Source organism: Haloarcula sp. MBLA0163, assembly GCF_055632435.1.
Genome location: NZ_CM145745.1, coordinates 1,473,675 through 1,531,345 on the forward strand (window position 1 = coordinate 1,473,675; position 57,671 = coordinate 1,531,345).

The following is a 57,671-nucleotide window of genomic DNA, read 5'->3' on the forward strand; positions in this document are numbered from 1 at the left end:
ACCTCGTCGACCTGGAGGCCCACCACGACAAGATGCCCAGCCAGCTATCCGGCGGGCAGCAACAGCGGGTCGCGCTCGCGCGCTCGCTGGCGCCGGAACCGGACGTCCTCCTGCTCGACGAGCCGTTCTCGAACCTCGACGTCCGCCTCCGCGTCGAGATGCGCGAGGAGGTCCGCAAGATCCTGAAGCGGGCGGGTGTCACCGCCATCTCGGTGACCCACGACCAGGAGGAGGCGCTGTCTATCAGCGACCGCGTGGCCATCATGAACGACGGCAACATCGCACAGGTCGGCGACCCGGCGAAGGTGTTCGAGAACCCCGAGAGCCGCTTCGTCGCCAGCTTCCTCGGACAGGCGAGCTTCCTCTCCGCGCGCGTGACAGACGAGCAGTTGGAGACCGGACTCGGCTCGTTCGACCTCGAACTGCTCAACGGCCCGATAGAGGCCTACGACGGCGCGATGATTGACGTCCTCGTCCGCCCGGACGACCTCCAGGCGGTTCCGACCAGCGAGCCGAAGGCCGACGGCTACGTCGTCCACAGACAGTACAACGGCCCCTCGTTCATCTACCGGGTCGAACTCCACAGCGGCGACGTCGTCCACTGTATGCACAACCACGTCGAAACGTTCGAGGCCGGCCAGCCAGTCGAAGTCGACCTCGCCGCCGACCACGAACTGGCCTGGTACCCCGCTGAATGAAGCGGCTGCGGCGACCGGAGGTGCAGGCCGCGGTCGTCGCCGTCCTGGGCGGGCTCGCCGTCTTCGCCCTCTCGCACGTCGTCTTCCCGTACCACACGAGCAACCACGACGAGGCCGTCTATCTCCAGCAGGCCGCGATGTTGCTGGAGGGGCAGCTGTTCCTCCAGCCCCCCGTCGACGGCGTCTTCCGCCCGTGGTTCTTCGTCGAGAGCGAGCGCGGCCTCTACTCGAAGTACACGCCGGTCCCGGCGGCGATGTTCGCGCTCGGGGAACTGCTCGGTGGGTACCGCGTCGCCCTCGGGCTGGTGGCGACGGGCGTCCTCGCGGGAACGTACCACACCGTCCGCGAGGCGTTCGACCGCCGGACCGGCGTCGTGGCCAGCGCGCTCATGCTGGCGTCGCCGCTGTTCCTCGTCGACGCCTCGGTGTTTCTCTCCTACGTGCCGGCGACGTTCTGGAACCTCGCGTTCGCCGCCAGCTACCTCCACGCCGACCGGACCGGGAGCCGTCGGACGGGGGCCATCGCCGGTGTCTGCGTCGGCCTCGCGTTCTTCACCCGGCCGTACACCGCGGTGCTGTTCGCGACCCCGTTCGTCCTCCACGCGCTCTGGTCGCTCCGGACGCTGGAGCGTGCCGTGGTCGAACGAGTCGGCCTCACCGCGACCTTCGGCCTCGGCGGCGTCCTCCTGGCGGTGGCCTACAACGTCCTCACCACGGGCGACCCGCTCGTGTTCCCCTACCAGGCGTTCGCACCGAACGACGGCCTCGGCTTCGGCGAACGGTCGATTCTGGGCTACTCCCGGGATTTCACGCCGGCGCTCTCGCTCGCGGCCAACACCGAACTGCTCTGGAAGTTCGCGACGCGGTGGCTGGTCGCGGGCCCGCTCGGGACGTTGGCCGCCGCGGTCGGTCTCGTCACCGTCCGGAGACGCGGGTTCGACGCCCGGCAGCTGGCGCTCGGCGGCGTCTTCCTGACGGTCCCGCTGGGGAACCTCTACTTCTGGGGGACCGTCAACATGTTGGGCTCACTCTCGGACCCCACGGACGGCCTCGTCCGGTTCCTCGGCCCGTACTACCACGTCGACCTGCTCGTCCCGGCCACTGCCTTCGCCGCCGTGGGCGTCCTCTGGACGGCCGACCGCCTGCGAGCGACGGTCGAGCGGCGCGTCGCTCCCGAGCGCGTCCGGCCCGCACTCCTCGCGCTCGCGCTCGTCTGTGGTGCGGCGGTCGGCGGCGGTGCGACGGTCGTCGCCGCCGCCGAACCGGTCGAGGACAACTTCACCGTCACCCAGCAGTACGAACAGGCCTACGCCCCCTTCGAAGAGCGGGACCTCTCCGACGGCGTCGTGTTCCTGCCGACGCCGTACGGCGACTGGCTGAACCACCCGTTCCAGCCGCTGCGGAACGACCCTGGGTTCGACGGCGACACCGTCTACGCCATGCAGGACCGGCAGTTCGCCGTCGTCGAGGCCTATCCCGACCGGCGCTACTACCGATACGGGTACCGGGGGCAGTGGACTCCCTACCTCGGTCGGGCGGTCGAACCGACCGTACAGCGCGTCCGGCACGCCGAGGGGGAGACGGTGACCACGACAGTCGACGCCACGGTCCCGGACCAGGCGGTACTCACCTCTATCCGGCTCACCAACGGGGCAGAGAACGCCTACACCACCATCAGCGGGACGGACCCGCTCGCCCTCAGGCTGGTGACCGACGCCGACAGCACCCGTCTTCGCGGGACGGGAGTGAACGGCACCGTCGCGGTGCCCACGCCGGACCGTGGGACGGTGACGCTGGTCGCCTTCGTCGACTACGGCACCGGGTCGGGATTCAAGTACCGGGTGGAGCTCCCGGTCGACCAGCGCTCGGGTCCGGTGCAGGCGCTCACCCCCCGACTCGAGGTGTGCTGGTCCGAACGACGGTGTGGGGGAGAGGCGGCCTACGTCCCCGGCAGTCACCGGTACGGCATCGAGATGAACGTCACTGTGGAGGCGACAGCATGAGCGGGTACGAACTGACGAGACGGGACGCACTGAAGGCCCTCGGAGCGGCCGGCATCACCGTGGGCGGCGGTGTCGCCGCGCTGTCGTTGGGCGACGAGTCCGACGACGGGACCGACTTCGGTGACCACGAGCGGCGAACGTTCCGCGCCGTGGCGTCGCTCGTCTATCCGAGCGAGGTCGACGGGGTAGAGTCGTTCGTCGACGCCTACCTCGCGGGGCGACTCGACGACGACGCGGCCCGCGGCGAGGCGATGGCCGACGCCGTCGCCGCGCTCGACGAGTACGCCGACGAGTGGGAGGGCAGCGACTTCGTCTCTCTCGACGCGACCACGCAGGCGGAGACGCTCGGCGCGATGGGAGTCCGGATAGCGGCCCCGGACCCCGACGGCGACCCGCGACAGCGGGTCCGGTACTACCTCGTCAACGACCTGCTGTTCGCGCTGTACAGTTCGCCGACCGGGGGACGACTCGTCGGTATCGAGAACCCACAGGGCCACCCCGGCGGAACGGGAAGCTACCGCCGACCACCGGAGTAGCTCACCGGAACCGTTCTTCGAGGGCGACACGGACGATTGAGCCCGCTATCTCGAGGCCGCCCGAGAACGGGTCGAGTTTCGTCTCGCCCTTGCGCTCGTCGTACTCGATGGGGCGCTCGCGCACGTCGTAGCCACGCATCAGCGGCCGCATCAGCAGTTCCGCCGACAGGCCGGTGTTCTCGGTCCACTGAATCTTCTGGACGACTTCGCGCCGGTAGGCTCGCATCCCCGTTGTCGTGTCGTGGACGCGTTTGCCCATGAGGACGCTCGCCAGCAGCGCGAACAGCTCGTTTCCGAGCTTGTTCATATCGGGCATCGTCTCCGCGCCGTAGTAGAGCCGGTCGCCGCTCACGACGTCCGCCCCGTCGTTTATCTCGGCGAGGAAGTCGGGGAGCCGCTCCATCGGGTAGGTGTCGTCGCAGTCCGTCGTGACCACGACGGGGCGGTCGGGGGTCAGCACGGCCTCGCGGACGGCGACGCCGTACCCCTGGGGCTCCTGTTCGACGACGGTCGCACCGTGGTCGCGGGCTATCTCCGGCGTGCGGTCGCTCGACCCGTCGACGCAGACGACCTCCGCGCGGCCGTCGGTCACCTCGTCGATGTCCGAGAGGACCGTCCCGATGGCTTCGGCCTCGTTGTACGTGCCCATCACGACCGCCAGGTCGTCGAACGTGTACTCCGACGTGCGCTCCGCCGCCTGTCGCTGTGTACTCATTACAGACCACTCTCTGCTGCCGCCTCTTGAACTTTTAGGTTCGCCAAAATCTACTCGGCCGACAGGTAGGTCTCCATCGGCGTCCCGTCGTCCCAGACGACGTCGAACAGCTCCCGACCCCACTGGACGGCCGTGTCAGCCGTCGAGAACACCTTCGCGTCCGGCCAGTCGCCGTCGTGGTCCGGCAGCGTGAGGATGACCCACTCCTCGCAGACGCCGAGCGCGAACGGCACCGACGAGACGCGGACGGGCGTTTCCTCGTAGCTCCGCGAGTACGGCCCCTCCTCCAGCTCGGGCAACACGTCGTCGACGACCCGCCGCCCGACGACGAGGCGCGAGTCGGCGTTGTCCGGCATCACCTCCTGATACTCCCGGTGGTACATCGGCGACACTATCTCGCAGCTCTCGACGGCCTCGACCTTCGAGACGACCCACGGGACGAGGCCCCTGAGGTCGTGTTCGGTGCGCTCTTTCACCTCGTAGGGCCGGAGTTCGGGAAGTCGACACCGGAGGGACTGCGGCAGGACGCTGGTGTCGTGGCGCTCCCAGTACGTCTCGTTGGCCGCGATGAGCCTGTCCGTCGCCCGCTGTCGTTCCAGCGTGTCGCCGACGAGACGCCCGGCCCCCGTCAGCCGCCACCCGTCCGGCGTCTCCGTCACCACCCCTCTGGTCTCGAGGTTCGACAGCGCCTCGTAGACCGCCGACTCGCTCGCGTCCAGCGCGGCCAGCAGTGCGTCCGTCGGTCGCGGCCGTTCACAGAGCGCGTCGACGACGTCGGACCGGACCGTGGACGACCCGACGTACCGAACGAGCGAGTCAGTCGCCATTATTCCTACGAGCCAGTAGTGAAATCGAACCCACATATCGGTTTCCATTGTCACCGGAGCGTTCCGCGCCGCGTGGGTCGACGGCCGCTCCGTGGAGAGTTCCGCTCGGAGATACTCGCACCTTTTTGTCGTTCTGTCGAGCAGGACACATGCTGTCTGCCCGAAACAGCGTCCCCCGCTGACGATGCCGCCCCCACACGGCATCTACCCACCCGACACGCGGCGACCAGCGGGTCGCCGCGCCGACCCGACGTGGGCACCCGCCCACGCACTCATTGTCCTTCGGTCCGTCAGGCAGTCGGTGGCTCGTCCCGGCCGACCTGTATCTCGTAGGCCTCGATGTCCTCGTAGGCCGCCACCTGTCCGCCCACGTCGACCGGACCGTCCGCTGTCTCGACGACCAGCGTCGCTATCTCCCGGTTGGGGCCGAAGGAGGCCTCCGCTACCTTCCCCTGTGCGACCCAGTGGTCGCCCGTCATGACGTCCCGGCCCTCGATGGTCGCGTAGAACTCGCCGTCGAGCGCCGTCAGGTCGGAGATGCACCGCCGTATCGTCCCGTACCGACGCGGGAATGGGAGCTCCATGCCGTCCGAGGCGATGACCTCTGCAGTGGTCCAGAGCACGGTGTTGAGGAACCCGGAGACGAGGAAGCCAAGTTCCGAGCGGTTGAAGATGACGCCGTAGCGGTCGGTATCGCCGCGGATGGACTCCCGGGTCGCGTACATCGAGTAGTTCCCGTCGGCGACGGCGACCACCGGCGTCGTGATACCGCGCCGTCCCTTGACCGTCGTCGCTACGGAGTGGTAGTCGAACTCCTCGGGGTCCGGTGCCTCCGAGGACGGCGAGAGGAGGATCTCGATGGCGATGCCGGAATCGCGTCGCTCGGCCAGCTGTGACTCGAACCGGTCCAGCAGGGACGGCGTCAGCGAGAGCGTCAGCTCGTACTCCGCCGTCTCGATGATGTCGTCCAGATACCGCAGGATGGTCGGCCGTGACTTCACGAGCGAGACGGCCTCGGGTTCGCGGGCCGGCGCGGTGTAGCGCGTCGAGAGGTCGTCGACGAGGTCGTCCAGCGAGTCCTGGATGTCGCCGAACGCCTCCCGGGGGTCGATGGCGAGGACCTTCATCGGTCGGGACTCCTTCAGTTCGACGAGGCCGACGTCGCTCAGACTCCGGACGGTGTCGTACACTCGGGGTTGCGGGATATCGGTGTTCTCGGATATCTCAGAGGCTGTCAGTTCGCCGTGTTGGAGGACGGCCAGATACGCAGCGATCTCGTACTCGCCGAGATTGAAGCGTGCAATGACCTGCTCGAGTGACGCCTCCAGGTCGTCACTGGACATACGACGGCGTTCTCCGCTCGGCTACAAAGAAGTTCGGCTATCGCCGCGCTACCGTACGGGCGGCGATTCGGCGGCGTCGAGTTCACGGTTGCGGAGCGCCTCGCCGGAGTGCCGGTCGAAGAGGTGGATGGCCTCCTCGGGGAACTCCACGACGAGGGTCTGCTTCGAGTCGACGCTCTTCATCCCGTCCAGCACGGCGGTGAAGAGGTTGTCCTCCTCGACGTCACTCCCCTCGAAGACGAGGTGGACGACGTTCTCGTCGCCCATCGGTTCGACGACGTCGACCACGGCACGGTAGTCGTGGGTCGAGTCGACGGCGGACTTCAGCGTCACGTCCTCCGGTCGGATGCCGAGGACGAGCTCCGTCTCCCCACCGAGAGACGAGAGGGTCGCCTCGGACAGTTCGTACTCGAACTCGTCGGCCACCAGCGTCGAGCCCTGCCGGTCCACCTCGAAGAAGTTCATCGACGGCTCACCGATGAAGCCACCGACGAACAGGTTGTTCGGCTGGTGGTAACACTCCAGCGGCGTCGCGCACTGCTGGAGGACGCCGTCGTTGAGGATCGCCACCCGGTCGGACATCGTCATCGCCTCGACCTGGTTGTGGGTGACGTACACAGTCGTCACGCCGAGGTCCTCCTGCAGTTGCTGGAGTTCGGTGCGCATCTCCGCCCGGAGTTTGGCGTCGAGGTTCGCCAGCGGCTCGTCCATCAGGAACACCTCGGGGTCACGGACGATGGCGCGGCCCAGAGCGACGCGCTGTTGCTGGCCACCGGAGAGGTCGCTCGGCGGCCGTTCGAGGAGCTCGGGGATGCCCAACAGTTCCGCGGCCTCTTCGACCCGCACGTCTATCTCGTCGTCGGGCATGTCCGTCGACTCCTCCAGGCCGAAGGCCATGTTCTCCCGCACGGTCATGTGCGGGTAGAGGGCGTAGGACTGGAACACCATCGCCACGTTCCGTTTGGTCGGCGGGACGTCGTTCATCACCGACTCGCCGAGCCGGATTTCGCCCTCCGATATCTGTTCGAGACCCGCGATCATCCGGAGCGTCGTGGACTTCCCACAGCCGGACGGGCCCACCAGTACCAGGAACTCGCCGTCGTCGATATCTATCGAGACATCGTCGACGGCGACGATCTCCTCACCGTCGTCGTCGAATATCTTCGTTACGTTGTCGAGTGTCAGACCTGCCATCGCTCACTTCCCAATTGAGTTACTGCTGTTTGTAATCTTTCGATGCTGGCTGGGCGCTCCCAGCACGGTGCCGTCTGAACCCCCCACAGGATGACGTATATACCTGTCGCTACGGGGGGCTACGCCGAAAGAATCGCGGTTCGAGACGGCCCTACAGGTTGCTGTAGGCGTCGACCATCTGGCTGATGACCTCGTCGTTCGAGGAGCCGGTGATGAGCGCGCTGATGGCGGACCCGACACCGGACTTGACCGACGGCTTGACGGCCAGTCCGTGCTGGAGGGACGGGGGCTGGGCGTCGGAGTTGCCGAAGTCCTCGATCTGGTCCTGCGAGAACGCGTTGAACGGCTCCGTGTTCGCGTCCGTGCGCGGCGGGATGGACCCCTTCTTGGGGTTGAACAGCTCCTGCCCCTCCGTGGTCCCACAGTAACGGCACCACTTCGTCGTCGCGTCCGGCGACGGGTTGGCCGTCGGGTACGGGAACGAGTCCATGTTCAGCATGTAGTTCCCCTCGGTGCCGGGGAAGGTGATGTGGTCCCAGTCCTCGCCGTACTCGAAGCCGTCCGTGCCGACGTAGGTGCCGGCCGCCCAGTCACCCTGGTGGATGAAACCGGTCTCGCCGTTGATGACGCCCGAGTTGGCCTCGGTCCAGGAGATGGACCCGGCGTCGCTCGGGTAGTACTCGCTGTACTCCCGGACGATGTCGAGGGCGTTCGCGATGGCGTCGCGGTTGGCCTCGATGTTGCCTTCCACCCACGTCGCGTTGTAGGTGTCGGCGTCGGTGAGGCCGAGGAAGATGGTCGCGAACATCTGGACCGTCGACCACGCGGAGCCGGTCTGGTGGGCCATGCCCGTGTAGCCGGCGTCCGAGACCGCCTTGAGCGCGTCCGTCACGTCCGAGGGCGTCTCGAGCGAGGACGGGTCCACGCCGGCGTCCTCGATGACGCTGACGTTGTAGAACAGGTTGTTGATGCGGTGGATGTTCAGCGGGACGGTGACGTAGTTACCGGCCGGCTGTGCCGCCTCCTTGACGCCGCCGAGGTAGGCGTCCTTCATGCTGTTCTGGCTCCAGACGGACTCCTCGATGTCCTCGAGGAGGTTCGCGTCGGTGAACGGGATGAGCGCCTTGCCGGGCCACTGCTGCCACGTGCTCGGGTGGCTGCCGTTCTGGACGCGCGTCCGGATGTTGGTCTGCAGGTTGCTCCCCGCGCCACCGGCGACGAGGTTGTCGTCTGTCGCGACGTTCGGGTAGGCCTCCTTGAAGCCCTCGAACAGCGCGTTGATGGCCGCGTTCCCGTCACCCTCGCCCCACCAGTGGGCGACCTCGAGGGTGTTGGTCTCCGTGGCCGTGCTGCTGCCACCGTCGCTGCTATCGCCGTCGCCGCTGCTGCCGTCGCTGCTACCGCCGTCGCCGCCGCTGCCGCCGTCGCCACCACAGCCAGCGAGCGATGCGGCACCTGCCGCACCAGCGATCCGGAGAGCGTTACGCCTTGTCAGCCGTTTGTCAGAGTTGTCGTCAGTCATGGTTGCACCAATACCTCATCATTCCTTATTGAGGATTCGCACTTAATACTTCTGTATGACAACAGCGCCCATTTTACCAACGGGCAAGCACCGTTTGACACGCCGCAGTCTGTCGATTATGAGTTAATTCGGATTCGGATGAATAATTCGGTCTGCCCGGATATGTAAACTATTTTGGTATTGTTTCACGTGCTTCCGTAGGTGAAATTTGAACCGTCCTACCATGATATCGCAAGTGAAAACTCGGCCGCGCGGGGAGTCCCGGTTCAGAGCGTGTCGAACTCGACGACCGCCTTGATCTGCTCGTCGTCGTCGACGAACGCCGGTGCGACGTTCTCCGGGTCGGCGACGGTCGTGATGAGGCTGTCCAGCAACCACTCGGGCATGTCCTCCAGCGTGTCGATGGCGTACTCGAAGTGCCTGACGTGGGAGTTGACGGTCCCGACGAGGCACTTGTTGTGGAGGACGAGTTCGTTGTGCAGCGACCCGCCGTCCACCTCGAAGTCCCACGGTTCGGGGATGCCCAGCAGGGCACCGACACCGTTCGCCGCGAGGGCGTGGACCGTCTCGACGACGTGTGGTGCGAACCCGGTGGCCTCGTACATGTAGTCGATCGACTCGTGGGCCTCCGGGATCTCGTCGACGGACGTCTGCCGGGAGTCGACGTACGTCGCACCGAGCTCGTCGATGATGTCGACGGTCGGGTCCGGTCGGTCACGTCGGCCGACGCAGTAGGTCCGGTCGAACTGCTGGCCGAGCATCCACAGCGTCAACAGGCCGAGCGATCCGTTCCCCAGCACACAGGCCGTCTCGGGCCGCCACTCGAACGGTTCGCGGGTCGCGAAGGCGTGTTCGTTCGCCTTCTCGGTGATGGAGATCGGTTCGACGAAGAGGCCGTACTCGGCGAGGTCCGCAGAGAGAGGGACGAGAAAGTCAGCCGGCGAGGTGAAGTACTCCGCCATGTAGCCGTGTGCGCCGACGATACCGCGCTCGAAGTACTCACCCTCGGGAGCCATGTCCGGCTCGCCGCGGCGGAAGTACTCGTTGGTCTCGCCGTCGGGTTTCCGACGGACGGTCGGGACGACGACCTGCCCCTCCTCCAGTCCGGTCCCGTTCGGGTCCTCGACGACACCAACCGCCTCGTGACCCAGGATCATGTAGTCCTCGCCCTCGGGGTACCCACCATGTGCCCCGGCGATGACCTCGTGGTCCGTGCCGTCGACGCCCACGCGAAGGGTCCTGACCAGGGCCTCCCCGTCGGCCGGTTCCGGCCGCTCTATCTCAAGCAACTCAGGTTCGTCTCCGTCCCGTGTCACACCAATCGCTTGCATAACCTATCGGACTGTGAGAGTACTCGGGATTAAGTCTTTCTTCACCGTTATACGGCCACTAGTCGAGCGATACCGCACGCCCCTGCTCGCTGGACCGGTAGATGGCGTCCATCACTCGCTGGACGGTCAGCGCCTGTTCGACCGTGTTCGTCTCCGGTGGCTCGCCGGCCGCGACTGCCTCGACGAACCGCTGCTGTTCGAGCGCGTGGGGCTCGTCGTCGCGGGTCTCTATCTCGCTCGTCCGGTGGTGCATCACGCCGGTCGACGCCGTCTCGTACAGTTCGAGCGACCCGTCCGCGAGGTCCAACCCCGCGCCGGCCTCGTCGCCGCGGACGTAGTACTGCTGGCTGTCCGGTCGGTTGGTCGCCCACGCCACCTCGAGCGTGACCGTCGACCCGTCCGCACAGCGCACGAACGCGCTGGCTGAGTCGTCGACGCTGAACTCGTCCGCGCCCTGGTCCTCGCCCCACATCCGCACGTACGCGTAATCGTCCTCGGTCCCGAACTGGGCCCGCGTCTCGCCCGAGACCTCGACCACGTCGGGGTAGCCGAGGAGGTACAGCGAGAGGTCGATGGCGTGTGCGCCGATGTCGATGAGCGACCCGCCGCCGGCGATCGGCTGCTGGGTGAACCACGACCCCCGTCCGGGGACGCCGCGGCGGCGGATGTAGTCGGCCTCGACGTGTGTGACCTCGCCCAGCGTCCCGTCGTCGCGGTAGCCCACCAGCGCCTGGACGGCGTTCTCGAATCGATTGTGGAGCCCGACCATGCAGAACCCCGGTGCCTCGGCGGCGGCCGCGGCGATGCGTTCGGCACTCGCGAGCGAGTGTGCGAGCGGTTTCTCGACGAACACGTCGAGTCCGGCTTCCAGTGCGCCGACGACGTACTCCTCGTGGTACTTGTTCGGCGTGGTCACGAGCACGGCGTCGACGTTCGCGTACAGCTCCGTGGGGTCCTCGTACACCGTCGCGTCGTACGCCGCCGCGAAGGACTGTCGGGCGTCCGGGTCGACGTCCATCCCCGCGGTGACGATGTCGGCGAGACCGGCCTGCTGGAGCCGGTCACAGTGCAAGTGCGCGATGTTACCGAGGCCGACGAAACCGAGTCGGACTGTCGAGAGGTCGGTCATGTGTCTGCTGTCACTGGTGGATGACAGCGGACGAGACGAGAAAAGGGTCCCGGGTCAGTACAGCTGCTTCTCGCGCTCTTCGCGCTCCTCTTCGCGTTCCTGCTTGGCCTTCTCGGCCCGGCGGTTGCGTCGGTACTGGACGAGCCCGGGGATGATCTTGTTCTTCAGGTCCAGGATGAACGACCCGATGCCGTAGGCCCAGAAGAAGAACAGCACTAACAGACCGCCCCAGTACACCGTCGCGACGAGGTGGCCACTCATCGTCTCAGTCGTCGCTCTCCGCCTCGCTGCCGGCGGGCCCGCCGGCGGCGGCCATCGGCTCGAGCTTGTGGACCAGCGCCTCGCCGGTGTCGGTGTCGAACAGGTGGACGTTCCGCCGGTCGATCGCCACCTGAATCTCCTCTTCCTCCTGTATCTCTGAGTCCGGTTCGATGCTCATCAGGAGCTGGTTGTTCGTCGTCCGCTCCTGGTCCATCGAGGTCTCGCCCTCGTCGAGCAGCATGTAGGCGAATATCTCGTCGCCCATCGGTTCGAGGATGTCTACCCGGGCGTCGATGAGCGCGGAGGGGTCCCGCACCTCCGTGCGTTCCTCGCTGGGGTAGATGTCCTCCGGCCGGATACCGATGGTCACCTCGTCGCCGGCGCCGATGCCCTCGACGGTGGCGGGGTCGAACGCCAGCGAGAAGTTCGGCGTCTCGATGGCGTCGTCCGTGACCGAGCCGGCGACGAAGTTCATCGACGGCGACCCGATGAACCCCGCGACGAAGAGGTTGTCGGGCTCGTTGTAGCACTTCAGGGGCGGGGCGATCTGCTGGAGCGACCCGCTGTTGAGGACGGCGATGCGGTCCGAGAGGGTCATCGCCTCCTCCTGGTCGTGCGTGACGTAGATGATGGTCGTGTCCAGTTCCTTGTGGAGGCGCTGGAGCTCCGTCCGCATGTGGACCTTCAGCTTGGCGTCGAGGTTCGCCAGCGGCTCGTCCATCAGGAACACGTCCGGTTCACGGACGATTGCGCGGGCGATGGCGACGCGCTGGCGCTGGCCACCGGACATCTCGTCGGGCATCCGGTCGAGCATCCCTTCGAGCTGGACGATCTCCGCGGCCCGCTCGACCCGACGGTCGATCTCGTCCTGCGGGTAGTCCCGCAGACGCAGGCCGAAGGAGATGTTGTCGTAGACGTCCATGTGAGGGAACAGCGCGATGTTCTGGAACACCATCGCGATGCCCCGGTCCTTCGGCGGGAGGTTCGTCACCTCTCGGTCGCCGATGTACACCTCGCCCTCGCTGGGGATGGTGAGGCCGGCGATGGTCTCCATCGTCGTCGACTTCCCACAGCCGGAGGGACCGACGAAGCAGATGAACTCCCCGTGGTCGATGTCGAGGTTCATGTCGTCGACCGCGGTGACAGTCTCACCCTGGTCGTCGTAGCGTTTCGTCACGTGTTCGAGTCTGAGTCGTGCCATTGGTTACTCCTTGAGTGCGCCTGAGGTCAGTCCGCTGACGATGCGTTCCTGGGCGACGACGACGAGGATGACCACCGGGAGGACCCCGACGATGCTCGCCGCCGCCATGAGGTTGAACTGCGTGGTGTACTGGGTCTGGTAGCTGAGGATACCGCCGACGAGTGGCGACCAGTTCTCGGCAGACGGCGACAGCGCCATGATGGAGCTGAAGAAGTACTCGTTGTACACCGAGATGAAGGTCAGCACGGCGGCCGTCGCCACGCCGGGCGCCGAGAGCGGCATGATGACCCGGAACAGCGCGCCCAGCCGCGTGGTCCCCTCGACCCGAGCGGCGTCCTCCAGCCCGTCGGGAATCTGGGCGTAGAACGTCGTCAGGATGAACACCGCCAGCGGGAGGAACAGCCCGCTGAACGGTATCACCATCGACCCCGGTGTGTTCAGCAGCCGCGGGGCGGTGAACAGCGGGATCTGCGTGAACGGTATCAGTATCGGTTCGTTGCCCGCGAAGGCCTCGAACAGCGGGATGAGGAACGCCGCCGGTGGGAAGTAGCTGATGGCGAGGATACCGAGCATCAGCAGCGCCCGCCCGGGGAATTCCAGCCGACCGAAGACGTAGCCCGCGAGGCTGGCGACGACCAGCACGATGATGGTGGTCGTGATCGCCAGCGCGAAGCTGTTCAACACGAACAGGTGGAACGGAATCTGCTCGAAGATAGTGATGAACGCCTCCGGATTGATGCCCTTGTTCGGCACCGGCAGCGGGAAGGTCAACGGCGCGCCGAACAGGTCGATGGTCGGGAGGAAGCTCCCGGCCAGCAGGTTCTGGCGCGGCGTCACCGCCAGCACGAGCAGCCAGTAGAACGGGAACAGCGTCGTGACGATGAAGAAGCTCATCGCCGCGTAGAACAGCGCCCGGTACACTTTCCCCGGGTTCTGGATGGCGCTCTTGGTCCATCGCTCGAGCGGTCCACCTTCGACGTCGTCGGACTGGTTGGTTGTCGCCATCTTAGATCGCGTCCTCCCCTTGCCACAGGATGATGACCATCACCACGAGGCCGATGATGGCCGCGGTGATGAACGCTATCGCCGCCGAGGTCCCGGCACGCGTGTTGAACGTCGCTACGACCATACACGACAGTGACGGGACGACGGCACAACTCGAGACGGTGTCGATGATACCGTACACCCGCATCGCACCGACCATGCGGAACAGCACCGCGACCCCGATGGTCGGGAGGATGAGCGGGAAGGTGATCATCTTGAACTGCTGCCACTTCGAGGCACCGGCGACCTTCGCCACGTCGTAGAGGCCGCGGTCGATGCTCTGGAGGCCGGCCAGTATCAGCAGCGCCATGAACGCCGACGTCTTCCAGATGTCGGCCACCAGGATGATGAACAGCGCGCTGGGCGGGTCGTTGAGCGTGTTCGTCGCCGCGAGCAGCCCCAGGTCCGCCAGGGGCGGCGTCGCGAACCCGACGTTCGAGTTGAACATCAGGTAGAAGATGATGCCCTGGATGACCACCGGCACCGCCCACGGGATGATGATGGCCGCACGGACCCAGCGCCGGCCGTAGAAGTCCTGGTCCAGCACCAGCGCCTGCCCGAGACCGATGATGGTCTCGAAGAGGACGCTGACGACGGCGAAGATGATGGTCACCGCGAGCGCGCTGTTGACGAGGGGACCCAGGCCGAGACTGGTCGGCAGGAAGGTGTTACTCCCCGGGAGGAACCGGTCCTTCTCGCCGGTGAACACCTCGATGTAGTTGTCGAAGCCGACGAAGTTCAGCGAGGTCAGGTCCGTCCCGACGGCGTACAGCGACAGTTCGAAGGTCCGGAGCAACGGGTACAGCGCCACCACCGTCATGATGATGAATATCGGGGTCAGCAACAGGTACGCGTACTGCGTGTCGCTGAGGTTTTCCATCCATCGGACGGCCCCGATGAGAAACCCCGACCTGCGGGACTCACGGCCAGTGTCGGCTGTATCAGTGCTCATGGCCTGCTGCCCCTCCTATGTGGGTTATGAACATGGGTGAAGAATGAATAAGCTCGTTTGTAAAACTATGCGTGGCTTACGCCGACTCGGTCTCTTCGAGGGTGGACGCCAGTGCGTCCATCGCCTCCTGTGAGGAGGTCTCCTGAGCGACCGCACGGTTGGCCTGCTGTGCAATCTTGCTGGTCTGGTTGCCCCAGACGGAGGTGGTCGGGCGCGGCATCGTGTTCTCACCGGCCACACGCAGCGTGTCCATGTAGCGGCCCGTCGGCTCCTGCTCGCGGGCCACGTCGGAGTTGAACAGCTCCGGCTTCGGCGGCAGCCAGCCCCAGACCCGCAGCAGGTCGAGGTTGAACGAGTCCTGCGTGACGGCGCGGAACAGCTCGGTCAGGGCCTCCTTGCTCTGGCTGTTGGGGTTGCCGACGACGTGCCAGCCACCCAGGGCGGAGGTCGTCCCACCGGTGCCGGGCTGTGCGGCCTCGCTCTCGGGGACCGCGTACGGGATGGGCATGGTGCCCAGGTCCGTCCCGAAGATCTCCTCGCTGCCCGCGCTGGCGATGGCGTAGGGCCAGTTGCGGTGGAACACGGAGTCGCCGTTCTCGAACGGCGCCTTCGAGGGGTTCTCGATCCAGCCGAGGATGTCCGTCGGCGTGAAGCCGCCGGCGTAGCCGTCGAACTCGCCGCCGAAGTCCTCGTCGTGGACGAACTTCCGCATCATGTTCAGCGACTTGACCGTCTCGGGCTCGTTGACCGTGATCGGCCGTTCGCCGACCGGGCCGAAGAGGTTGTCGCGGCCGCCGAAGTACGCGCCGCCGAACGAGGACATGACCTCGTTGAACGTACAGCAGGCGGTGCCGACGTAGATGTCCCACTGGGTTGTGAAGCCGTAGTCCAGGCCGGCGTTGTCCTGGACGTCGGCGGCGATGTTCGACCACTCCTGCCAGGTCATCGGCTCGGTCGCCCAGTTGTTGGACTCGGGGCTGTAGCCGGCCTCCTCGACGAGGTCCTTGCGGTACAGCATCGTCGGGAAGTCCGGGAACAGCGGCACACCGAAGAGCTCACCGCTACCAGGGTCACGTGCCGTGTCGGTGAACCCCTGGAAGTAGTCGTTGTTGACCGTCGAGAGGACGTCCTCGGGGAGCTCCTGGGTCAGGTTCATGATCTGTCCGCGCTGGATGAAGATGTTCACCCACCCGTTGTCCATCAGCATCGCGTCGGGTTTCGTCTCCCCGGCGCTGAGCCGTCGGTTGAAGTTCGACCTGACCTCGCCGGTGTTCTGACTCTGCTTTGCGAACTTCAGTTCCACCCAATCCGGGAGGCCCGCGTTACGGAACGCGTCGCGGACGCCCTGTTCGGCCTCCTGGATGATTGGCGCGCCCATGCTGAGCGTGACCGACTGGGTCTCCTGGCCGCTGCCGTCGCCCGTCGAGCCGCCGTCGCTTCCACCGCCACCACCGTCGCCACCATCGCCACCGCCGACGAAGTCAGCGCAGCCTGCGAGCCCTGCCGCGACGCCTGTCGCCCCTGCCGCGCGGACGAACCGTCGCCGCGAAACGCTTGATGAGCTGTCGCCGTCTCTCGTGCCATTGTCCGACATGTCTATTCTCAGGTTACGTGGGCACCACTTAAATGTTATCCATAATTAACCACAGGTGTTGTTAATGGCGTGTCGGCGAGACTTTAAACATGAACTTTACTGACATATGTGCGGTGAAGTCAACAGGAGATATATAAACGCTCGGTAATGCAAAACGGCCGTTTGTCGTTTCGGCGAGCTCGAACGCGGGAACTGAGGTACTGTTTATCTCGCGCGCGCTGCTGCGCTCACTCGTACGTGACGCTCTCGACGGTTATCTCGGTGGCCTCTATCTCCTCGAGGACGGCGCCCCAACCGCCAATCTGGTAGGACTCGCCGTCCACGTCGAGTGTCAGGTTGATGCGGCCCGCGAGCTGGGCCAGCGGGACCGGGTCGGTCCGGCCGAGGGAACTGCCGGTGTAGTCGACGCCGGTGACGGTGCCGGTCAGTTCGGCCTCGGCATTGGTGTCCGTGTCGTACCCGCGGACGGTGGCGACTATCGTGGCGCCCTCGGCCAGGAGCGGTTCGATATCTCGGACCGCGTGCCGCAGGTCGACGTAGGTCGTCGGGGTCTCCGGCGTCCGCTCCGTGTAGAGCGTGTCCCAGATCTCCCAGAGGCAGGTGAGGAAGAACCAGTGGAAGAGGTAGGTGTGGGTCCGGTCGTTGACGAGGACGCCGTACTCGTTGACCGAGTGGCGGTGGGGCGCGAAACAGGTCCAGGTCCGGTCGACCAACACGAGGAAGGGCGCCGGGATGTCCCGGTGGCGGGCCTCCGTGCAGGTCCCCTCGATGGTCTCGACGTCGGGGATGTCCGCGTCGTCGGGCTCCGTGCAGATGCTGAGCTTGATATTGACGCCGCGCTCGTGGGCCGCCTGGAGCGCCGGCCGCAGCGCGTGGAACTGCTCGGGGTCGACGCCGAGCTGTATCTGGTTCTCCGCGGACTCGATGAGCTCCCGGGCGCGGTTCAACACCGTGTCGAACCGCTTGACGATGCTGACCTCGTGGTCGGTTATCTCCGGCTCGTTCCACCGGTCCTCGATGGTCTCGGCGGCGTCGAGGTACTTCGTCGAGCGCGACCGCAGGTCCTCGAGGACGCCCTTCGGGTTCCGGGCCCGGGCGGTGAGGCTGTCCTGTTGGAACGTCTCGATGTAGTCCTTCGACTCGAGGTCGCGGAGGACGTCGTAGATCCGCGGGTCGGGCACGTCACACGACTCGGCGACGTCGGTGGCCGACGCCGTACCGAGTTCGAGCAAGGCCACGTACGCTTCGGCCTGGTAGGGAGAGAGGCCGGCGTCCTCGAGTATCGTCGTCAGTTCGTCGTCGTCCATGGGTGTGGGAGGCGTCTGTGTTCGAGGTGGGTGTCCATCTGTCGAATCCTGTCAGTCCTTGCCTTTCACAGGCCATTGGGGGTACTTCGGCCCTTCGATACGCTCGAGGTCCGCCGGCGAGAGTTCGAGGTCGACCGCGGCGACGTTCTCCTCGAGGTGGTCCATGGTCCGCGGGCCGATTATCGGCGCGTCGACGACGTCCTTGTGGAGGAGCCACGCCAGACTGACCTGCGCGGGCGTCGCGTCCCTGTCGGCGGCGATGGCCCGTATCTCGTCGAGAACCGCCCAGTTCTCCTCGGTGAAGCGGTTCGCCGTGTACTCGTCGTCGGTCGCGCGCCCTGACTCGGGGGCGCTCTCCCGGTCGTACTTCCCGGCGAGGAAGCCGCCGGCCAGCGGCGACCACGGGATGACGCCGATACCCTCCTCGGCACACACGGGCAACAGGTTCGCCTCCTCGTGCCTGTCGACGGCGTTGTACTCTGGCTGCATGCAGACGAACCGCTCGTAGTCCTCGACGTCGGCGGTGTAGAGCGCCTTCTGGAACTGCCAGTTGGCCATCGTGCTCGCGCCGATGTACCGGACGTACCCCTCGTCGACGAGGTACGAGAGGGCGTCGAGCGTCTCCTCGATGGGCGTCTCGTCGTCCCAGCGGTGTATCTGGTAGAGGTCGATGTAGTCGACGCCCAGTCGGTCCATGCTCTCGTGACACTGGTCGATGATGTGTTTCTTCGAGAGGCCACCGCCGTTCGGGCCGTCGAACATGTCGAAGTACACCTTCGTCGCGAGGACGAGCTCCGACCGCCGGTGCGAGTCGACGACGCTCCCGACTATCTCCTCGCTCTCGCCCGAGGAGTAGGCGTTGGCGGTATCGAGGAAGTTTATCCCGAGCTCGAGGGCCCGTTCGACGATGTCCCGACTCCGCTCGACGTCGTTCAGCATCCACGGTTCACTGCTGCCGAAGTTCATCGTTCCGAGACAGAACTCGGATACCTCCAGTCCCGTCGAACCCAGCGTCGTGTACGACATCTCCCCGTCGTCCATGGGAGCATGTAACAACACCTGTTGTTAAAAAGTTTGGTGGGTAGTAACAACACTCTCCGCCTGAAGTGAAGGCTAATACCGTGGGGGCGATACGACTCCGTGATGGACGAACTGGACTCGCTGCGCGAACCCGACCACACCGGGTCGAACAGATGCTGGCCGTGTACGCTCGTGAACGCATGCCTCGTCGTGCTCTTCGTCCTCTGGTTGCGCGTCCGGGACCGACGGGTGGCGAGTCTCGTCGTCGCGACGGTGGGTGTCGCGGCGATATACCTCCGTGGCTACGTCGTGCCGTACACCCCGCAGTTCGCACCGCGGCTCGTCGCGGCGTCGCCGCTCCCGAACGACCTGTTCCACGACGCCGACGTCAGGGACGACGACGGTCGGGACCCCGAGTCCGAGCGCGAGTCCCTCACCCAGACGGAGCTGGACGGGGAGACGGTGCTGTCGGAACTCGCGGCTGCCGGCGTCGTCGAGGCCGACGGCGAGATGCTCCTGCTGACCGACGCCGTCGACGCCGCGTGGCACGAGGAGATGAGCCGCCTGTCGACCCGCTCGCTGTCGGCGCTCGCCGACGAGACGCGGCGGACCCTCAACACAGTCTCGGAGACGGACACGTTCACCGACGGGGACGAGTGGGTCGTCATCGACGACGAACTGGTCGGCCGACCGGTCGTGGTCGCCGAACTGGCGGCCTACCACGTCCTCGGCGAGTACCTCGACGACGAGTCGGTCAGGCTGGCCGGCGCGGCGTCGTTCCGGATGTTCCTCGACGAGTGCCCGGTGTGTGAGGTCGCTCTGGTGGAGTCGTCGGAGGTCTCGTGCTGCGGTGGCTACCTCAAGCCGAACCAGTCGCCAGACGATGTCCTCGTCTGCCCGTCGTGTGAGCAACGGCTCTTCACGTTCCCGAGCGAGTGAGCGGTCGGTCAAAATCGGCGGGAAGGCGTCCCGCCTGTGCGTCGACTGGTGACAACCATGCTCGCCGGTCTGACAACCGACGAAGGTGGGTGGTGGGGGGTTGGCCGGGCGTGCGACGGTGGTGGGAAGCGAGGGCGTGTGGGGGGTGCGATGGCAGTCGCAGTCGCCCTCGGTGGTGCCGTCTGCGCCGTTCGGCCACGAACGACGGGTACGACCCAGCCAACAATGGGTAACAACGGCCGTTGTAAATAGTTTTCGGCGGGCGAACGCGCCGAGAGCACTGCCTATTAAGTCGTGCCACCCGGAGTGAGGAGTATGAAGAACATCGACGACCTCGTCGACAGCGCCGCCGACCTCGCCGAGCGCGGCCTGTCGAAGGGCGAAATCGCCGACGAACTGAACGTCTCCCGAGAGACCGCCAGTTGGCTGGTCGAACGGAGCGGTACCGGCACGACGCCGAAGAGCGAGCCGACCAGCGGCCCGCACGACATCCACGTGGACTGGTCGGCCGTGGGCCGGGACAGCAACCGACTCCACCACGTCGGGTGTTCGATGGCCGACCTGCTCTCGAAGCAGGGCGAGGACGTCGACCTGACCATCGGCATCGAGAAGGCCGGCGCACCGCTGGCGACCACCGTGGCGCGGGAGCTCGACACCGACCTCGGCACCTACGCCCCCACGAAACACCAGTGGGACGACGACGACAGCGGCACCAGCGACGGGACGTTCTCCCGGAACTTCGCCCAGATACGCGGCCGCGACTGCTACGTCGTCGACGACACGATAACGAGCGGCAACACCATGACGGAGACGGTCGACGCGATCCGCGAACAGGGCGGTAACCCCGTCGCCTGCGTCGTGCTGGCCGACAAGCGCGGTATCGAGGACATCCGCGGCGTGCCGGTGTACTCGCTCCTGCAGGTCATCCGCGTGGGGAGCGACGACGAAGAGTAGTCAGCCGAGGTCGTAGATGCGCGCCTCGTACGGTCGCATCGTCGTCCGGTCGGCCGGCTGCTCGTCGTAGTTCCCGAACAGGACTGGGTTGTCGACGCCGTCGACGTCCGCCACGTCCCGTCGCTCGTCCTGCCAGTTCAACACGACCAGCACCGCCGCCTCGCCCAGCGTCCGACGGTGGGCCCAGACGTCCGGGTACGTCTCGTCGGGCAGGACGTACTCCGTGTCGCCGTAGACGAGCACCTCTGACTCCGACCGGAGATCCAGCAGTCGGCGGTAGTAGTGGAAGATGGAGTCCGGGTCGGCCATCGCCCGTTCGGCGTTGATTCGCTCGTAGTCGTCGTTGACCTGAATCCACGGCTCGCCGGTCGTGAAGCCGGCGTTCTCGGAGTCGTCCCACTGCATCGGCGTCCGGGCGTTGTCCCGCGACCGGTTCCGGACGAACGGGGCGATGGTCTCGTAGGGCACGTCGTACTCCTCGGTCAGGATGTCGACCTGCCCCCGGGCCTCGACGTCGCGGATGTCGTCCCTGTCCCAGTCGGCGTTGGTCATCCCTATCTCGTCGCCCTGGTAGAGGAACGGGGTCGCCCGCTGGGTCAGCAGGAAGGTGGCGACGAGTGTCGCCGACTCGCGGTGGTACTCGTGAGCGTCGCCGTACCGCGAGACGGCCCGCGTCTGGTCGTGACTCCCCATGTAGAGGCAGTTCCACTCGTCGCCGACGCCCTCGTCCCAGTAGCGGATAGCCTCCTGCAGGTCCGCGAGCTCCATCGTGTTCAGCAGCTCGTCGAGTTCGTCGTCGCTCGCGCTCGCCAGCGTCTCCATGCCGACGTAGTCGGGGCTCCACTTCCCGCCGGGGCCGTAGGTGACGTCCATGTGGTCGAAGTGGACCACCATGTCGACGCCGTCGTCGTAGTACTTCTTCGCTTCCTCCGGGTCGGCGCCGGGGGTCTCGCCGATGAGCATGACGTCGTAGTTCCCGTACGTCTCGGCGGCCATCTCCTGCATGAACTCGTGAATCCGCGGCCCGTTGAAGTAGAGGTCCATGTCGAACCAGTCTTCGCCGGTATCGGCGTCCGGCAGGCCCGGTGGTTTCGAGATACAGGAGATGGCGTCCATCCGGAAGCCGTCGATGCCCTTCTCCAGCCAGAAGTTCATCATGTCGCAGATGGCCTCGCGGACGTCCGGGTTCTCCCAGTTGAGGTCCGGCTGCTTCTCGTCGAACAGGTGGAGGTACCACGCCTCGCGGGTCTCGTCGTAGGTCCACGCCGGACCGCCGAACAGCGATATCCAGTTGTTCGGGGGTTCGTCGGGGTCGCCCTCGCGCCAGATGTACCAGTCGTCCTTCCCGCCGTCGGGGTCCCGGGACTCCTGGAACCACTCGTGTTCGTCCGAGGTGTGGTTGACGACGAGGTCCATGACGAGGCGCATGTCCCGGTCGTGGACGTCGTCGAGGAGCCCCTCCCAGTCGCCCATCGTCCCCATCTCGTCCATGATGGTGCGGTAGTCGCGGATGTCGTACCCCATGTCGACGTTCGGGGAGTCGTAGACGGGGCAAATCCAGACGACGTCGACGCCGAGCTCGTCGAGGTAGTCGACGCGGTTCCGGATGCCCTGCAGGTCACCGACGCCGTCGCCGTCGCTGTCGTTGAAGCTCCGCGGGTACACCTGATAGACCGACGCCTCTTTCCACCACGCGTGGTCGGGTTCGTTACTCATCGTCAGTGTGGATGTGAGTGTGTGCCATGTTCGGTGTCTGTGCTGATGCTGGAGCGGGTAGCCGAAAAAACTGCACTCAGTCGAGTTGATATATCCGCGCCTCGTAGGGCGCGAGCGTGACCGTCTCCGGCGCCTCGTCGCTCCGGTCGTAGTTCGACAGGAGGAGCCGCGCCTCGTCGTACTCCACGGGCAGGTCGACGGTCGGCCGCTCGCCGAAGAAGTTCAGGACGACGAGGACCTGCTCGGTCTCTCCGTCCTCCGTCACCGTGCGCGTGTACGCGTAGACGGTTTCGTGGTCCGGCAGGAGGTCGTCGTACTCCCCGTAGACCAGCGCGTCCTTGCGCTCGCGGAGGTCGACGAGGTCACGGTAGTAGTGCAGGACCGAGTCCGCGTCGGCCTCGGCCGCCTCGACGTTCACCTCGTCGTGGTTCGGGTTGACCTGTATCCACGGGTCGCCGTCGGTGAAGCCGGCGTGCTCGGAGTCGTTCCACTGCATCGGCGTCCGGGCGTTGTCCCGCGAGCGGTAGCCGACGACGTCTTTCACGTCGTCGTAGCTCTCGTTCTCCCCGGCCTCGAGGAGTTCCTCGGCGTGGTTGATGGCGTCGACGTCGCGCATGTCGTCCATCGACTCCCACGGCGCGTTGGTCATGCCCAGTTCCTGCCCCTGATAGATGTAGGGCGTCCCGCGCAGGGTGAGCATGAACGTCCCGAGGAGCTTCGCCGACTCGCGGCGGTAGTTGACGGGGTCGCCGTACCGCGAGACGACGCGTGGCTGGTCGTGGTTCTCCCAGTACAGCGCGTTCCACCCCTCGTCTTCGAGGCCGGTCTGCCAGCGGCCGACGATCTCCTTGAGTTCGGTCAGGTCCCACTCGCCGACGGCCCAGCGCTCGTCGCCGTCGTAGTCGAGCTTCGTGTGCTGGAAGTGGAAGGCCATGTCCAGCGGACCGTCGGCGCTGACGTAGGTGCTGGCCTCGTCGACGGTCAACTGGGGCATCTCGCCTACGGTCATGATGTCGTAGTTCGAGAGGACCTGCTCGTCCATCGCCTCCAGGTAGTCGGTCATCTCGGGGCCGTCGATGAAGTGCTCGGAGCCGACCCACTCGCCGTCGGGGTCGCCGTCCGGGAGGCCGTCGGCCTTCGAGAGGAGGTTGATGACGTCCATCCGGAAGCCGTCGATGCCCTTCTCCAGCCACCACTCGATGGTGTCGAAGACGTCCTGCCGGACGTCCTCGTTCGTCCAGTCCAGGTCCGGCTGTGAGGTGTCGTAGAGGTGGAGGTAGTACGCTTCGCGCTCCTCGTCGTACTCCCACGCGGAGCCACCGAAGAACGACTCCCAGTTGTTCGGGGGGTCCTCGCCGTCGCCCTCGCGCCAGATGTAGTAGTCCTCGTACTCCGGGTCGCCTCGCCGGGACTCGACGAACCACTCGTGGTCCCGGGAGGTGTGGTTGACGACGAGGTCCATGATGAGGCGCATGTCCCGATCGTGGACCTCCTCGAGCAGGAGCTCCCAGTCGGCCATCGTGCCGAACTCCTCGTAGATGGCGCGGTAGTCGCTGATGTCGTAGCCGTTGTCCTCCTGCGGGGAGTCGTAGACGGGGTTGAGCCAGATGACGTCGACGCCGAGCGAGGCGATGTAGTCGAGTCGGTCGACCAGCCCTCGCAGGTCGCCGACGCCGTCGCCGTCGCTGTCGGCGAAGCTGCGCGGATACACCTGATAGACGACGGACTCTTTCCACCAGGCTCGTTCGTCGGCCGATACTGTGTCGTCGGGTCTCGTTCGCTGGATAGGCATGGGTTTCAGTTCAGGGAGTAGACGCGGGCCTCGTAGGCCCGCAGCGTCAGGTTCGCGTCGGTCACGGTCGGGGCGTCGTCGTAGTTCGCAACGAGTAGGTCGCTGGTCCGGGCCGCCTGGTCCAGCGTCACGCTCGTCTCGGTGTCGGAGACGTTCAGCGTCACGAGGACGGCTTCATCGTCCAGGTCCATCCGGTAGGCCCAGACCGATTCGTGGTCGGGGAGGAGGTCGGTGTAGTCCCCGTAGACGAGCACGTCCTTTCGTTCGCGGAGGTCGACGAGGTCACGGTAGTAGTGCAGCACGGAGTCGGGGTCGGCCTCGGCTTGCTCGACGTTGACGTCCTCGTAGTTGGGGTTGACCGCCAGCCACGGGTCGCCGTCGGTGAACCCGACGTTCGCCGAGTCGTCCCACTGCATCGGCGTCCGGGCGTGGTCGCGACTCCAGTAGTTGACGATGCCCAGCGCGTCCTCGGGGGCGTCGATAGCGCCCGCGTCGAGGAGGTCTTCGACTTTCCCGATGGTCATCGGGTCGTCCACCTCGTCGAGCGAGCCGAACTCGGCGTTCGTCATCCCGATCTCCTCGCCCTGATAGATGTACGGGGTCCCGGACATCGTCAGCGGGAGCGTCGCGAACAGCTTCGCGCTCTCGGTTCGGTACTCGCCGTCGTCGCCGAACCGAGAGACGACGCGAGGGAGGTCGTGGTTGCCGAAAAACAGCGTGTCCCACTCGACGGCGCGTTGCTTGTGGGCGATGATCGCCTTCAACTCGACGAGGTCCCACTCGCCCCAGTCGTCGAGGTCCCACTGGCCGTCGGACCCGGTATCGACGCCCATGTGGTCGAACTGGAACGCCATATCGAGCGGCGCGTCCTCGCCGATGTAGTCGTTGACCTGCTCGACGGCGGTCTGGCCCATCTCCCCGACGGTCGTCGCGTCGTAGTTCGCGAGCGTCTCGTCGTACAGTTCCCGCAGGTACTCCTGTAACCGCGGCCCGTGGCTGAACTGTTCGAGGCCGACGAGCGACGCGCTCGGGTCGCCGTCGGGGTACCCCTCGGCCTTCGAGAGGAAGTCGATAGCGTCCATGCGGAAGCCGTCGATGCCCTTCTCCAACCACCAGGTCATCATGTCGGAGACGGCCGCTCGCACGTCGGGATTTCGCCAGTTGAGGTCCGGCTGCGTCTCGTCGAACAGATGAAGGTACCACTGCCCGCGCATCTCGTCGTAACTCCACGCCGACCCGCCGAAGACGGAGTCCCAGTTGTTGGGGGCGACCTCGTCCGCGGGGCCGTCGGCGGTGTCGTAGTCGGCCGCTGCGGCCGGTCGGCCGTCCCGCCAGTGGTAGTAGTCGGCGTACTCGTCCTCGCGCCGGCGCGAGCGCTGGAACCACTCGTGCTGGTCGGACGTGTGGTTGACGACGAGGTCCATGATGAGGCGCATGTCTCGGTCGTGGAGCGCGTCTACGAGCGCCTCCCAGTCCGCCATCGTCCCGTACTCCTCGTGGATGGCCCGGTAGTCGCTGATGTCGTAGCCGTTGTCTCGCTGTGGCGACTCGTAGACCGGGCAGAGCCAGACGACGTCGACACCCAGCGAGTCGAGATACTCGACGTTCTCTGTGATGCCCTGTAGATCCCCGACACCGTCGCCGTCGCTGTCGTTGAAACTGCGCGGATACACTTGATAGACGACGGACTCTTTCCACCAGGCTCGTTCGTCGTCCGATACCGCGTCGTCGGGGTTCGTCCGTTGGACGGGCATAGATCAGTCCAGGGAGTGGACGCGGGCCTCGTAGGGTCGCAGCGTCAGGTTTGCGTCTGTCACCGTCGGGGCGTCGTCGTAGTTCGCGACGAGGAGGTCGCTGGTCCGGGCCGCGTCGTCGACGGTCACGCTCGTCTCGGTGTCCGAGAAGTTCAGCGTCACGAGGACGGCCTCGCCGTCCAGTTCCATCCGGTAGGCCCAGACGGACTCGTGCTCGGGAAGGAGGAGGGTGTAGTCCCCGTAGACGAGCACCTCGTGGTCCTCGCGGAGGTCGACGAGGTCACGGTAGTAGTGCAGGACCGAGTCCGCGTCGGCCTCGGCTTGCTCGACGTTGACGTCCTCGTAGTTGGGGTTGACCGCCAGCCACGGGTCGCCATCGGTGAAGCCGGCGTGCTCGGAGTCGTCCCACTGCATCGGCGTCCGGGCGTTGTCCCGCGAGCGGTCACGGACTATCTGCTGGACGTCTTCGAAGCCGTCTATCTCGCCGGCCTCGATGGCCTCCTCGACCTTGCCGATGGACTGGAGGTCGTCGAGTTCGTCGAGACTGCTCCACGGGTAGTTGGTCATCCCTATCTCCTGACCCTGGTACACGTAGGGCGTCCCGGAGAGCGTAAAGAGGAGCGTCCCGAGGAGTTTGCCGGACTCGCGGCGGTACTCGCCGTCGTCGGCGAACCGCGAGACGATGCGCGGCTGGTCGTGGTTCGTGAGGTACAGCGAGTTCCAGCCGTCGAGTTCGGTCTGCCAGTGGGACATGACCGCCTTCAGGTCGGTGAGGTCCCACTCCGCCGGCGAGAGCCACCGGTCGCCCATGTCCACGAGCATGTGCTCGAAGTGGAACACCATGTCCATCGGGCCGTCGGCGGAGACGTAGTCGCTGGCCGTCTCGACGTCGATGTCGATGCACTCGCCGACGGTCATCGTGTCGTAGTCGTCGTAGGTCGCCTCGGCCATCTCTTCGAGGTACTCCTGGGCGCGGGGCCCGTCGGCGAAGTGCTCGATGCCGACCCAGTCCTGCGAGGGGTCGCCGTCAGGCAGCCCCTCGGGCTTGGAGACGAGGTTGATGACGTCGAGTCGGAAGCCGTCGATGCCCTTCTCCAGCCAGAAGTTCATCAGGTCGTGGACGTCCGCTCGCACGTCGGGGTTGTCCCAGTTCAGGTCGGCCTGCGTGTCGTCGAAGAGGTGGAGGTACTGCATCCCGGCCGCCTCGTCGTACTCCCACGCCGACCCGCCGAACCCGCTCTTCCAGTTGTTCGCCGGGGTCTCGCCCTCCCGCCAGTAGTAGTACTCGCGGTAGCCGTCCTCGTCCCGGCGGGACTTCTTGAACCACTCGTGGTCCGTCGAGGAGTGGTTCACCGCGAGGTCCATGATGAGGCGCATGTCCCGGTCGTGGACCTCTTCGAGGAGGCGTTCCCAGTCGGCCATCGAGCCGTACTCCTCGTGGATGGCGCGGTAGTCGCTGATGTCGTAGCCGTTGTCCTCCTGTGGGGACTCGTAGACGGGGTTGAGCCAGATGACGTCGGCGCCGAGCGACGCGACGTGGTCCAATCTGTCGATGATGCCCTGCAAGTCACCGACGCCGTCGCCGTCGCTATCGTTGAAACTCCGGGGATAGATCTGGTAGACGACCGCCTCCTTCCACCACGTGCGTTGCTCGTCCATACATCTCCACGGTAGTCTAATCCGACACTTAAATCTATGCTTTGGACAACAACAGGTGTTGTAAACAGTTTCGCTACCCCGTGGATTCTATCGCGAACGGCCCGCTACGGGCACAGAGGGGTCCCTGTCGGTTACCGTTCGAGGACGGCGTGCCGTTCGAGTTCGAGGTCGTACGCCGTCGCCTCGACGGTGACCGTCGGCCAGTCGCCGGTGGTCGAGAGCGTCTCGACGCCGTCGCTGCTGACGAGGTGGGTGTCCTCGCTCTTCGCTCCCTGTACCGTCGGGTTCCATGCGTAGGCCTGCGGGAGGACCACCGGGGCATCGCTGTCCGGCGTCGCTATCCACTCGCGGCCGGCGAACCCGGCGGCGCCGCCCTGGTGGTGGTTGCGCCACTCGCCGTCCCAGCCGACGGCGTCGTAGGCCGTCTGGACGGCCTCGAACACGTCACCCGCCGTACCGCCGACCGAGCCGACGGCCCGTGTCGCGGCCAGTGCCGTCGTCTCGACGCGCATCGCCGCTCGCGTCCGGTCCTCGAGCCACTCGGGTGGGTCGAACGCCACGGCCCGGGTACAGCTGGTGTGCAGGCCGTCGCGCTGGGCCGTCACGGAGAGGAGCGCGTAGGCCCCCAGTTCCTCGTCTTTCGGCGTGTAGTGCCGATAGGCCTGTGCGCGCTCCCCGCCGCCGACGAGTGCCACCGGGGACTCGATGTCCCGAGCGGAGAGCTCGCCGCGCAACTCGGCGGCGACGGCTCGCTCCGTGTCCGTCGCCGCGACGTCGCGCGCGACGGACTCGACGACGGCGGCGGTCTCCTCGCTCAGGTCGCGGTACAGGTCCGCCTGTGCGTCGGTCAGCGGCTGTCGGAGCACCGACGCGTCCACCCGCTCGAACCCCGGCACGTCGAAGTCTGCGGCCGCGGGCGTCGGACTCACCGACTGCACGGCGTCGGCGAGACTACCGTCGTACCACTGGAACGTCTCGACGTCGACTGCCGGGTCGAGCTCCTCGTCGCGCAGGCGCGGCGCCTCGATGTTGTCAGCGACGACGGTCACGCCGTCGCCGTCGTACCCCGCGGCCGCGACGCCGACGTCGCCCGCTCGGTCGACGACGTTGTCGCCGCCGGTGAGCCACGCGAAACTGTTCGGCCGCGCGAACCACACCGCTTCGAGTCCTTCGTCGGCCAGATACGCGTCGAGGCGCGAGTGCTGCGTCATACCGCTCCAACCGGGGGCGGGGACCAAAAATGGGTGGGCCACCCGAGCGTCGACCGCCGGGGCGCAGTGAGCGGGGGATTCAGTCGACGTCGACCCACTCGCCGCTGGCGTCGCTCCGTTCGACGGCGTCCAGTATCCGCTGGACCGCGAGTCCGTCGGCGAAACTGGGCTCGTAGTCGCCGCCCTCTGCGACGGCCGAGAGGAACTCGTAGTTCTCGTGGACGAACGTGTGCTCCCACCCGATGACGTGGCCCGGCGGCCACCAGTGTTCGACGTACGGGTCTTCGGCGTCGGTCATCAGTATCGTCTCGAAGCCACGCCCGTCCTCGCGCAGGAGTTCTAACTCGTTCAGTCGCTCCAGCGAGAAGCGGAGGCTCCCCTTCGTCCCCTCTATCTCTATCGTGTGGTCGTTCTTGTGCCCGTTGGCGAACCGCGAGGCCTCCAGAGTCCCCATCACGCCGTTCTCGAAGGCGACCTGCGCCGAGTACGCGTCGTCGACCGTCACCGGCCGCGTCTCCTCGCTCTCGGCCATCGGGCGCTCGTCGACGAACGTCCGCAGGTGCCCGCTCAGTTCCGCGACGTCGCCCACGAGGAACCGGGCGAGGTCCACGGTGTGGGCGCCCAGGTCCCCGAGCGCGCCGCTACCGGCCATCTCCGCGTCGTTGCGCCACGACCACGGCGCTTCCGGGTCGGTCAGCCAGTCCTGGAGGTACCGCCCGCGGAAGTGTCGAAGCTCGCCCAGCTCGCCCGCGTCGATGAGGTTCTTCGCGTACTGGATGGCCGGGATGAAGCGGTAGTTGAACGCGATACCTGCCGGTACGTCCGCGCCCTCGGCGGCCGCCGCCATCGATTCGGCGGCGTCACGCGTCGGCGCGAGCGGCTTCTCGCAGAAGACCGGCGTCCCGGCTTCCAGCGCCGCGATGGACGGCTCGGCGTGGACGTGGTTCGGCCCGAGGTTGTAGAACACGTCCACGTCGTCGACGACGTCGCGCCAGTCCGTCGCCGTCCGCGCGAACCCGAGCCTGTCGGCGGCGTCCTCGAGCGCGTCCTCGTCGCGCCCGACCAGCACGTCCCGGTTGAGCGCCGGGGCGTCCTCGAAGAACATCGGGAGCCGCGCGAACGCGTTCGCGTGTGCCTTGCCCATGAAACGGTACCCCAGTACGCCGATGTCGAGTGGTTCAGATGGCATCGTGAATCCTGCTTACTCCGCCCAGTAGGCGTCGCCCGGCTGTGTCTCGAAGACGGCGCGGTCGAGGACGTCGACGGCCTTCTCCAGTCCCTCGCGGACGCTGGTGAGCGAGTCCTCGTGTTCGATGGAGAGCGTGCCGTCGTAGCCGACCATCCGCAGTGTGGAGACGACGTCCTTCCAGTGCTCTTCGCCGTGACCGTAGCCGATGGAGCGGAACAGCCACGAGCGGTCCGCCTCCTCCGTGTAGCCGGTCGTGTCCAGTACCCCTTTCTCGCGGGCGTTCTCCTCGTAGACCTTCGTGTCTTTGGCGTGGAAGTGGTGGATGGCGTCGTGGTCGCCCAGCAGGCGGATGGCCGCGGTCACGTCGATGCCCTGCCAGTAGAGGTGGGAGGGGTCGAAGTTCGCGCCGATGCGGTCGTTGGTGGCCTCGCGGAGTTTCAGTAGCCCGTGTGGCTCGTAGACGAGCATGTTCGGATGCATCTCGATGGCGACGTCGACGCCGTGAGATGCGGCGTGCTCGGCGAGGTCGGCCCAGTACTCCGTAGCGACGTCCCACTGGTACTCGTGAGCGTCGGCGTGTTCGGTCGGCCAGGGCGCGGTCACCCAGTTGGGCACCTCGTCGTTGGGCCCGCCCGCGGGAAGCCCCGAGAAACAGGTGACCGCGTCGACGCCGAGCTGGTCGGCCAGTTCGATGGCCTCCCGCAGTTCCGTGTCCGCCTCGGCCGCCCGCTCCTCGTCGGGGTGGAGGGGGTTGTTGTGTGTCGCCAGCGCGCTCACGTCCATCTCGTACTCGTCCAGCAGGTCGTGGAGCGCGGCCTGTGCGTCCGGGTCGTCTAGGTACTCCTCACGCGGGAGGTGGTCGTCGCCCGGATAGCCGCCACAGCCCAACTCTACGGCGCCGACGCCGATGTCGTCCAGATACGACAGTGCGTCGTCGAGCGATTGACCGCCGAGCGGAACAGTCAGCACACCGATTTGCATACGGCGATTTACAACAGGTGTTGCGATAAAAATTCGGGGACGTCAGTCCGCGGTCTGGTAGCGGTCGAACAGCGTGCTGAGCTGCTGGGCGCGCATGGTGAGCATGCGGACGTTGACCGACATCTCGCCGAGCGCGAGGGTCTGCTCCTCGGCGATGGCGGCGACGTGTTCGGCCTCCTCGACGTTCTGCTGGGACGTCTTCGCCACGTCGTCGGCGATGGAGGCGACCTCCTCGGAGGTGGCCGCCTGGTCGTCGGTGGCGTTGCTTATCTCCTTGACCCCGGAGCTGGTCTCCTGGACGTGCTCCATGATTGACTCGAGCGCTTCCAGCCCCTCGTCGACGGCCGCCTGTCCCTCCTCGACGGAGGTCTGCATCTCGGTTATCTCTTCGACGGCGTCCTCGGTCTGGGTCTGGATGTCCGAGATACGGTCCTCTATCTCGTTGGTCGCGTCCTTCGTCTCCTCGGCGAGGGACTTGACCTCGTCGGCGACGACGCCGAAGCCGTTGTTCTCGGCCCCCGAGGAGGCGTGTGCGGCCTCGATAGAGGCGTTCAGCGCGAGGATGTTCGTCTGCTCGGCGATGTCGTCGATGAGGTCGACTATCTCACCGACCTCCGCCATCTGGTCGTCGAGCGTCTGGACCGTCTCGACGACGTCGTCGGTCTGGTCGACGGTCGCCGCCATGGTCTCGTGGGCCTCGCGGCCGGCCTCGATGCCGTCGACGGTCCGTTTCTCCGTCTTCTTGGCCATCTCGGTGACCTCGTTCGAGGACGCGGCTATCTCCTCGATGGTCGCCGACATGTCGGACATCTCCTCGCTGATGGTCGATATCTGCTGGTGCTGCTCGTGGAACACGTCGGCGATCTCCTGTACCGTCGCGGCGACGCTCTCGGCGGCCTCCGTGACCGCGTCCGTCGCCGCCGAGAGCTGCTCTGACGACCCGGCGACGTCCTCGGAGAACTCGCCCGCCGTGTCGATTGTCTGTTCGAAGGCGTCGGCCATCTCGTTGAACTCCGTCGCGAGGCGGTTGAGCGAGGCCGACGGCGTCTCGGCGTCCATCCGCTGGCGCAGGTCCCCCTCGCTGGCGGCGTCGAGCGTCCGGCGGCAGGCGTCGAGGTACCCGTCCAGATCGTCGACGCTCAGGTCGGCCGTGCTGGCGACGCCGCCGTCGGCGACGGTCGCCCGTCGTGCGTCTGTCGCGGTCGGGTCCCGGTCGCGGAGGGCGGCCCGCGCCGTGGCGAGGTCCGCGACGAGTTCGTCCCGCGTCTCTCGTGTCCGTTCCAGTTCGGCCTCGAGGCGAGCGTGGTCGCGTTCCAGCGCGTCCCGTCGGGTCGCGAGACGGTCCGCTCGGGCGCGCACGCGCTCGAGTGAATATACACCTGCCGTCGCAGCGACCACGAACCCCGTCACGGAGAGAACCGGTACCAGTCCCCCGGGCGCGAACCCGACCACGAGCCCCTGAAATATCGCGTGGCCGAACTGTCCCACCACGGCCAGTGCCACGCCTCGTTGTTGCCAGTCAACCATACGCCCCCATTTGAGATGGGGGACTTAAATTATCACGTCCGGAAAATCACGACTGAGAACGGGCGGGGAAATTTCATAACGACTCGATAGCGACTGCACGACATGTCACGGTCTACGTCCGTTGGTGGGGGCGAGAGTGGGGAGTTGCTCCACCGGTTGGTCGGTGGCGACGGCGGCGCGGCGCTCGACGCGCTCCTCGACGGCTTCAGCCGACAGCATCCGGGGGTCTCGATACGGGACGTCGCGGACGAGAACCTGAGCCTGGAGGTCAAGAGCCGCATCCTCAAGGAGAGTCCGCCGGACGTCTGGATAGAGTGGCCCGGGAAGAACCTCGAACCGTACGACGACGCCGCGGTGTTGGGCGACGTCACGGGCGTCTGGGAGGACAGCGACATGGAGCAGTACTACCTCGACGGCCCGCGGAACGCCGCGAAGATAGACGGCACGTACCGGGCGGTGCCGCTCAACATCCACCGCATCAACAACCTCTTCTACGACGTCGAACAGGCGGAGGCGCTGGGCGTCGACCCCGCCGGCATCGACAGTCCGCGGGCGTTCGCCGAGGCGCTCCAGCGCATCGACGCCGAGACCGACCGGACGGGGATGCTGTTCCCCATGAAGAACCCGTGGACGGTCCTCCAGATGTGGGAGACGGTGTTGCTGGGCGAACACGGTCACGACACGTACAGGCGCGTCACCGACGAGGGCGCGGCGGCCCACCGACGGGCCATCGTCGACGCCCTCGACATCGTCGGACAGTACGCCGACGTGACCACGGAGGACAAGCTCTACACGTCGCTGACCGACGCCAACGAGCGGTTCGTCGACGGCGAATCCGTCTTCTTCCATCAGGGCGACTGGGCGGCGGGAGCCTACACCGAGTCCCCGGGGTTCGACTACGGGACCGACTGGGACCACGTCCCGTTCCCGGGAACCGACGGCCTCTACGCGATGAACATGGACGCGGTCATCGCCGCGAACGTGACCGAGAACCCGGAGGTCGTCTCGACGTTCCTCTCGTACGTGGGCTCGGCGGACGGCCAGCGGCGGTTCAACCAGAAGAAGGGCTCCATCCCGCCCCGGACCGACGTCGACACGTCGGGGTTCACGCCGTTCCTGCAGGAGCAGCAGGCCGCGTTCCAGCAGTCGGCGGGCCAACCGCTGTCGATAACGCACGGTCTGGGCGTCCGGCCGGACCAGCTCATCGAACTGAAGACGGCCATGTCGACGTTCGTCTCGACGTGGGACCCCGAGGCAGCCGCCGACGACGTCGTCGCCGCGCTGGACCGGTCGGCGTAGTCGGGACCGATTCCTCTACACTTTTGTAACGGGCCTAGCAAGCCCCCAGCATGGGATTGGCCAACGACGTAGACTACGCTGACCTGCACGACCCCAACGCTGAGTACACGATGCGAGAGCTCTCCTCGGAGACGATGGGCGTCACGGCGAAGCGCGGTGGTGGCCGCGACGTCGAGATCACGGACGTCCAGACGACGATGGTCGACGGGAACTTCCCGTGGACGCTCGTCCGCATCTACACCGACGCCGGTATCGTGGGGACCGGCGAGGCCTACTGGGGGGCCGGTGTGCCGGAGCTCATCGAGCGCATGAAGCCGTTCGTGGTGGGCGAGAACCCGCTGGACATCGACCGCCTGTACGAGCACCTCATCCAGAAGATGTCCGGCGAGGGCTCCGTCGAGGGCGTCACCGTCACCGCCATCGCGGGCATCGAGGTGGCGCTGCACGACCTCGCGGGCAAGATTCTGGAGATTCCGGCCTACCAGCTCCTGGGCGGAAAGTACCGCGACGAGATGCGCGTCTACTGTGACTGCCACACCGAGGAGGAGGCCGACGCCGAGGCCTGCGCCGACGAGGCAGAGCGCGTCGTCGAGGAACTGGGCTACGACGCCCTGAAGTTCGACCTCGACGTCCCGAGCGGGCTGGAGAAGGACCGCGCGAACCGCCACCTCCGTCCGGGCGAGATACGGCACAAGGCCGAGATAGTCGAGAAGGTCACCGAGCGCGTGAAGGACCGCGCCGACGTCGCCTTCGACTGTCACTGGACGTTCTCCGGTGGCTCCGGCAAGCGCCTCGCCGACGCCATCGAGGAGTACGACGTCTGGTGGCTCGAGGACCCCGTGCCGCCGGAGAATCTCGAGGTGCAGGAGGAGGTCACGAAGTCCACGACGACGCCCATCACCGTCGGTGAGAACCGCTACCGCGTGACCGAGGAGCGCCGACTCATCGAGAATCAGGCGGTCGACATGATCGCGCCCGACATGCCGAAGGTCGGCGGCATGCGCGAGACGCGGAAGGTCGCCGACGTGGCAAACCAGTACTACATCCCGGTGGCGATGCACAACGTCTCCTCGCCCATCGCGACGATGGCGAGCGCCCACGTCGGCGCCGCCGTGCCGAACTCGCTGGCCGTCGAGTATCACTCCTACGAACTGGGCTGGTGGGAGGACCTCGTCGAGGAGGACGTCATCGAAGGCGGTTACATCGAGATTCCGGAGGAACCGGGTCTGGGCCTCACCCTGGACATGGACGCCGTCGAGGAACACATGGTCGAGGGCGACACGCTGTTCGACGAGGAGTGAGACGGCGCGTCGAACTCGCTGCGGGGAGTTCAGCGCCGGTCGCCGGGCGATAGGACGACGACGCGCGTCGACGGCGTCCGGCGAAGGGCGGCCCCGGACTGCGACGGCCCGAGGCCCGTTGTATGGCGGACAGAAAACCCCCGTGGACGCTGTCGTTACGGCGGTTATCACGTTTCATAATGTGACGGTAGTTACTTGTCGGTACGAATTAACTATCGGGCATGGGCGACGAGGTCACCGTGCTCTGCGTGGACGACCGGCAGGTCGCGGAGTCCACGGGCGACCGACTCGAACGGGAGGCCGACCGGTTCGCCGTCCGGACGGCCACCACAGCGACCGACGCACTGGCCGTTCTGGACGGCAGCGGTGTCGACTGTGTCGTCTCCGGAGCTGAACTTCCCGACGGCGACGGACTGGGCCTGCTCGACACCGTCCGTGCGGAGTATCCGGACCTGCCGTTCGTCCTGTTCCCGGCCGAAGGGTCCGATCGGGTAGCGAGTGAGGCGGTGGCACGTGGCGCGACGGCGTATCTCCCCAGGACCGACGCGGTCGAGCAGTACGAGGCGCTCGCAGACCGCATCCAGAACGCCGTCGAGCGGCATCGCACGGTCCGACGGGCAGCCGGGCAGAAGCGCGTCGACAGCGTGGTGCGCGAGGTCAACCAGGCGCTGGTCCGGGCGGATTCACGGGCGGCGATAGAGCGCCGCGTCTGTGAGTTGCTCAGCGAGGTGGACCCGTACTCGTTCGTCTGGGTCGGCGAGCACGACCCCGCTACCTCGACCATCGAACCGACCAGCTCGGCGGGCGGCGAGCGGTCGTATCTGGACGACGTCACCATCAGCGCCGACGAGACGGCGACCGGACAGGGGCCGGCCGGTCGGGCCTTCAGGACGGGCGATATCGTCGTCTCGCAGGACGTCCGCGAGGACCCGTCGTTCGAACCGTGGCGGGAGGCGGCACTGGCACACGGGTTCCGCGCCGCGGCGGCGGTCCCGCTGTCGTACGACGGCGACTGGTACGGACTCCTCGTGGTGTACGCCGACCGGCCGGAGGTCTTCGACGAGTCCGAACGGGCCCTGCTGGCGGAACTGGGGGACGACATCGCGCACGCCCTGCAGGCGCGTGACGCACAGGACGCGCTCAGACGGACGAGCAAGCGCCTCGAGAGCCTGTTCGAGAACTCGCCGGACATGATAAACGTCCACGACAAGGACGGGCGGATAATCGACGCCAACCCGGCGCTGTGTGAGGCGCTGGGGTACGAGAAGTCCGACCTCGTCGGGATGGACGTCTGGGACGTCGACCCGAACATCGTCCCGGAGGCCGCGCGTCGGCTCTGGGACAGCCTCGAGACCGGCGACCGCCACGAACTGGAGACGGAGTTCCGGCGGCGCGACGGGTCGACGTTCCCCGTGGAGGTCCACATCCGTCGCATCTGCGTCGACGGCGAGGAGCAGTTCGTCGTCAGCAGCCGAGACATCACCGACCACGAGGCGCGCCAGCGGCAGCTCGAGGCCCGCTCGGCAGCGCTCGCGTCGGCCACTGACGGCATGGCGATACTGGACGAAGACGACGAGTACGTCTTCGTCAACCAGGCCCACGCCGAGGTGTACGGGTACGACGACCCGGCGGCCTTCGTCGGCGAGAGCTGGCGGAAGTGCTACCCCGACAGCGAGGTCGAGCGGTTCCAGCGCGACGTGTTCCCAGAACTCGAGGCGGAAGGCGAGTGGCTGGGTGCGGCCACCGGGGTCCGGGCCGACGGCGAGACGTTCCCACAGGAGGTGTCGCTGACCCGACTCGACGACGGTGGCCTCATCTGCGTGGTCCGGGACGTGACCGAGCGCGAGGAGCACCGCCGGAAGCTCGAGCTGGTCCAGCGGCGGACGCGGACGCTGATGACGACACAGACGGTCGAAGAAAGCGCTCAGGTCGCCGTCGACACGGCCCACGAGGTCATCGGGGCCGAGATAAGCGGCTACCACGCGCTCAGCGAGGACGGACAGCGGCTGCGGCTGCTCACCGAGACGGAGCCGATGGTCTCGGCGTTCGAGGCGCTGCCGGAGTACGAGCGCGACAGCGACGACCCCGTGTCGTCGGTCATCTGGGAGGTGTTCGAGGAGTCCGACCCCCGCCACATCGAGGACACGGCCGAGTGCGACCGGCTGGCGGGGAACACGCCGGCCGGGAGCGCCATCCTGTATCCGGTCGCCGACCACGGCGTGTTCATCGTCTCCGCCACGTCGACCGACGCCTTCGACGAGACGGACAGAACGCTCCTCGACATCCTGACCTCGACGTTCACCGTCGCGCTCCAGCGCGTCGAGCGCGAGTCGCTGCTCCGCGAGCGCGAGGCGGAACTCACCCGACAGAACGAGCGGCTGGAGGAGTTCGCGAGCGTCGTCAGTCACGACCTTCGGAACCCCCTCAGCGTGCTCGAGGGGTCGCTCGAACTGGCCGAGACGACCGGCGAGACGGAGCACTTCGACCGCGCCGAGCGGGCGCTCGACCGGATGGACCAACTCATCGAGGACCTCCTCACCCTGGCCCGTGAGGGCGAGAGCGTCGACGAGATGGCACCGGTCGACGTCGACAGCGTCGTCGCCGGCTGCTGGAAGAACGTCGCCACAGGGGCCGCCTCGCTCCGGACCGAGCCGACCGGCCGTATCTGCGCCGACGAGAGCCGGTTCAAGCAGCTCCTCGAGAACCTCATCCGGAACAGCGTCGAACACGCGTCCAAGAGCAGCCGTCCGCAGTCAGTCGACGGCGGGGGCCACGACCACACGGCCGACGGGAGCCCCGACGGCGACGCTGACTCGGTGACCATCCGTATCGGCCCCCTCCCGGACGGGTCGGGGTTCTACGTCGAGGACGACGGTCCCGGCGTGCCACCGTCCGAGCGCGAGGCCGTCTTCGAGAGCGGGTACTCCAACAGCACGGAGGGGAGCGGGTTCGGACTCGCCATCGTGGGGCGAATCGTCGACGCCCACGGCTGGGACGTCGACCTGTGTGAGAGCGACGCCGGCGGCGCACGGTTCGAGATCAGCGGCGTCGAGCGGCCGGAGTGACGCGCCGTTGGCTGCCGAAGTGACCGCCGAGATTCACGAGAAGGCCTTGACCCACCCCGGGACCGAGGCCATCTCGGTCTTGTCCTCCCAGCCGTGCGCTCGCAGATAGCTCTCGAGGTCGGTGAACTCGAACCCGAACGTCGACTCGAGCGCGTCGATGTCGGCGTCGTACCCGACCTCGTTGAACCACTCGCACATCACGGTGAACTCCTCCCCGAAGTCGTCGTAGGCGTCCTCGATGGGGACGTGATACGCCTCGACGTCCAGCCCAGACACCTCGGAGATGAGGGCGGCCGTCTCCGAGAGCGTCTTCTCGTCGCCGGCCAGTTCGTACCGCTCGCCGAGGAACTCGTCGGGCCGCTCGAAGGCGACGGCGGCGGCGTGTCCGACGTCGGCCACGTCGACCATCTGCAGCGAGACGCCCTCGGCCAGCGGGAAGGCGAGGGTACCGTCCTCGACGATGCTCTCGACGAAGCCCTCCAGGTTCTGGTAGAAGAACACCGGCTGGAGGACCGTCATCGGGAGCCCGAGGTCCCGCGCGTACTGCTCTATCTCCCACGCGGAGTCGAAGTGCGGGATGCCCGTGTCGGTCTCGTGGCCCCCGACGCCGCTGAACACGAACTGTTCGACGCCCTCCTCGGCGGCCACGTCGGCGAGGTTCTGGCCCTGTTCGACCTGCCGGTCGTACCCCTCGGTCCAGAAGTTGGTCACCGCGAAGACGGCGTCGACCGCCGCGACGTGGTCCCGGAAGCTCTCGGGGTCGTAGAGGTCGCCCTCCACCATCGTGACGCCACGGTCGGCGAGCGCCTCCGCCCGCTCGCTGGTCGCGTCTCTGGTCAGTCCGTACACGTCGAAGTCCTCGTCGGACGCGAGGAGGTGGTCGACGACGGCTCCGCCCTGATTACCCGTCGCGCCTGTCACGAGAACGCTGGACACTGTCGTCATGGCTACTCAGTAGTTCGCCGGGAGCCGGTATCAGCGTTTGGCGTAACCGCTGTCACCCGGTTCCACAGGTGTAACTAGGTGGCGTCTCCTCACTCGCCGAACCGCTCGGTGACGGCCTGCCGGTCTATCTTCTCCGGCCCGCTCGTGGGCATCTCGTCGACGAACGCGAGGTGGTGAGGGTGTTTGAACCGGGCGAGGCGACCGTCGAGGAACGAGCGCAGGGCGTCCAGCGAGAACGCTTCGGCACCCGCGGTGAGTTCGACGACGGCCCTCCCCACCTGGCCCCACTGGTCGTCGTCGACGGGGACGACCACGCACTCGGCGACCGCGTCGTGGTCGGCGATAGCGTCCTCGACCTCCGCCGGATAGACGTTCTCGCCGCCGCTGACGAACATGTCCTTCTTCCGACCCTCGATGTAGTAGTAGCCGTCCTCGTCGACGCGAGCGAGGTCGCCGGTCGCGACCCACCCGGACCCGAACGTCGCCTCGGTCTCCTCGGGGTTGTCGAGATAGCCGTCGGCGGCGTGGGGCGAGCGCAGCTGCAGCTCGCCGATAGCGCCCGGGTCGACCCGCTCTCCGTCGGCCACGATTCGCGCGTCGACGTGCATCGCGGGCGTCCCGACGGCGTCGGCCTTCTCGCGGGGCCACCCCTCGGGCATCGCGAAGTTGTTCGGGCCACACTCGGTGAGCCCGTACCCCTGCGAGAGGTCGACGCCACGGTCCCACCACGTCTCCATCACCGACTGGCGACAGGGGCCGCCACCGGACTTGACGAACCGCAGCGTCGAGAGGTCGGTCCGGTCCCAGTCGTCGTGGTCGGTCATCATCCGCAGGACGGCCGGCACCGCCACCAGGACCGACCCGCCCTCGTCGTCTATCACGCGGAGCAACTCGCCGGGGTCGAACTCGCGGGCGATGACCACGGTGCCGCCCATGTGCCAGAGCGGGACCGTGACGACGTTCCACCCGCCCGTGTGGAACATGGGGAACACCATCGGGGTCACGTCGTCGTCGCGCAGGCCCCACGCCGTAACGGTGTTCAGCGAGTTCCAGACGATGCCCCGGTGCGTGACGACCGTCTCCTTCGGCGTGCCGGTCGACCCGCCGGTGTGGAGCAGCAGGTGGGGGTCCTCCGGCGAGAGCGTCGCCGTCCGGACGGCCGAGTCCTCCGCCGGTAGTTGGTCGCCGTAGGTCGGCGTGTCCCGATGGTCGGTCCCCTCATCGGCGCCGTCATGCGCCTCGACGGCCAGCGTGTCCGCGGCCAGGCCCTCCGTCTCGGCCATCGCCTCGCGGACGTCGCCGAGGAACGGCGTCTCGACGACGAGCAGTTCCGGGCCGACGCGTGCGAGCAGTTCGCCCAACTCCGGCGGGGCGAGCCGGTGCGAGAGCGGCGCGAGGACGCCGCCGGTCTTCCCCGTCGCGAAGAAAAGGTCGACGACTTCGGGGCGGTTCCGGGAGACGACGGCGACGCGGCCGCCGTCCTCGACGCCGTACTCGCGGAGGAGTCGCGCCGTCCGGTTGGCCCGGCGGTCGAGGTCTGCGTACGTGTACCGCTGGCCGGTCGTCGCGTCGACGAGGCCGTCGCGCTCCGGCGTCAGGGCGGCGCGCTTCTCGCTCCACGCGCCCACCCACTCCTGCGGGCCGCTCGCGAACTCAGACATCGTCGAGGAACTCCGTCAGGTAGTCGTTGACCGTCTCGGCGCGCTCGAGGAAGAGGAGGTGCGGTGCACCGTCGAGGCGGTGGAACTCCGCGTCGGGCAACTGCTCGGCCAGCAGTTCGCCGTTCTCGACGGGGACGACGCGGTCCGCGGTCCCGTGGAGGACCAGCGCCGGTACCCTAATCTCGTCCAGTCGGTCCGAGACGTCGAACGCGGCGACGGCCGCGCCCTGCCACTCCCGGGCCCGGTCGCTGGCGTCGCTGTCGAGTCGCCAGTCGACTATCCGTTCCACGAGGTCCGGGTTCTCCTGGACGAACGCGTCCGTCAGGGCGGGGGCCATCTTGTGCCGGATGGCCGCTCGCTCGTCGTACGTCTCCGGAACGTCGTACATCCGCTCCTGGGTCTCCTCCGGGACCGGGACGGCGTCGGGACCGCCCGGCGACGTACACATGAGCGTCAGCGACTCGGCCCGGTCGTCGTCCAGCGCGAACTGCTGGGCTATCATCCCGCCCATGCTCGCGCCGACGACGTGGGCCGCGTCGACGCCGGCGTCGTCCAGCACCGCCGCGAGGTCGCCCGCCATCTGCTCGACGGTGTACGGTCCCTCCGGTTCGCTGGACGCCCCGGTGCCGCGGTTGTCCCAGAGAATCGTGTCGTAGTCGTCGGCGACGGCGCGCCGGGTCCAGCGCCACATCCACCGGCCGTAGCCCAGTCCCTCGACGAACACCACCGTCTCGGCGTCGACGGGTCCCGCCCGCTCGTAGGCGAGGCGGACCCCGTCGTTGTACGCGTCTGGCATACGTTTGGATAGTCAGGCAACCCCTTTCAAGGGGGACGTTACCATGTGAACGTCGTCAGCCACACCACTCCAGCACCGAGGCCGCCCACGTGTACCCGGTTCCGGCGGCGAGACAGAGGACGACGTCGCCGGCCGTGCGGTCGTCTCGGACCGCCTCGAGCGCCAGACCCTGGTCACAGCTCTGGACGTGGCCGTACTCGTCCAGATACAGGTGGTCGTCGGGCCCGAGCCCGAAGTCCTCGCACAGGGTCTCGTGGAACGACCGCTTCATGTGCGTGATGGCGGCGAAGTCGACGTCCTCGCGGTCGTACCCCGACCGATCGAGCGCCGCGTCGGCCACCTCCCTGAAGTTGGGCAGGCTCACCTCACCGAGGCGGCGCTTCATCCGCTCGTGGTCCGGAACCCGGAGCGCGTGGTCGCCGTCCGCGACCGAGTCCTCGCTCGGTGGTCTACGGGTCCCGCCGGCCGGCATCACCACATCCTGGCTGAAGCTGCCGTCGGTCAGCGAGGCGCTCTCGCGGACGCGAGCGAGTGCGCGGTCGGGTGCGTCGGCTTCGAGCACCAGCGCCGTCGCACCGCTGCCGAAGTTGAACATGAACGAGGTGTCGGGGTCGTCGTAGTCGACGAGGTCCTCCTCGCGACTGGCGGCGACCAGCAGGATACGCTCCATCCCGGCGTCGGCGTCGAGCAGCGCCCGCGCCTCCCGCAGTGCGACCGGCAGACCGGCACACAGGGCGTAGCTCTCGGTGGCCGAGGCCCCGTCCGCGCCGAGCGTGTTGGCGACGGCCGCGGCGGCGTTCCAGACGACGTAGTCCTTGAACTCGCTGCCGTGGTACCGGACGGCGTCGAGGTCGGCGGGGTCGAGGCCCGCGTCGGCGAGTGCGTCCTCGGCGGCGGCGACGCACATCTCCGCGGGGTGGTCCTCGTCCGGCGGGCAGACGTGTTTCTGCCGGACACCCATCTTCTCGACGACGACGTCCTCGGGGATGCCGGTCCGGGCGGCGATATCCGCCCCGGTGAGCACCACGTCGGGGACGTACGTGCCCATGCCCGTGACGTGGACGGTCACTGCTCGTCACCTCCGGTCGCGCCGTCGGCGCTCTCGCTCCCGCCGGCCCCGTCGCGGAACCGGGCGGCCGACACGTCGGCCAGCGTCCCACCGACACGCTGGCGGACGGTCCCCAGCAGTCCGTCGGGAACGTAGAGGACGAACAGGACGAACACGATGCCGACGTAGAGGCTCGCGTGGCCGTTCAGCAGGGTGTCGATGAGCACACCGAGGCTCGTATCGCCGACGACGGGGGTCGCCAGCGTCTCCTCGCCGAGGCCGGCCCGGAGGTAGGGGAGCAGGCCGCCGCCCTGCCCCGACTTCGAGAGGAACTCCCGGACCGTCTCGTCGAACAGGCGACCGAACAGCGGCCCGGCCAGCGTCCCGAACCCGCCGATGATGCTCGCCAGGAGGGCGTCACCCGTCGTCAGGAAGTAGAAGGAGTTCTCGGGGCTCGCCGAGCGCCGGAAGCCGGCGAACAGTCCGCCGGCGACGGCGGCGAAGAAGCCGCTGACGGCGAACGCCGCGAGCTTGTAGCGGTAGGTGTCGTAGCCGATGGCCACGGCGCGTTCCTCGTTCTCGCGGATGGCGACCATCACGCGGCCGAACGGCGAGTGGATGATGCGCTGCATGGCGAAGTAACAGAGCAGGACCACCGCGCCGATAGCGTAGTAGGAGACGGCGGTGCCCGAGAGCGTGTGGCCGAGTACCGTCACCTCGTCGCCGGTGAGGACGCCGATAGCGACGTTCAACTGGTCGACGCCGGGGACGCCTATCTGGAAGCCGTCGGGATGGGTCGGCCCGACCGAGGGGCCGTCACGCGGGTTCGATGCGACGTAGTCCCACCCGCGGATGAACACGTACAGCACCTGCGCGAAGCCGAGCGTGATCATCGCGAAGTAGACGCCCGAGAGACGGAAGGAGACGAGGCCGACGACGAGCGCCAGGAGGACCGCGAGCAGGCCGGCGACCAGGAGCGACACGACGAACGGCGTCCCCGGTCCGAGCAGCGGCACGGCCCCGTTCGCCACGAGGATGACCGTGTACGCGCCGGTGCCGTAGAACGCCGCGTGGCCGAAGGAGAGGTAGCCGGTGTAGCCGCTGATGAAGTCGAACGACATCGCGAACAGGCCGAAGTACAGCACGGCCGTCATCGTCTCGACGCCCGGCAGGAGGACCTCGGCCTCGTAGAGGGTCAGCGACTCCGCCAGCAGGTGGTAGATGGAGGGGTACAGCGCCAGCAGGCCCACGATACCGAGGTGTGGCAGGTGCGCACGGAGGTACTCGGTCGGCCAGTCGAGCCCAGTCACGGCGGCGGACTGGGTGTCGGTGTCGGTGCTAATGGCCGCCCACCTCCTCGACGCCGAAGAGGCCCTGTGGCCGCACGATGAGCGTGACCACGAGGACGAGGAACAGTGTCAGTTCCGGGAGGCCTGTGAACCTGATGTAGTTCTGGAACCACCACGTCATCGTCGAATCGGTCATCCCGACGACGAGCGAGGCGACGACGGTGCCGCGGAAGGTGCCGAGGCCGCCGACGATGACGACGATGAACGCCGGCAACAGCGTCTCGGCGGCGAGGGGGACGCTGGCGCCCCACGCGACGTCCCACATCAGGAGCGTCCCGGCCGCCCCGGCCAGGCCGATGCCGAGCGCGAAGACGACGGTGAACACCTGTCGGACGTCGATGCCCAGCGCCGACGCCATCTCGGAGTCCTCGCTGCCGGCACGGATGTACAGTCCGTACCGCGTGCGCGTCAGGAACGCCCAGATGGCGGCGACGGTGAGCACGCCGAGCAGGATCTCGAAGACCGAGAGCCAGCGGACCTCGATGGGTCCGAGCGCCGCCGGCTCGCGGAGCAACTGCGGTTTCGTCGCCAGCGCCGCCTGCCAGTCCGAGAGCGGTTGCATCCCGTACAGGCCCAGCACGATGCGGACTATCTCGTCGACGACCAGGGTGAGCCCGAACGTCAGGAGAATCTGGTAGATGGGCGGGCGGTCGTACAGCGGCCGGATGACCGTCGTCTCGATGGTCCCGCCCAGCAGCGTCAGCACGCCGAAGACGAGGACGATGGCGACGAAGAAGAGGCCGAGGCGGCCGACCACCCCGGTCGACTGGCTGACGGTGAGGACCATGACGAGCCCACCGAGGTACGCGCCGACCATCGTCAGCGACCCGTGCGCGAAGTTCAACACGCCCATCAGGCCGAAGATGAGGGTCAGCCCGCTCGCTATCATCACGTAGAGGGCGGACTTCGCGAGGCCCTGGACGACGACGCTGCCGAGCTCCGAGAGCGTGAGGAAGTCCGCGAGCGCTTCGACTATCATGCCGAGAGATACCTCCTGAACCGCTCGTCGTCCGCGCTGACGGCGTCGGCGTCGCCGTCGTCGACCACGCGGCCGTTGTCGACGATGTAGAACCGGTCGGCGAGGTCGAGCGCCAGCGGGAGGTTCTGCTCGACGAGGAGCATCGTCGCGTCCTCGCTGGCGGCCGACAGCGCCTCGCCCACGTCGGCGACTATCTGCGGGGCGAGGCCCTCGCTCGGCTCGTCGACGAGCAACAGGTCGTTCTCGCCGACGAGGCCGCGGGCGATGGCGAGCATCTGCTGTTGGCCGCCCGAGAGCGTCCCGGCGTCCTGTCCCCGCCGGTCCTCGAGGATGGGGAAGGCGTCGAACGCGAGCGCCAACCCCGCCGAGACGCTGTCGGCGTCGGGAATCGCCGCCCGGAGGTTCTCCTCGACGGTCAACTGCGAGAAGACGCGGCGGTCCTCCGGAATCCAGCCGACGCCTCGCTGGGCCACCTCGTGGGTCTCGAGGCCGACCAGCGACTCCTCACGGAAGCGTATCTCGCCGGTCCTGGGCGGGGTCAACTGGAGAATCGAGCGGAGCGTCGTCGTCTTCCCCACGCCGTTGCGACCGACGAGCGCGACCACTTCGCCGGCCTCGACCGAGAGGTCGACGCCCTCCAGGATGTGGCTGTCGCCGTAGTAGGCGTGGACGCCGTCGAGTTCGAGTAGGCTCACGCGACACCCCCCTCCGGGTCCTCCGTGTCGGTCCCGTCGTCGAGGCTGCCCGGTTCGTAACCGCCGAGGTACGCCGACTGCACCTCCGGGTCGGCCCGGACCGCCTCGGGCGGGCCGTCGGCGATGACGGCGCCCTGGTGGAGGACGACGACCCGCTCTGAGACGTCCATCACGATGTCCATGTTGTGTTCGACCAGCAGGACCGCGTGGTCCTCGGCCACGTCCTCGATGAGGTCGCGGACCTCGTCGACGCTCTCGGAGGAGACGCCGGCGTTCGGTTCGTCCAGCAGGAGGACCGACGGGTCGCCGGCCAGCGCGACGGCCACCTCCAGTTTCCGCTTGGCGCCGTGGCTCAGCGTGCTCGCCGGTTCGTCGGCCCGGTCGGAGAGCCCGACCCGGTCGAGCTTCGCGTACGCCCGCTCCGTGTACGCCTCGAAGTGGTCGACGTTGCGCCAGAGCGCCGTCGAGTCGTCGCCCGCGGCCTGCTCGGCGATGCGGACGTTCTCCAGCACCGTCGAGTTCGGGAAGACGTTCGTCACCTGGTACGACCGGTGGATGCCCCGCTGGGCCGTCTCGTGGGGCGACGCGTCGGTGATGTCCACCCACGTATCGTCACGGCGGAGTTCGACGGTGCCCACGGTCGGTTCGAGCACCCCCGTCAGGAGGTTGAAGAACGTCGTCTTGCCGGCGCCGTTGGGCCCGATGAGCGAGCACAGTTCCGACCCGAGTTCGAAGTCGACGTCGTCGACGGCGACGAGGCCGCCGAACTCCTTGGTCAGTCCCCGCGTGCGGAGCATGTTACAGCGAACAACCCATCTGGTCGCTGTCCGCGGGAATCGTCGCCTCGCTCCCGCCGATGCGGGTGAGTAGCTGGCCGGGCATGATGGCCGCCCCCCACTTGTCGGCCCACTCGTCGGTGGTCGGGATGGGGTTCGCGACGGTCATCGCCGAGCGGGCCTGGTTGTTGTACTCCTGGAAGGTGTAGCCGTTCTCGCCCTTCGGCGTGTCGGTGACGGTCATCCCCTTCAGGGCGCTGGCGACGTCGGCGCCGGCCGTCGACCCGCCCTCGGTGATGGCCTGGTGGATGGCCGACGCCCCGGTGAACGTCCCGGACGTGAACAGGTCTGGGACGACGCCGTAGGCGCTGGTGTAGCTGTCGACGAAGGCGTTGTTTATCTCGTTGTCGTACTGGTTCCAGTGGTAGCGGGTCGTGAACGGCCCCAGACGGGAGTCCTGTATCTTCTGTTTCGTCAGCGGTTCCCCGAGCACGCTCTGCATCGTGCCGCCGACGACGCTGTTGGTGATACGCGTCGCGAACCCGCCGAAGACGCGGTAGGAGTAGTCCCCCGAGAGGAAGGCGTTGAACATGCTCGGGAGCGTCGCGACGGTGAACCCGCCGACGACGCCCTCGGCGCCCGCCTCCTCGGCGTTGTCGAGCAGGCCCTCCCACTCGGCGTAGCCGCTCTCGACGAATCGCTTGCCGACGATGTCGACCCCCTCCGACTCGAGGACGGTCTGGTAGTTGTTTACGACGGCGCGACCGAAGGAGTAGTCCGCACCGAACAGGTACACCTTCGAGACGTCCGTCTCGTTGGCGACGTACTTCCCGCCAGAGCGAGCGTCCATCGCCGTGTTCTCGCTGGCACGGAACACGAGGTCGCTACACGTGTCGGTGTTGGCCGTGATGCCGGCCGAGGCGGCCGGCCCGACCATCATCGGGACGCTGGCCTGGTTGACGACGTTACTGATGACCCGCCGGGCCGACCCCGACGACGAACACCCGGCCAGCATGTCCACGTCCTGGTTCTCGACGAGGTTCGTCGCCGCCGTCTGGGCCGTGTCGGCGGCGAACTCCGAGTCCCGGACGTAGATAGTGTACTCCACGTCGCCGACGGTCATCGACAGCTGTCCCGTGCTGACGTCGGTCGGCGGGTCCTCGCCGGCCTTGTAGGCGAGTCCCGAGAGGAACCCCCAGAGGGACTGCTTGCCGTAGTACGAGAGGTCCCCGGAGAGCGGCTGGAGCATCCCGATGCTGACCGATTGCGTGCTGTCCGACCCGTCGCCCGTCGCAGTGCCGTCGTCTGTCATGCTGGAGGTACCGTCGCCGCCGTCGCTGCCGCCATCGCTGCCGCCGTCGCCACCGTCTTCACTCACACAGCCGCTGAGACCGGCGATGCCGACCCCGAGCGACCCGAGCACACGACGCCGTGTTACATGGTCTCTCATACACGGATACCTACACGAACGATGACCATAGTGTCCGACGTTAACATGTTAACGCCGCGGACGGCCGCTCAGGAGTCGATATCGTCCAGCGCCTCGACGGCGCGCTCTATCATCTTCCGTTCCCCGCGCCGGAGGTTCTTCGACACCGCCGGCTTGGAGACGCCGAACTCCTCGGCCAGCGACCCAAGCGTCGTGTCCCGTGGGCTCTCGAAGTAACCCGAGGAGACCGCCTCCTCCAGCGTCTCGCGCTCCGTCTCCGAGAGGTCACGACAGCCCTCGACGAGCGTCATCGCCGCGCCCGCGTTCTGGACCACGTCCTGTAACCGCGGCAGGCTCTCGGCGGAGCGTTCGATGACGTCGAACTCGTTGTCGCGGTCGAGCTCAGAGAGCGTGTCGTCGGCGTCCCGGCCCCTGTCGAACCCGACGTGCCACACCTCGCTGCCGGCCTCGATGTGGAACGGCCCGGTGATGTACCCCCCGTTGTCCCGTATCGTCGACATCGCCGCCGTCTCGTCGATGACAGTCCGTATCTGTGCCACCTCCCCCTGGCGCCGGAGCAGTGCGACGTCGTTCATGTTGCCGTGGTCCCGAAGGGTGTCGAGGCCGACGTCCAGCACGTCCCTGTCGTCCGCCTCGACAACCATCCGCGTCTCGAGTTCGCGGTTCGCACTGTCGAACTCCCAGTGGACCGCCGCGAAGGCGACACCATGGTCTGCCGTCGTGTCGATGAACGGGCAGTCGTACTGCTCCATGTCCATGGCGATATCTATCATGGGATAGCCACGTTATTACATATCCCATACCCCATACGTATAAACAATTCTTCCTTTGTGTGTGATAGAACGGACCCAGCACGATCCGGGAACGGAACGGTCGGCCTCGTACCGGAACGTCGGAACGGGGGCGTCGACGGGCACGTTCCGTGATTCTATAACGAACGAACACAGAGGACGGCGGTGCCGTCCCACCCCGTTTCAATAGTGTTTTAGGCCTCCACTCGGGAAGGACTGGTATGACTTTGCACGCCAGAGAGATAAACCAGGACGTCCGTGAGTTGGGCGAGCTCCTGGGTGACGTCCTCGAGGCGCAATCGTCGACCGAGGCGTTCGAGATAGTCGAACGGATCCGCACCGCCTCAATCGAGTACCGGCGTGGCGACGCCGACACGCGCTCGGAGGTCGGCGAGACGCTCGACCGCCTCAACCCGGAGATGCAGGACATCGTCGCGCGCGCCTTCACGACCTACTTCGAACTCATCAACCTCGCCGAGGAGCGCCAGCGGGTGCGCGAGATCCGGGAGGGCAGTCAGGAGGGCGTCCTCGAGGACAGCGTCGTCGACGCCGTGAAGAAGCTCTCCGACCACGGCGCCGACGCCGAGGAAGTGGGCGACGTCCTGGACGACGTCCTCATCCAGCCGACGTTCACCGCCCACCCGACCGAGGCCCGACGGAAGACCGTCAAGGCCAAGCTCCGCTCGGTCGCCAACGACCTCGAGGCGCTCGACGAGGTCCGCCTGACCGACCGCGAGGAGGCCCGCATCGAGCGTGACCTCGACGCCGAGGTCACCAGTCTCTGGCAGACCCCGCAGGTCCGTGACCGCCGTCCTGAGGTCACGGACGAGGCGCTGAACGTCCAGTGGTACCTGGAGAACGTCCTGTTCGACGTCATCGACGAGGTGTACGACGAGCTCGAACGCGCTATCGACGAGGAGTACGCCGAGGACATCGACGTGCCGCGGCTGTACGAGTTCCGCTCGTGGGCCGGGTCCGACCGCGACGGCAACCCCTTCGTCACGCCCGAGGTCACCGAGGAGACGCTCGAACGACAGCGCGACACGATTCTCCCGCTCTACCGCGACCGTCTGAAGTCCCTCTCCGGCGTCCTCAGTCAGGACGCGTCGAACATCTCGACGGACGCCACCTTCGACGAGCGACTCAGCGACCACAAGGAGCGCCTGCCCGGCGTCGCCACCGAGGCCGAGGAGCGCTATCCCGACGAGCCGTACCGCCAGAAGCTCAAGCTGATGCGCGAGTCGGTCCTGCGCGTCAGCGACGTGCGACAGGGCGGCTACGACGCCCCCGAGGAGCTCCTGAAGGACCTCCGGGCCATCGCCGACAGCCTCCGCCAGAACGACGCCGGCGTCATCGCGGAGTCCCACGTCGACCCCCTGATCCGGAAGGTCGACACGTTCGGCTTCGCGCTCGCGAGCCTCGACCTGCGGGACCACCGCAAGATGCACACCGACGCCATCGCCGAGGCCGTCGAGCGACAGGGCATCGACTACGCGAGCATGGACGAGGACGAGCGCGTCGAGTTCCTCACCGAGGCCATCCTGCAGGACGGCACCGTCGTCGACATGGAGGACACCGAGGGCCTCTCGGACGACTCGACCCGCGTCCTCCGCCGGTTCCGCGAGACGGCGAACTGGCAGAACGAGTTCGGCGTCGACGCCATCGACACCTACGCTATCAGCTGGTGTGAGGAGTCCAGCCACGTGCTGGAGGTCCTCTTCCTCGCCGACCAGGTCGGCATCGTCGACCTGCCGGGCTACTGCGGCCTCGACATCGTGCCACTGCTCGAATCGGAGTACGCGCTCTCGGGCGCCCGGCGCATCATGGGGACGCTGTTCGAGAACGAGGCCTACTCGATGGCGCTGGACGCCCGCAACGGCGTGCAGGAGATAATGCTCGGGTACTCGGACTCCAACAAGGAGAACGGGTTCCTCGCCGCCAACTGGTCGCTGTACAACAACCAGAAGCGACTGGCGACGATAACCGACGACTACGACGTGGAGATGCGGCTGTTCCACGGCCGCGGTGGCTCCATCTCCCGCGGCGGCGGCCCGATGAACGACGCGATGCTGGCCCTGCCCAACGAGACGGTGACCGGCCAGATCAAGTTCACCGAGCAGGGCGAGGCCATCGCCGAGAAGTACGCCAACCACGACATCGCGGAGCGGAACCTCGAACAGATGCTCAACGCGCAGGTCCGTGCCCGGCACACCGCCATGCACGAACCCGTCGAGGAGATCCCCGACGAGTGGATGGAGGCCATGGAGACGGCCTCCGACGCTGCCCGTGACGAGTACCAGGACCTGCTGGAGACGGACGGCTTCGTCGACTACTTCGAGCAGGCGACGCCCATCACCGTCATCGAGAACCTCAACATGGGGTCGCGCCCGGCCTCCCGGAGCGAGGACCGCAGCGTCGACGACTTGCGGGCCATCCCGTGGGTGTTCTCGTGGACCCAGGCGCGCTGTATCATCCCCGGCTGGTACTCCATCGCGACCGGGCTGAACGCCTACCTGGAGGACGGTGGCGACGTCGAGACGCTCCAGCAGATGTACGAGGAGTGGCCGTTCTTCCGCACGAAGATAGACAACGCGTCGCTCGCGCTCGCCCGGACGGAGATGGACATCGCCGAGCAGTACGCCGACCTCGCCGACGACGACCTCCGCGAGCGCATCTTCCCGCGCATCAAGTCCGAGTACGAGGAGACGGTCGACCTCATCCTCGACATCGCCGGTCGGGACGGCCTCCTCGCCCGCGACTGGCTGGAACAGAACCTCGAGCGCCGGAACCCCTACGTCGACCCGCTCAACCTCCTGCAGGTCCGGCTGCTCGCCCAGTCGCACCTGACCGAGACGGAGAAACGCACCCTGCGACTGACGGTCCAGGGTATCGCGGCCGGGATGAAGAACACCGGATAACCGGTCCGGTTCCCCCGTCGCCGCTCGGCACTCAGTAACAACACCTGTAGTATCCACCGAAGCATTTACTGTGGTTCCACTTGGACAGCCGCTATGGCAATCCAGAAGATTCTCCTCGCGGTCGGGCCGAACGACAAGGACCGTATCGACCAGCTCGCCGAGACGGTGAGCGACATCGCCGGACCGACCGGGGCGGAAGTCGTCATCGGCCACGTGTTCACCGAAGACGAGTACGACAACGTCGTCGACCGGTTGGAGTTCGCCTCCGCCGCGGAGGCCGACGTCGACGAGGTGGCCGACCGACACACGACGGTCCGAGAGCTGGAGAAGCGACTCGGCGACGCCGACATCTCCATCAGCGTCCGTGGCGCCGTCGGGAACCACGGCGAGCAGATCGTCGACCTCGCCGAGGAGACCGGTGCGGACCTCGTCGTCGTCGGTGGCCGCAAGCGCTCCCCGACCGGCAAGGCCGTCTTCGGGTCGACCGCACAGGAGGTCATGCTCAACGCGCCGTGCCCGGTCACCTTCGTCCGCGGCGAATAAGGCGCTTTCCGACGTTCTCTCGCGGTTCCGTGTCTGTCCATAGCCACGGCTTCGCTCCGGGGCTCGTGGCCGGGGCGGTCGCTGGGAGTTGCCGGAACGTGCGTGAGAAGCCGAACCGGGAGCGACGGCGGTAGCGCTTCGGTGCCCGACTGCGGACGGACCGAGCGGGTGGGTTACTCGACGACGGCTGCCTCGACGAGTTCGAGGGGGTGGCGGATCTCGTAGCCGGTGCCGTGTTCCATCTGCATCGCACAGGTGGGACACTCGGTCATGCCGGTCTCGCCCTCTGCGTGTTCCATGTGTTCGAACATCTCGTCGCCGATCTCCATGGACTTCTCGTACTTCTCCTCCTTCCAGCCGTAGGTGCCGGAGATACCAGAACAGGAGTCGCCGACGTCCTCGACGCCGACGCCGTCCAGGTCGCGGAACAGTTCCACGGCCTGCCGTTCGAGGCCCTGATTACGGGCGTGACACGGCGCGTGGTAGGCGAACTCCTCGGCCAGTTCCCCCGACACTTCGGCAGACTCTATCTCGCCCTTGACGTCCTCGTGGATGCGGAGGTACTCGATTGCCTCGTAGGTGTTCGACGCGACGTCTTCGATGCCGTCGATGTCGAACAGCTCGGGGTACTCCTGTCTGAGCGCCATCGAACAGGAGGTGCAGGACGCGATGGCGTCGTACCCCTCGTCGACGAGGTCCGACATCGAGGAGACGTTCACCTCGGCGTGCCGGCGGGCGTCGTCCAGCATCCCGTTGGCGAACATCGGCGTCCCCGAGCACTTCTGCTCGGGGGCGACGACCTCGTAGCCGAAGTGCTCGAAGACGTGGACCATCGCCTTGCCGACCTCCGGCGTGTTGTAGTTGGAGTAACAGCCGTGGAAGTACGCCACCTTCTTGTCGGCGTCGGTCGGTTCGCCGCGGCGCTCGCGGCTCTCGACGGCGTTCGCTCTGGAGGCGTCGGCACCACCGCGGGCCGCCCACCACTGGCGGAAGGTCTGCTGGGCGAACTCGGGGAAGTCACGCTCGCTCGTGACGCCCATGGTCTTCTCCATCAGCCAGCGGGCGGGCCCGAAGTTCATGGCGAAGTTCGCCAGCCGTGGCACCTTGCTGGCGAGGCTCGCCGACAGGCGGTAGTTCGAGAGGACGCGGTTGCGGACGTACTCGACGGACAGTTTGTCCATCTGCTCCTCGACGTACTCCCCACGGGCGGTGTTGTGCATCTGACTCAGCGGCACGCCCGAGGGACACGCCGAGTCACAGCGCATGCAGTTCGAACAGGACATCACCGAGTCGTCTATCTCGTAGTCGTCGTCGGTCTGCTTCAGGCGCCACTGCTCGGGCCCCTGGAACTTCGGCCCGGGGAAGTCGTCGTCGACCTCCGCCACCGGACAGTTCGTATCACAGACCGAGCACTTGTAGCAGGAGTCCGCGCCCGGTCGCAGGTCGAAGTCGTCGCTGTCGGGGAACACCTCGACCGGTTCGAAGTCCTCGCCCGTGTTCGGTTCCACTGGGTCGAAGTCTGTAGGTTGTGCGTCGCTCATCGTACCTCCGCTGCGGCGCTCGTGCCCGCCGCGTAGCCTGTCGCAATCGAGACGCCGCTTCCGGACTTCTCCGCCGCGAAGTCGTAGCCGCCGAGGACGCTCCCGGCGGCGCGCAGATTGTCGAACTCCACGTCGCCGTCAGCGGACAGCGGTCGCAGGTCGTCGTCCGTCTCGACGCCGAACCCGGCGAACGGGTGGTCGCCGAAGACGTCGGTGTCGAACCAGTCGTACCGGTCGTCGCTGTGAGGGACGTGGCAGTCGAAGACGGGTTCGCTGACGCCCTCGCGGTCGGACTCGACGCCCTTCCCGACGAGGCCGCCGGTCGCGAGAATGTACTGGTCGGCCGAGAGCGGAATGCGGGCGCCGTTCTTCTCCATGAAGACCCGCTCGACGTGCCCGTCGCCGTCGAAGTCGACGATGGGGTTGCCAGTCTCGAAACTGGCACCGCTCTCGTCGAGCGCCTCGAACAGCTTGTCCTCGAGTCGGAGGCCCGGCAGGGACGGCGGCCCCATCGGCACCTCGAACACGTCGACGCCCATCTGGTCGCCGAGGGCGTCCCGGATGGCACCGGGATTGTCGTCGCCCAGAATCGCCGGGAAGCCGACGCGCTCCGCGTCCTCGACCAGCGGGTTCACGCGCTGAGCGAGGGCCTCGCGTGCCGGGACCTTTCGGCCGCGCACCGCCACATCGCCGTTCGTGTCCAGCAGTTTCGCGTAGCGGGTGACCTTCGCGTCCGCCCGCAGGTCGCCCGGGAACCGGATGGTCTCGCCGCGCACGTCGAACGGGACGCCGACGGCCTCGAGGTGGTCGGCGACGTGTGGCGCGTCGAAGTCCGTCATGGCCTCGATGCCGACCAGCAGGGTGTTTCGGTCGTCGCTCGCCAGCCCCGCCGCCGCGCCGCGCGGGTAGCGGGCGGTGGGTTTGATGCTCCCGCCGTGGGTGGGCAGGAGGGCGTTGGTGTCGGTGTGGCCGCCCTCGTACCTGCTGACCGCGTCGAACATATCCATCGCCTCCCTGACGGTCTCGACGCCGACGGTCCGGTACGGGTGTGAGGCCGGCAGGTCGGCCATCGCGGCGTACGGGTCGGTCAGTGGCCCCTCGCCCTCGGGCGTGTATCCGAGGAGGTCGACCAACCCGGACGCCTGCCGGAGCGTGCTCTGCTTGTAGGAGACTAGGCGGACGTCGGCGCCGTCACGGGCGGCCGCGAGGGCGCTGGAGAGGCCAGCGAGGCCGCCACCGACGACGAGGACCTCCGACTCAATCGCCATCGGGCGTCCCTCCGTCGGCGGCGACGTCGGCCGCGCCCGAGTCGCCGGTGTGGTCGACCCCCGTGTCGAAGGCGGCGAAGTCGACCGGGTCCCCTCCGGCGGGGTCGTTGTCGCGGTTCTGGGTCGTCGCGTGCAGCGCGTAGTTCAGCGCCGCCTGCGAGAGCTGTTCGCCCCAGAGGGCGTGACGCTGGCCCTTCCAGCGCTCCTGTAGGAGTTCGTCCCAGGCGTCGCGGACGACGCCCTCGTCGTACTCGCCGTGGAGTTCGCTGGCCATCCGATGCGTGCAGATACCGCCCTGACAGTTGCCCATCGAGGCGCGGGTGCGGATGCGGACGGCGTTGAGGTCCGACCCCGACTGAGAGATGGCGTCCTGAATCTCGGCGCGGGTGACGCCCTCGCACTCACAGACCGTCGGGTTGGGGCCGTCGGTCTTGAGCACCTCGTCGGCCCGGGAGCCGAGCCGCTCGACGCTCCGGCGGCCGATGGGCGACCGGAGGCCGAACTCGTCCATGTAGTCCCGGAGGACGGAGAAGTCCTCGCTGCCGGGCAGCGGTTCGTCGGCGGTCCGACAGTCGGCGTCGATGCCGAACTTCCCGCAGACGTGGTCGGATATCTGCTCGCCCATCATGCGGTAGGTGGTGAACTTCCCGCCGACGATGCTGGTCATCCCCGGCAGGTCGTCGCGCTCGTCGTGGTCCAGCAGGAAGAAGTCGCGCGTGATGTCGGTCGGGTCCTCGCTGCCCACGTCCGGCGGTTCGTACAGCGGGCGGACGCCCCAGAACGAGCGGATGGTGCGGGCCTCTTCGAGCATCGGAATCAGTTCCGAGAGCGTCTCTATCATCAGGTCGACCTCCCACTGCTCCTCGGGGTAGTCCTCGGGGTCCTCGACCTCCTCGTCCGTCGTCCCGAGGATGGCCGTCGTCTCGTGGGGGACCACGATGTCGGCGTCGCCCTTCGGCCGACAGCGGTTGATGACCGTGTCCACCTGCCGGACGTTCATGATGGTCATGACGCCCTTCGAGGGGCGGACGGCGATGTCGACGCCGGCCATGTCGCCGATGCGGCCCGCCCACGCACCCGTCGCGTTGACGACGTAGTCGGCGCGGATCTCCTCGGTGCCGCCCGCAGTCCCGTGGACCCGCTTGCCCGGGCCAGAGTCGTGTTCGACCTCCAGACCGACCACTTCGTCGTCCTCGACGAGGAGGTCCGTCACCTTCGAGTGCGTCTCGATGCGCGCGCCGTGTTCCTGAGCGCTGGCGGCGTTCGCGACGACCAGCCGGAAGGGGTCTATCGCGCCGTCGGGGACCGTTATCGCCTTCTCGACGTCTTTCGCGAGGTGTGGCTCCATCTGCCGGGCCTCCGCCCCGGAGACGACCTCCGCCGGGATACCACACTCCTTGCACCCCTGTAGCTTCTCCTGGAAGTACTCCTCGGAGTCCTCGGGGCGCTTGACGAACATCCCGCCGGTCATCTCGACGCAGTGGCTGGCGATGTCCCGCAGGACGCGGTTCTCTTCGATACACTCCGTGGCGCTGGCCTGGTCGGAGACGGCGTACCGCCCGCCGCTGTGGAGCAGCCCGTGCATCCGGCCGGTCGTCCCGTGCGTGAGGTTCCCCTGCTCGACGAGTGTGACGTCGAGCCCTCGCATCGCGAGGTCTCGGGCGATGCCCACGCCGGTCGAACCGCCGCCGATGACGGCGATGTGTGGTGTCGATGCCATCTGTTATACGTGCGCTTTGGAGCGCATCCACTTTATTTTACCGTTGAACCGGGGTTCGCCAGTAAATTTTATTGGTAATCATGATTGTCCGGCCTATCGTGTGAGTCATGGTCACGGTAGCCATAATTTTCTGACGTTTTGGCGGTTATGGGCCTTTGCCCACGCTGAAACGGCTAATATATGCAGATAGAGCGGAAGTCAGAAGCTGAGAACGGAGATTGCCACCCAGTTACTGATGGTTTGGGGGGTTTCAGTAACTACTATGTACGATTATGTGCGATTAGGGGGACACGGATTGACATGATAGCACACGAGCGACGGACCGGGGGACAGTATGAGCGGGTGGAACCCGTTCGCGGACGACTCCACCGTCGAACCCGACGGCGGAACGACGGACCGTGCCCCCGACGGAGACACACAGGATTCGAACGCGAGCCCGGACGGACGGACGGCGGCCCCCGACACGCCGGACGAGCAGGACGACGCGGCCGCCGAGATCGCGCGTCTCGAACGCGAACTCGCCGCCGAGCGGTCCAGACGGACCGAGCTCGAATCGGCCGTCGACCGGCTGGCCGACGTCGCGGCGGTGAACGCGTCGGGAGACCTGACGGCGACGCCAGGCTCACCGCCGACCGACCGCGCGGCGGACCTCTACGACGCGTACGAGGACCTCGTCGCGGAGTGGCGCGAGACGGTCGACCGGGTGGCCTCGTTCAGCGAGCAGGTGTCCTCGGCGACCGAACGCGTCGACGACCGCATCGACAGCGTCAAGGGCTCCAGCAGGGACGTCAGCGAGGCCGTCGACGAGATATCGGCCGGGTCGCGGACACAGCGTGACCGCATCCGGGACATCTCGGACGAGATGCGGAGCCTCTCTGCCACCATCGAGGAGATCGCCGCCTCGGCCAACGAGGTGGCCGACACCTCCGAGGAGGCGAGTCGTCGGGGCTCGACCGCACAGGAGGCCGCCGGCGACGCGATGGCGGAGCTCGACCAGCTGACGAGCCACGCCGAGGAGACGGCCCAGAAGGTCGAACGGCTGAACGACCGCATGACGGACATCGAGGACATCGTCGAGTTCATCACCGACGTCGCGGACCAGACCAACATACTGGCGCTCAACGCCA

46 protein-coding genes (2 of these 46 cut by a window edge) are annotated in these 57,671 nt (G+C 67.0%); 11 read left to right on the top strand and 35 right to left on the bottom strand.

The window, feature by feature from the left end; translation table 11 throughout:
- The 3 genes in view from ACV7GQ_RS07900 to ACV7GQ_RS07910 are tightly spaced (each overlapping or abutting the next) and all read left to right on the top strand, a layout consistent with a single transcriptional unit that may run on beyond the window.
- Positions 1–698, top strand: partial view of an ABC transporter ATP-binding protein gene (locus ACV7GQ_RS07900; RefSeq protein ID WP_470312966.1) — the 3' portion only. 439 nt of this gene lie to the left of the window's left edge; 698 of the gene's 1,137 nt are visible here — the last part of the coding sequence; the start codon falls outside the window, past its left edge; the stop codon is at positions 696–698.
- Positions 695–2,701 (top strand): ArnT family glycosyltransferase, encoded by a 2,007-nt coding sequence (locus ACV7GQ_RS07905; protein WP_470312967.1) that lies wholly within the window; start codon positions 695–697, stop codon positions 2,699–2,701. The genes ACV7GQ_RS07900 and ACV7GQ_RS07905 overlap by 4 nt, the downstream gene beginning before the upstream one ends.
- Positions 2,698–3,237, top strand: coding sequence for a gluconate 2-dehydrogenase subunit 3 family protein (locus tag ACV7GQ_RS07910; RefSeq protein ID WP_470312968.1), 540 nt, complete (start codon positions 2,698–2,700; stop codon positions 3,235–3,237). Before ACV7GQ_RS07905 ends, ACV7GQ_RS07910 begins: the two co-directional genes overlap by 4 nt.
- 1 nt (position 3,238) lies before the next feature.
- On the opposite strand, the gene ACV7GQ_RS07915 is transcribed toward ACV7GQ_RS07910, so the two are convergent.
- The 14 genes from ACV7GQ_RS07915 to ACV7GQ_RS07980 all read right to left on the bottom strand — a co-directional run bounded on the left by ACV7GQ_RS07915 (position 3,239) and on the right by ACV7GQ_RS07980 (position 18,683).
- Positions 3,239–3,952 (bottom strand): dolichyl-phosphate hexose transferase, encoded by a 714-nt coding sequence (locus tag ACV7GQ_RS07915; protein WP_470312969.1) that lies wholly within the window; start codon positions 3,950–3,952, stop codon positions 3,239–3,241.
- Between the two features lie 50 nt (positions 3,953–4,002).
- On the bottom strand, positions 4,003–4,779 hold the full coding sequence (locus ACV7GQ_RS07920; RefSeq protein ID WP_470312970.1) for a helix-turn-helix transcriptional regulator: 777 nt from the start codon (positions 4,777–4,779) through the stop codon (positions 4,003–4,005).
- Positions 4,780–5,069: 290 nt separating this feature from the next.
- Positions 5,070–6,122 (bottom strand): HTH-type sugar sensing transcriptional regulator TrmB, encoded by a 1,053-nt coding sequence (gene trmB, locus ACV7GQ_RS07925; protein WP_470312971.1) that lies wholly within the window; start codon positions 6,120–6,122, stop codon positions 5,070–5,072.
- A 48-nt stretch (positions 6,123–6,170) separates the two neighbouring features.
- Entirely contained in the window at positions 6,171–7,316 is a 1,146-nt protein-coding gene (locus tag ACV7GQ_RS07930; protein ID WP_470312972.1) for an ABC transporter ATP-binding protein, read from the bottom strand.
- A 151-nt stretch (positions 7,317–7,467) separates the two neighbouring features.
- Entirely contained in the window at positions 7,468–8,838 is a 1,371-nt protein-coding gene (locus ACV7GQ_RS07935) for an ABC transporter substrate-binding protein (RefSeq protein WP_470312973.1), read from the bottom strand.
- A gap of 266 nt (positions 8,839–9,104) precedes the next feature.
- The gene (locus ACV7GQ_RS07940; RefSeq protein ID WP_470312974.1) at positions 9,105–10,169 is read right to left on the bottom strand and encodes a glucose 1-dehydrogenase; all 1,065 of its coding nucleotides are present in this window, start codon (positions 10,167–10,169) and stop codon (positions 9,105–9,107) included.
- A 58-nt stretch (positions 10,170–10,227) separates the two neighbouring features.
- Positions 10,228–11,298, bottom strand: coding sequence for a Gfo/Idh/MocA family protein (locus ACV7GQ_RS07945; protein ID WP_470312975.1), 1,071 nt, complete (start codon positions 11,296–11,298; stop codon positions 10,228–10,230).
- Positions 11,299–11,352: 54 nt separating this feature from the next.
- Entirely contained in the window at positions 11,353–11,559 is a 207-nt protein-coding gene (locus ACV7GQ_RS07950) for a DUF8005 family protein (protein ID WP_470312976.1), read from the bottom strand.
- 4 nt (positions 11,560–11,563) lie between these two features.
- The gene (locus ACV7GQ_RS07955) at positions 11,564–12,760 is read right to left on the bottom strand and encodes an ABC transporter ATP-binding protein (RefSeq protein ID WP_470312977.1); all 1,197 of its coding nucleotides are present in this window, start codon (positions 12,758–12,760) and stop codon (positions 11,564–11,566) included.
- A 3-nt stretch (positions 12,761–12,763) separates the two neighbouring features.
- Positions 12,764–13,765: a carbohydrate ABC transporter permease gene (locus ACV7GQ_RS07960; RefSeq protein ID WP_470312978.1), complete on the bottom strand. Its 1,002-nt coding sequence runs from the start codon at positions 13,763–13,765 to the stop codon at positions 12,764–12,766.
- A gap of 1 nt (position 13,766) precedes the next feature.
- Positions 13,767–14,756, bottom strand: a complete 990-nt coding sequence (locus ACV7GQ_RS07965; protein ID WP_470312979.1) for a carbohydrate ABC transporter permease — start codon at positions 14,754–14,756, stop codon at positions 13,767–13,769.
- A 76-nt stretch (positions 14,757–14,832) separates the two neighbouring features.
- Positions 14,833–16,350: an extracellular solute-binding protein gene (locus ACV7GQ_RS07970; protein WP_470312980.1), complete on the bottom strand. Its 1,518-nt coding sequence runs from the start codon at positions 16,348–16,350 to the stop codon at positions 14,833–14,835.
- Positions 16,351–16,577: 227 nt separating this feature from the next.
- Positions 16,578–17,657: a TrmB family transcriptional regulator gene (locus ACV7GQ_RS07975; RefSeq protein ID WP_470312981.1), complete on the bottom strand. Its 1,080-nt coding sequence runs from the start codon at positions 17,655–17,657 to the stop codon at positions 16,578–16,580.
- Positions 17,658–17,708: 51 nt separating this feature from the next.
- Positions 17,709–18,683, bottom strand: a complete 975-nt coding sequence (locus ACV7GQ_RS07980) for an aldo/keto reductase (protein ID WP_470313144.1) — start codon at positions 18,681–18,683, stop codon at positions 17,709–17,711.
- A gap of 117 nt (positions 18,684–18,800) precedes the next feature.
- On the opposite strand from ACV7GQ_RS07980, the gene ACV7GQ_RS07985 reads away from it, so the two are divergent.
- The gene (locus tag ACV7GQ_RS07985; protein WP_470312982.1) at positions 18,801–19,616 is read left to right on the top strand and encodes a DUF8054 domain-containing protein; all 816 of its coding nucleotides are present in this window, start codon (positions 18,801–18,803) and stop codon (positions 19,614–19,616) included.
- A gap of 315 nt (positions 19,617–19,931) precedes the next feature.
- Positions 19,932–20,570: a transcriptional regulator GfcR gene (gene gfcR / locus ACV7GQ_RS07990; protein WP_470312983.1), complete on the top strand. Its 639-nt coding sequence runs from the start codon at positions 19,932–19,934 to the stop codon at positions 20,568–20,570.
- On the opposite strand, the gene ACV7GQ_RS07995 is transcribed toward gfcR, so the two are convergent.
- The 8 genes from ACV7GQ_RS07995 to ACV7GQ_RS08030 all read right to left on the bottom strand — a co-directional run bounded on the left by ACV7GQ_RS07995 (position 20,571) and on the right by ACV7GQ_RS08030 (position 32,399).
- Positions 20,571–22,286: an alpha-glucosidase gene (locus ACV7GQ_RS07995; RefSeq protein ID WP_470312984.1), complete on the bottom strand. Its 1,716-nt coding sequence runs from the start codon at positions 22,284–22,286 to the stop codon at positions 20,571–20,573.
- Positions 22,287–22,362: 76 nt separating this feature from the next.
- Entirely contained in the window at positions 22,363–24,078 is a 1,716-nt protein-coding gene (locus tag ACV7GQ_RS08000; RefSeq protein ID WP_470312985.1) for a glycoside hydrolase family 13 protein, read from the bottom strand.
- A 5-nt stretch (positions 24,079–24,083) separates the two neighbouring features.
- Positions 24,084–25,832, bottom strand: a complete 1,749-nt coding sequence (locus tag ACV7GQ_RS08005; RefSeq protein WP_470312986.1) for a glycoside hydrolase family 13 protein — start codon at positions 25,830–25,832, stop codon at positions 24,084–24,086.
- Between the two features lie 3 nt (positions 25,833–25,835).
- Complete coding sequence (locus ACV7GQ_RS08010; protein ID WP_470312987.1) at positions 25,836–27,491, bottom strand: glycoside hydrolase family 13 protein; 1,656 nt, start codon at positions 27,489–27,491, stop codon at positions 25,836–25,838.
- A 131-nt stretch (positions 27,492–27,622) separates the two neighbouring features.
- Positions 27,623–28,702 (bottom strand): M24 family metallopeptidase, encoded by a 1,080-nt coding sequence (locus tag ACV7GQ_RS08015; protein WP_470312988.1) that lies wholly within the window; start codon positions 28,700–28,702, stop codon positions 27,623–27,625.
- 79 nt (positions 28,703–28,781) lie between these two features.
- A complete protein-coding gene (locus tag ACV7GQ_RS08020; protein WP_470312989.1) occupies positions 28,782–29,891 on the bottom strand; it encodes a Gfo/Idh/MocA family protein in 1,110 nt (369 codons plus the stop codon).
- Between the two features lie 12 nt (positions 29,892–29,903).
- Complete coding sequence (locus ACV7GQ_RS08025; protein ID WP_470312990.1) at positions 29,904–30,872, bottom strand: sugar phosphate isomerase/epimerase family protein; 969 nt, start codon at positions 30,870–30,872, stop codon at positions 29,904–29,906.
- Positions 30,873–30,914: 42 nt separating this feature from the next.
- A complete protein-coding gene (locus ACV7GQ_RS08030; protein WP_470312991.1) occupies positions 30,915–32,399 on the bottom strand; it encodes a methyl-accepting chemotaxis protein in 1,485 nt (494 codons plus the stop codon).
- A gap of 102 nt (positions 32,400–32,501) precedes the next feature.
- Here ACV7GQ_RS08030 and ACV7GQ_RS08035 point away from each other — a divergent pair, with 102 nt between their 5' ends.
- The 3 genes from ACV7GQ_RS08035 to ACV7GQ_RS08045 all read left to right on the top strand — a co-directional run bounded on the left by ACV7GQ_RS08035 (position 32,502) and on the right by ACV7GQ_RS08045 (position 38,064).
- Positions 32,502–33,698: an ABC transporter substrate-binding protein gene (locus ACV7GQ_RS08035; protein WP_470312992.1), complete on the top strand. Its 1,197-nt coding sequence runs from the start codon at positions 32,502–32,504 to the stop codon at positions 33,696–33,698.
- Positions 33,699–33,748: 50 nt separating this feature from the next.
- Complete coding sequence (locus tag ACV7GQ_RS08040; RefSeq protein ID WP_470312993.1) at positions 33,749–34,999, top strand: mandelate racemase/muconate lactonizing enzyme family protein; 1,251 nt, start codon at positions 33,749–33,751, stop codon at positions 34,997–34,999.
- A gap of 221 nt (positions 35,000–35,220) precedes the next feature.
- A complete protein-coding gene (locus ACV7GQ_RS08045) occupies positions 35,221–38,064 on the top strand; it encodes a hybrid sensor histidine kinase/response regulator (RefSeq protein ID WP_470312994.1) in 2,844 nt (947 codons plus the stop codon).
- A gap of 33 nt (positions 38,065–38,097) precedes the next feature.
- On the opposite strand, the gene ACV7GQ_RS08050 is transcribed toward ACV7GQ_RS08045, so the two are convergent.
- From ACV7GQ_RS08050 to ACV7GQ_RS08095, 10 genes are all read right to left on the bottom strand, one after another.
- The gene (locus ACV7GQ_RS08050; RefSeq protein ID WP_470312995.1) at positions 38,098–39,009 is read right to left on the bottom strand and encodes an NmrA/HSCARG family protein; all 912 of its coding nucleotides are present in this window, start codon (positions 39,007–39,009) and stop codon (positions 38,098–38,100) included.
- Positions 39,010–39,098: 89 nt separating this feature from the next.
- Entirely contained in the window at positions 39,099–40,670 is a 1,572-nt protein-coding gene (locus ACV7GQ_RS08055) for an AMP-binding protein (RefSeq protein ID WP_470312996.1), read from the bottom strand.
- Positions 40,663–41,466 (bottom strand): alpha/beta fold hydrolase, encoded by an 804-nt coding sequence (locus ACV7GQ_RS08060; protein ID WP_470312997.1) that lies wholly within the window; start codon positions 41,464–41,466, stop codon positions 40,663–40,665. Before ACV7GQ_RS08060 ends, ACV7GQ_RS08055 begins: the two co-directional genes overlap by 8 nt.
- Before the next feature lie 55 nt (positions 41,467–41,521).
- Entirely contained in the window at positions 41,522–42,535 is a 1,014-nt protein-coding gene (locus tag ACV7GQ_RS08065; RefSeq protein ID WP_470312998.1) for a 3-oxoacyl-ACP synthase, read from the bottom strand.
- Complete coding sequence (locus ACV7GQ_RS08070; protein ID WP_470313145.1) at positions 42,532–43,668, bottom strand: branched-chain amino acid ABC transporter permease; 1,137 nt, start codon at positions 43,666–43,668, stop codon at positions 42,532–42,534. Before ACV7GQ_RS08070 ends, ACV7GQ_RS08065 begins: the two co-directional genes overlap by 4 nt.
- Positions 43,669–43,852: 184 nt before the next feature.
- Entirely contained in the window at positions 43,853–44,842 is a 990-nt protein-coding gene (locus ACV7GQ_RS08075) for a branched-chain amino acid ABC transporter permease (protein WP_470312999.1), read from the bottom strand.
- Positions 44,839–45,537 carry an ABC transporter ATP-binding protein gene (locus tag ACV7GQ_RS08080; protein WP_470313000.1) on the bottom strand — a complete coding sequence of 233 codons (699 nt, stop codon included), beginning with the start codon at positions 45,535–45,537 and terminating at the stop codon, positions 44,839–44,841. Before ACV7GQ_RS08080 ends, ACV7GQ_RS08075 begins: the two co-directional genes overlap by 4 nt.
- Entirely contained in the window at positions 45,534–46,334 is an 801-nt protein-coding gene (locus ACV7GQ_RS08085; RefSeq protein ID WP_470313001.1) for an ABC transporter ATP-binding protein, read from the bottom strand. The genes ACV7GQ_RS08080 and ACV7GQ_RS08085 overlap by 4 nt, the downstream gene beginning before the upstream one ends.
- A gap of 1 nt (position 46,335) precedes the next feature.
- Positions 46,336–47,763: an ABC transporter substrate-binding protein gene (locus ACV7GQ_RS08090; protein ID WP_470313002.1), complete on the bottom strand. Its 1,428-nt coding sequence runs from the start codon at positions 47,761–47,763 to the stop codon at positions 46,336–46,338.
- 68 nt (positions 47,764–47,831) lie between these two features.
- Entirely contained in the window at positions 47,832–48,536 is a 705-nt protein-coding gene (locus tag ACV7GQ_RS08095; protein ID WP_470313003.1) for a helix-turn-helix domain-containing protein, read from the bottom strand.
- Between the two features lie 239 nt (positions 48,537–48,775).
- On the opposite strand from ACV7GQ_RS08095, the gene ppc reads away from it, so the two are divergent.
- Both ppc and ACV7GQ_RS08105 read left to right on the top strand, forming a co-directional pair.
- Entirely contained in the window at positions 48,776–51,472 is a 2,697-nt protein-coding gene (gene ppc / locus ACV7GQ_RS08100; protein ID WP_470313004.1) for a phosphoenolpyruvate carboxylase, read from the top strand.
- Between the two features lie 93 nt (positions 51,473–51,565).
- On the top strand, positions 51,566–52,015 hold the full coding sequence (locus ACV7GQ_RS08105) for a universal stress protein (protein ID WP_470313005.1): 450 nt from the start codon (positions 51,566–51,568) through the stop codon (positions 52,013–52,015).
- 173 nt (positions 52,016–52,188) lie between these two features.
- Here the strand turns inward: ACV7GQ_RS08105 and ACV7GQ_RS08110 are convergent, their stop codons facing one another.
- Genes ACV7GQ_RS08110 through glpA form a run of 3 tightly spaced genes read right to left on the bottom strand, consistent with a single transcriptional unit; the run spans position 52,189 to position 56,544 of the window.
- Complete coding sequence (locus ACV7GQ_RS08110) at positions 52,189–53,556, bottom strand: anaerobic glycerol-3-phosphate dehydrogenase subunit C (RefSeq protein ID WP_470313006.1); 1,368 nt, start codon at positions 53,554–53,556, stop codon at positions 52,189–52,191.
- Positions 53,553–54,824: a glycerol-3-phosphate dehydrogenase subunit GlpB gene (gene glpB, locus ACV7GQ_RS08115; RefSeq protein ID WP_470313007.1), complete on the bottom strand. Its 1,272-nt coding sequence runs from the start codon at positions 54,822–54,824 to the stop codon at positions 53,553–53,555. The genes ACV7GQ_RS08110 and glpB overlap by 4 nt, the downstream gene beginning before the upstream one ends.
- Positions 54,814–56,544: an anaerobic glycerol-3-phosphate dehydrogenase subunit GlpA gene (gene glpA, locus ACV7GQ_RS08120; RefSeq protein ID WP_470313008.1), complete on the bottom strand. Its 1,731-nt coding sequence runs from the start codon at positions 56,542–56,544 to the stop codon at positions 54,814–54,816. The genes glpB and glpA overlap by 11 nt, the downstream gene beginning before the upstream one ends.
- 334 nt (positions 56,545–56,878) lie before the next feature.
- Here glpA and ACV7GQ_RS08125 point away from each other — a divergent pair, with 334 nt between their 5' ends.
- Positions 56,879–57,671: the 5' portion of an extracellular solute-binding protein gene (locus ACV7GQ_RS08125; RefSeq protein WP_470313009.1), read on the top strand. The gene runs 1,730 nt beyond the window's last position; the window shows 793 of its 2,523 coding nt (coding positions 1–793); the start codon lies at positions 56,879–56,881; the stop codon falls past the right edge of the window.

Bases quoted from the DNA above. Each gene is read 5' to 3' on its own strand.
- ACV7GQ_RS07905 (WP_470312967.1), top strand. From the start codon at position 695: ATGAAGCGGCTGCGGCGACCGGAGGTGCAGGCCGCGGTCGTCGCCGTC.
- ACV7GQ_RS07910 (WP_470312968.1), top strand. From the start codon at position 2,698: ATGAGCGGGTACGAACTGACGAGACGGGACGCACTGAAGGCCCTCGGA.
- ACV7GQ_RS07915 (WP_470312969.1), bottom strand. From the start codon at position 3,952: ATGAGTACACAGCGACAGGCGGCGGAGCGCACGTCGGAGTACACGTTC.
- ACV7GQ_RS07920 (WP_470312970.1), bottom strand. From the start codon at position 4,779: ATGGCGACTGACTCGCTCGTTCGGTACGTCGGGTCGTCCACGGTCCGG.
- trmB (WP_470312971.1), bottom strand. From the start codon at position 6,122: ATGTCCAGTGACGACCTGGAGGCGTCACTCGAGCAGGTCATTGCACGC.
- ACV7GQ_RS07930 (WP_470312972.1), bottom strand. From the start codon at position 7,316: ATGGCAGGTCTGACACTCGACAACGTAACGAAGATATTCGACGACGAC.
- ACV7GQ_RS07935 (WP_470312973.1), bottom strand. From the start codon at position 8,838: ATGACTGACGACAACTCTGACAAACGGCTGACAAGGCGTAACGCTCTC.
- ACV7GQ_RS07940 (WP_470312974.1), bottom strand. From the start codon at position 10,169: ATGCAAGCGATTGGTGTGACACGGGACGGAGACGAACCTGAGTTGCTT.
- ACV7GQ_RS07945 (WP_470312975.1), bottom strand. From the start codon at position 11,298: ATGACCGACCTCTCGACAGTCCGACTCGGTTTCGTCGGCCTCGGTAAC.
- ACV7GQ_RS07950 (WP_470312976.1), bottom strand. From the start codon at position 11,559: ATGAGTGGCCACCTCGTCGCGACGGTGTACTGGGGCGGTCTGTTAGTG.
- ACV7GQ_RS07955 (WP_470312977.1), bottom strand. From the start codon at position 12,760: ATGGCACGACTCAGACTCGAACACGTGACGAAACGCTACGACGACCAG.
- ACV7GQ_RS07960 (WP_470312978.1), bottom strand. From the start codon at position 13,765: ATGGCGACAACCAACCAGTCCGACGACGTCGAAGGTGGACCGCTCGAG.
- ACV7GQ_RS07965 (WP_470312979.1), bottom strand. From the start codon at position 14,756: ATGAGCACTGATACAGCCGACACTGGCCGTGAGTCCCGCAGGTCGGGG.
- ACV7GQ_RS07970 (WP_470312980.1), bottom strand. From the start codon at position 16,350: ATGTCGGACAATGGCACGAGAGACGGCGACAGCTCATCAAGCGTTTCG.
- ACV7GQ_RS07975 (WP_470312981.1), bottom strand. From the start codon at position 17,657: ATGGACGACGACGAACTGACGACGATACTCGAGGACGCCGGCCTCTCT.
- ACV7GQ_RS07980 (WP_470313144.1), bottom strand. From the start codon at position 18,683: ATGTCGTACACGACGCTGGGTTCGACGGGACTGGAGGTATCCGAGTTC.
- ACV7GQ_RS07985 (WP_470312982.1), top strand. From the start codon at position 18,801: ATGGACGAACTGGACTCGCTGCGCGAACCCGACCACACCGGGTCGAAC.
- gfcR (WP_470312983.1), top strand. From the start codon at position 19,932: ATGAAGAACATCGACGACCTCGTCGACAGCGCCGCCGACCTCGCCGAG.
- ACV7GQ_RS07995 (WP_470312984.1), bottom strand. From the start codon at position 22,286: ATGAGTAACGAACCCGACCACGCGTGGTGGAAAGAGGCGTCGGTCTAT.
- ACV7GQ_RS08000 (WP_470312985.1), bottom strand. From the start codon at position 24,078: ATGCCTATCCAGCGAACGAGACCCGACGACACAGTATCGGCCGACGAA.
- ACV7GQ_RS08005 (WP_470312986.1), bottom strand. From the start codon at position 25,832: ATGCCCGTCCAACGGACGAACCCCGACGACGCGGTATCGGACGACGAA.
- ACV7GQ_RS08010 (WP_470312987.1), bottom strand. From the start codon at position 27,491: ATGGACGAGCAACGCACGTGGTGGAAGGAGGCGGTCGTCTACCAGATC.
- ACV7GQ_RS08015 (WP_470312988.1), bottom strand. From the start codon at position 28,702: ATGACGCAGCACTCGCGCCTCGACGCGTATCTGGCCGACGAAGGACTC.
- ACV7GQ_RS08020 (WP_470312989.1), bottom strand. From the start codon at position 29,891: ATGCCATCTGAACCACTCGACATCGGCGTACTGGGGTACCGTTTCATG.
- ACV7GQ_RS08025 (WP_470312990.1), bottom strand. From the start codon at position 30,872: ATGCAAATCGGTGTGCTGACTGTTCCGCTCGGCGGTCAATCGCTCGAC.
- ACV7GQ_RS08030 (WP_470312991.1), bottom strand. From the start codon at position 32,399: ATGGTTGACTGGCAACAACGAGGCGTGGCACTGGCCGTGGTGGGACAG.
- ACV7GQ_RS08035 (WP_470312992.1), top strand. From the start codon at position 32,502: ATGTCACGGTCTACGTCCGTTGGTGGGGGCGAGAGTGGGGAGTTGCTC.
- ACV7GQ_RS08040 (WP_470312993.1), top strand. From the start codon at position 33,749: ATGGGATTGGCCAACGACGTAGACTACGCTGACCTGCACGACCCCAAC.
- ACV7GQ_RS08045 (WP_470312994.1), top strand. From the start codon at position 35,221: ATGGGCGACGAGGTCACCGTGCTCTGCGTGGACGACCGGCAGGTCGCG.
- ACV7GQ_RS08050 (WP_470312995.1), bottom strand. From the start codon at position 39,009: ATGACGACAGTGTCCAGCGTTCTCGTGACAGGCGCGACGGGTAATCAG.
- ACV7GQ_RS08055 (WP_470312996.1), bottom strand. From the start codon at position 40,670: ATGTCTGAGTTCGCGAGCGGCCCGCAGGAGTGGGTGGGCGCGTGGAGC.
- ACV7GQ_RS08060 (WP_470312997.1), bottom strand. From the start codon at position 41,466: ATGCCAGACGCGTACAACGACGGGGTCCGCCTCGCCTACGAGCGGGCG.
- ACV7GQ_RS08070 (WP_470313145.1), bottom strand. From the start codon at position 43,668: ATGACGGCCGTGCTGTACTTCGGCCTGTTCGCGATGTCGTTCGACTTC.
- ACV7GQ_RS08075 (WP_470312999.1), bottom strand. From the start codon at position 44,842: ATGATAGTCGAAGCGCTCGCGGACTTCCTCACGCTCTCGGAGCTCGGC.
- ACV7GQ_RS08085 (WP_470313001.1), bottom strand. From the start codon at position 46,334: ATGCTCCGCACGCGGGGACTGACCAAGGAGTTCGGCGGCCTCGTCGCC.
- ACV7GQ_RS08090 (WP_470313002.1), bottom strand. From the start codon at position 47,763: ATGAGAGACCATGTAACACGGCGTCGTGTGCTCGGGTCGCTCGGGGTC.
- ACV7GQ_RS08095 (WP_470313003.1), bottom strand. From the start codon at position 48,536: ATGATAGATATCGCCATGGACATGGAGCAGTACGACTGCCCGTTCATC.
- ppc (WP_470313004.1), top strand. From the start codon at position 48,776: ATGACTTTGCACGCCAGAGAGATAAACCAGGACGTCCGTGAGTTGGGC.
- ACV7GQ_RS08105 (WP_470313005.1), top strand. From the start codon at position 51,566: ATGGCAATCCAGAAGATTCTCCTCGCGGTCGGGCCGAACGACAAGGAC.
- ACV7GQ_RS08110 (WP_470313006.1), bottom strand. From the start codon at position 53,556: ATGAGCGACGCACAACCTACAGACTTCGACCCAGTGGAACCGAACACG.
- glpB (WP_470313007.1), bottom strand. From the start codon at position 54,824: ATGGCGATTGAGTCGGAGGTCCTCGTCGTCGGTGGCGGCCTCGCTGGC.
- glpA (WP_470313008.1), bottom strand. From the start codon at position 56,544: ATGGCATCGACACCACACATCGCCGTCATCGGCGGCGGTTCGACCGGC.